The organism is Saccharopolyspora kobensis (assembly GCF_900108315.1).
GTDB lineage: Bacteria > Actinomycetota > Actinomycetes > Mycobacteriales > Pseudonocardiaceae > Saccharopolyspora > Saccharopolyspora kobensis.
The window spans coordinates 1-56,893 of sequence record NZ_FNVB01000010.1 but is presented as its reverse complement, the minus strand read 5'-3'; the positions used below and the strand labels follow the sequence as shown (position 1 = coordinate 56,893).

The window sequence follows — 56,893 nt, the reverse complement described above, 5'->3', positions numbered from 1 at the left end:
CGCCACGCGCGAACTCGCCGCCGAGGACGGCCGCGGTGAGGTCGGCGAAGCGGAGTTCCAGCAGGTCTACGACGAGCGCAGGCAGGCGCAGGGCGGCTCGCTGCGGACCGCGGTCGCCGAGCGCTTCCTGACCGCGGGCGACCGCCAGCGGCTGTCCGACCGCGCCGAGCAGTACTGGGAGTACCCGCCGTCGGCGCTGCACGAGGACGTGCTGCCCACGCTGCGCAGGCTCGCCGGGCGGTACAAGATCGCGATCGTGGCGAACCAGCGCGCGGTGGTCGTGGAAGCCCTGCGCCGGGACGGCGTGTCCGACTTCGTGGACATCTGGGCGATCTCCGAGGTCGTCGGGGCGGAGAAGCCGGACCCGCGGATCTTCCAGCACGCGCTGCGCGAAGCCGGCGTCGACCCGGCGAACGCGGTGCACGTCGGCAACCGGCTGGACACCGATGTGCGCGGTGCCAAGCGGGTCGGCCTGCGAACGGTGTGGGTGGTGCGCGGCGAGGCTCCGCCGGAGCCGACGCCCGAGCAGCTCGCCGAACCGGACATCGCGGTGCTCTCGATGGCGGAGTTGCCGGAAGCGCTGGAGAAGCTGCAGGCCGCTGGGTGACCAGCGGTTCACGCTCCGGGGAGGGGTGCTGATGGGAGAGCTCGTCGCAGGAGTGGACATCGCGACCGCCAACGTGCGGGTGCAGATCCACGACCAGGCCGGTGCGGTGGTGGCGTCGGCTTCCCGGCCGCTGCCGCAGCCGGTGCGCTCGCCGGGCGGCCGTTCCGAGCAGGACGCGAGCACCTGGTGGCCCGCGGTCCGCGACTGCCTGGCCGAGTGCACGACCGCGATGGGTGCGCGCAGCGCCGAGATCACCTCGCTGGCGATCTCGGCGACCTCGGGCACCGTGGTCGCGGTCGACGGCAGCGGCGACCCGCTCGGCGCGGCGCTGATGTACGACGACCGACGCGCCGAAGCCGAGGCCCGCACCGCGGTCGAGGTCGGTGCGGCGCGCTGGGAGCGGACCGGCATCACCCCGTCGGCCGGATCGGGCCTGGCCAGGATCGCCTGGCTGGCGCGCCACCTGCCGGCGGGCACCGAGCTGGTCTGCCACACCCCGGACGTCATCGCCCGGAAGCTGGTCGGGCGGCCGGTGGCCACCGACACCAGCCACGCGCTGAAGAGCGGTTACGACGCGGTGGCCGGGGAGTGGGCCACCGAGGTCTTCGACGCGCTGGAGGTGCCGTCCCGGCTGCTCCCGGAGGTCGTGCGGCCGACTGTGGTCCTGGGAGTGGTCGACGCGTCGGCCGCGGCGGAGACGGGGCTGCCCGCGGGCTGCGAGGTGCGGGCCGGGATGACCGACGGGTGCGCGGGCCAGCTGGCGTGCGGTGCCGTCGACATCGGCCAGTTCGTGACCGTCCTGGGCACGACGCTGGTCCTCAAAGGCGTGTCGGAGGAACTCGTGCACGACCCGGCCGGGGCGGTGTACAGCCACCTGCACCCGGACGGCGTGTGGCTGCCCGGTGGTGCGGCCAACATCGGCGGCTCCGCTTTGTCCGATGTGGACACCACAGAGCTGGCCGAACTGGACCGCGCGGCCACCGACCGCGGCCCGGCGAGCGTGGTCAACTACCCGCTGCGCGGCGAGGGCGAGCGGTTCCCGTTCCTGGCCGAGCGGGCCACCCGGTTCGCCATCGGCACACCGCAGGGCCGGGTGGACGAGTACCGCTCCCGCCTCGAAGGCGTCGCCTTCTGCGAGCGCCTCGCGCTGGAGCGCCTGGCCGAGATCGGTGCCCCGGCGGCAGGCCCGGTGCGCACCGCAGGTGGCGGTGCCCGGAGCCTCGCCTGGTGCCGGATCAGAGCATCGGTCCTGGACCGCCCGGTCTTGCGCGTCCAAGGCGCGGGCACGGCGCTCGGCGCGGCACTGCTGGCGGCCAGCGGTTCGATCCACCCGGACCTGAGCGCCGCGGCGGCAGCGATGGTGCCCGAGGGCGAACTGGTCGAACCGGTGCGCTCGGAGGTGTCCCAACTGGACAGCAGCTACCAGCGCTTCCTCGGCGAACTCCGCGCCCGGGGCTGGCTCGCCGCAGCCTGATCAGGAGCCGCCGAGCGCTTCGGCGACGCTGAGGCTGTCCTCGTAGACGGCATACCGGGTGATCAAGCCGTTCGCGAAGGTCAGGTGCAGCGCGCACAGCGCGGTGTACGACCTGCCGGTGGCCCGCACCGTCTGCCGGATGTCGCCGAGCACGACCGCGTCCTGGCCCTCGACGAGGATCCGGGACGCCGACCCCGCTGCCTCCTCGGGCACGTGGAAGTCGGCGATCGCGCGGAAGTGCTCGGCGACCTCCGCCCGGGTCGAGCGCGGCCGGATCCACGGCACCGCCGGGTGGCCGCCGCTCGGCCAGTCCAGCACCCAGTCGACCTCCTCGGCGAACAGGTCGGCGATCCGGTCCGGGTCACCTTTCGCGAGCCTGCGGAGGAACTCCTCCGCGCCTGCGCGGGTGCTCCCGCCCGCGGTGGGCACGGTGAACTGGTGCTCGGACCGGATGCGCCCGTCCGCTCCGAGAGTCGCGCAAACGCGGCCGGTCCAGGTGCTGTCGCCGCCGTCGGCCGGCACCAGGTGCGTGGTGAAGACGAGCGCGCCGTGGTGCCCGGTCACGTCGCCGGTGGGCCGGAAGACCAGCCCCGAGCCGCGCACGAACTCGGCGTGGGCTCCGGATATGCGGGTTTCGAGCTCGTCGTGCCCCCGGTACTCGGCCGACTCGGTGATCTGGACGCCGTCCGCCGCCCACAGAGCCGCGATGGCGCTGCGCCGCGCGACCGGATCGGGTTCGTTCCACACCGCGACGTACCGGTCCGCGAACTGCTCGATGTCGATGTTCATGGGCGGACGCTAAGCAGTCCTCCCTGCCACCTCCTGTCAGTGGATCCCGGCACACTCCACCCGTGCGCGCGAGCCGCCTGCTGACGATCCTCCTGCTGCTGCAAGCCAGGGGGCGGATGACCGCGCAGGAGCTGGCCGACGAACTCGAGGTGTCGGTGCGGACCGTCTACCGCGACGTGGAATCGCTGAGCGAGGCGGGAATCCCGCTGTACGGCGAGCCGGGGCACCGGGGCGGCTACCGGCTGCTCGACGGTTTCCGCACCCGGTTGACCGGGCTGACCACCGGCGAAGCGGAATCGCTGTTCCTGACCGGGTTGCCCGCGGCCGCCGCCGAGCTCGGCCTGGGCGAGGTCGTGACCGCGGCCCACCTCAAGCTCATGGCGGCGCTGCCCGCGGATCTGCGGGACCGGTCCGGGCGCATCGCCGACCGGTTCCACCTGGACAGTCCGGCTTGGTACGACGCCGCCGATCGCACACCGCACCTCACCGACGTCGCCGACGCCGTGTGGAACGACCGCACCGTCCGGATGCGATACCTGCGCTGGGCCGAGCCGCACGAGACGAGCCGCACCGTGCAGCCGTACGGGCTGGTCCTGAAGGCCGGGCACTGGTACCTGGTGGCAGGTTCCGGCGAGCGGATCCGCACGTACCGCGTTTCCCGGATCCTCGACCTGCACGTCCTCGACGAGCGATTCACCCGGCCCGCCGGATTCGACCTGGCCGACCACTGGAAGTCCTACCTGGAGCGCTTCGACTCCCGGCGCCACAGCGGCGAAGCGGCCGTCCGGCTCTCGCCGCGCGCCTTCGACCGCCTGCCCCACCTGGTGGAGCCGATCGTGGTGCGAGCGGCGCGGAGAACCGCCGAAGCCCCCGACGAGCGAGGCTGGATCCTGGTGAGGGTCCCGATCGAATCGGTCGACCAGGCGCTCCCGGAGTTCCTCAAGCTCGGTGCCGACGCCGAAGTCCTCGCGCCGGTGGAACTGCGCGACCGGATCACCGCGACGCTGGGCGAGCTGACCCGCTTGTACGGCGCGGGTTGAGCCGGGTCAGCGCCCGGCCACCTCCAGCACCACACCCGCCGACCGCAGCTCGTCGAGCAGTCGAGCCGGCGTGCCCGCATCCACCACGACCAGGTCGAACTCGGTCAGCGGAGCCAACTCGTGCACCGCGCGCCGGTCGAACTTGGAGTGGTCCAGCAGCAGCACCCGCTTGCCGGTGGTCTCCATCAGCGCCCGCTTGACCTGGATCGTCTCCTGCGAGCGGTGCAGGCAGTGCCCGCCGACCACCGCGGTGGTCGACATGAACAGCACGTCCGAGCGCATGGTGCGGGCGGTGGTGGCGGTGTGCAGCCCGAGGAAGGCGTCGTAGGACGGCTGGTAGTCGCCGCCGAGCCCGATCAGGTGCAGGCCGGGCTCGCCGCTGAGCAGGTTGATCACCGACAGGAAGTTCGTCACGACGGTCAGCGGCGCCAGCGCGGGCAACCGCTCGGCGACCGCGAGCGCGCTTGTGCTGTCGTCCAGGGCCACCACCTGGCCGGGGGTGACGAGCCGCGCGGCGTGCTCGGCGATGCGCGCCTTCTCCTCGGCGGCGTCGGCGATCCTGGCCCGCACCGAGGTCTCCAGCAGCGCGGTCGGCGTCGAGGTCGCCCCGCCCCGCACCTTGCGCAGCCAGCCCTGCTGCTCCAGCACGTCCAGATCGCGGTGGATCGTCATGCCGCTGACGCCGTGCGCGGCGGCGAGCTCCTCGATGCGCACGAACCCGCTGGTCAGCACTTCCTGGCGGATCTCCTCGCGCCGGTCCTGCTGGCTGACCGGTGTGCCGCCTGCCTCGGCCACGCCGAAACCCCTCACCTCAAGGGCCCGCCGGCCGCGGTTCGCACCCGGCACGCGGCGAGCAACCACGTGTGCAATCGAAGTGATTGTCACACGTGCGGCGTGATGTTCGGGTCAGATGTCACGCGGGGAGCCGGGCCCGACGTTGTGGCACGGCCGCGTCCGCAGCTTCTCGACGTAGTCCTCCGGGGCTCCGGCGGCTTCGGCGGCATCGGCCATCACACCGAGGTAGCGCGCCGACGGCAGCCCGCCCTCGTAGGCGTCGAGCACGTACAGCCAGGCCAGCACCGGCCCGTCCAGCGTCTGCACCCGCAGCCGGAGCTTCTTGTGCATGCCCAGCTCGGCGCCCTCCCAGTTGTCGAGCTGCCGCTCGTCCTCCGGGCTGACGTCGTAGAGCACCGTGAAGACCTGCTCCCCGGGGTGTTCGACGATGGTGGCTAGAGCGCCTTCCCAGCCGTAGTCCTCGCCGCCGAAGGTCAACCGCCAGTCCATCAGCCAGCCCGAACCCGCCAGCGGCGAATGCGGCGCTCGCTTCAACATCTGGGCCGGATCCATGTTGGACCCGTACGCGGCGTACAGAGGCACGCCCAACAGGGTAGCGATCGACAGCCCGCGCGGCGGAGCGGACCGCGTCACAAAAGTGGGTAGTCGAGACCGTCTTCTGCCGCCCCGTCCGGTTTGCGCGGTCCCGGCCGGGATCTTCCGGGGCGACGCGGCCGCGGCGACCGATCAGAATGGGAGTGACCCAGCGCGGCGGTGACCCTCGGTCGTCACCGCGCTGTGGGGTGCGCCACGGTGGTCAATTCGGGCGACACCACCCGAATTGACCGGACTACGCGCAGCGTACGGTGAGTCTGGCGCCCACACGGCAGGCATCGGGAGGAACGCGAAGTGACCCGCATCGTGATCATGGGAGGCGGCCCGGCTGGCTACGAGGCAGCACTGGTCGCCGCGTCGAACGGGGCGGACGTCACGCTGGTCGAGCCGGAGGGCCTCGGTGGGGCTTGCGTGCTCTACGACTGCGTGCCGTCGAAGACCTTCATCGCCTCCGCTGGTGCGCGCTCGGCGTACCGGGACGCCCGCGAGCTCGGCATCCGCGCGAAGACCGAGGACTCCGACGTCGACGTGGCGGTCGTGCACGGCCGGGTGAAGGGCCTCGCGCTCGCCCAGTCCGCGGACATCCGCTCCCGGGTCCGCCGCGAAGGTGTGAAGATCCTGCCCGGTCGGGCGCGCTTCACCAACCCGGCCAAGGGCATGGCGGTGCACCAGGTCGGCGTCGATCTCGCCGACGGCACCCACCAGGAGCTGACCGCCGACGTGGTGCTGATCGCCACCGGCGCCACGCCGCGGGTCCTCAAGGGCGCCGAGCCGGACGGGGAGCGCATCCTCACCTGGCGGCAGCTCTTCGACCTGCCCGAACTGCCCGAGCACCTGGCGGTGATCGGCTCCGGCGTCACCGGTGTGGAGTTCGCCTCCGCCTACACCGAGATGGGCGTCAAGGTCACCATGATCTCCAGCCGCGACCGGGTGCTGCCGCACGAGGACGCCGACGCGGCCGCGGTGCTGGAGGAGGTGTTCGCCGAGCGCGGCACCGAGGTCGTCAAGCACGCCCGCGCGGAGAAGGTGGAGCGCACCGACACCGGGGTGCTGATCCACCTGGCCGACGGCCGCCAGGTCGAGGCCAGCCACGCGCTGATGACGGTGGGGTCGGTCCCCAACACCGAGGACATCGGGCTGGAGCGGATCGGCGTCGAGACCGACCGCGGCGGTTACATCCCGGTCGACCGGGTGTCGCGGACCTGCGTGCCGGGCGTCTACGCGGCAGGCGACTGCACCGGTCTGCTGCTGCTGGCCTCGGTGGCGGGCATGCAGGGCCGGATCGCGATGTGGCACGCCCTCGGCGAGGGCGTCACGCCGATCAAGCTCAAGACCGTCGCCGCGAACGTCTTCACCCACCCGGAGATCGCCACCGTCGGCATCAGCCAGCAGGCCATCGACAGCGGTGAGGTGCCTGCGCGGACCGTGATGATGCCGCTGGCCACGAACCCGCGCGCGAAGATGGAGGGACTGCGCCGCGGTTTCCTCAAGGTCTTCTGCCGCCCGCAGACCGGCGTGGTGGTGGGCGGTGTCGTGGTGTCGCCGAACGCCAGCGAGCTGATCCTGCCGATCGCGCTCGCGGTGCAGAACCAGGTGACGGTGGACAACCTGGCCAACACGTTCTCGGTGTACCCGTCGCTGTCGGGCTCGCTGACCGAGGCCGGTCGGCTGCTGATGCGGCACGACGACCTGGACTGACCCGCACTTCCCCGGTCGGCGGGAGCGGTCGTGGCACCCCTCGTGTCACCCGAGTCCTGCGCAACCGCACTTCAGGGGGCGTGATGCATCCCAGCCACGAGAAACCGCGCAACGCGAGTTCGGTCCTGGGCGCGACCACCACTGAGAGATAGCGGAGAGGCGGACTGCTCATGGCCGAACTTCCGGTGCTCATCTACGACGGGGACTGCGGCTTCTGCACGCGCAGCGCTCGGTGGGCCGAGCGCCTGCCGGTGCGGATGCGCGTGCTCGCCTGGCAGGAAGCCGATCTGGCGGCCTACCGGACGACTCCGGACCGGGCGCGGCACGAGGTGCTGTGGGTGGCGCCGTCCGGGCGGGTCTTCGGCGGGGCGGCCGCGGTCGCCGAGCTGCTCAAGAGCTGCCGCCTGCCGTGGCCGGTCGCGGGTCTGGTGCTGTCCGCACCGGTGGTGCGCGCGCTGGCCGAACTCGCCTACCGCGGTGTCGCCGCCAACCGCTACCGGTTGCCCGGCGGCACTCCGGCGTGCCGGCTGCCGGAGGCGCAGCGCCCCGGCCGGTCGGCACGGCCCTGATCTTTTCGGCCTCGGCCGAAAGTACGAGGCGGCGCCTCCGCTTCCTGGCCGATCGGTCGACTCCGCCTGACAGATCGGCTGATCCGCTGAACCCCCGCCGCGCCATAGCTTGGACGTCGTCGGGGGTCGAACAAGGGCCGGTTCCCCGTTCCAGGGGATCGACGGGTGAACCGGCCCGCAGCGAGATTGGTGCGTCTTGGCACCAAGCGGTTGGGAAGCACGAGGTGGCCGAGATGTACGGCAAGGCGTTCGCACCGGAGTTCCAGGGGGCGCTTCGGAACCTGTCGGTGAACACGAACTACGAGGACGCGCTGGCCAAGGCTCGTGCGGAGGTGGCCCGCGCGACGGAGGAGAACGACGGTCTGGCGCTCTCCCAGGCGCGGTTGGTGGAGTCCGAGGCGTGCCGGCGGCTGGGCAGGATCGCCGAGGCCGATGTGGCCTGGCGGGCCAGCTTCCGGGCGGCCAAGGCAGCCGATGAACCGGGTGCGATGGCGTGGGCGCTGTGGAACGGCGGCACGCTGGCCCGGCAGCGCGGGCAGATGACCGCTGCGCTGCGCTGGCTCGGCCTCGCCCGCGATGCGGCGACCCGGGCCGGTGACGTGGTGGCGCTGGGGTACTCGGTGGCCGGGATCGCCGAAACGCTGCGGATCCGCGGTGACTACGCGGAAGCCCGCGACCTGCACGAGAAGCTGCTCGCCGAAGCGCGCAAGCGGGGGGAGACCAGGCACACGGTGTGGGCGCTGGAAGGACTGGCGCAGCTCGACCGGAACGCGGGCGACCTGGACGCGGCGTGGGAGCGCTTCGCCGAGGCCGCCCAGATCGCCGAGGACGGCGGCGACGAGCGGGGACTCGCCTGGGCGCTGCGCGGCATGGCCGACGTGCTGTCGCTGCGCGGCGAGCACGACGAGGCGTTGCGCCTGCTGTCGAAGGGCGAGCAGATCTGCCGCCGCATGGATCTGTCCAGCGCGCTGGCCTACAACCGGAAGATGCGCGGCAACATCCTGTTCCGCGCCTGCTGGTACGGCGAGGCGACTCGCACTTACGAGGAGGCGCAGAAGATGTTCCGCGCCATCAACGAACCGCGCGGTGCGGCGCTGGCCGAGCTGGGTCTGCTGAAGAGCCGCGACAAGCTGGGCCGGCCCCGACCAGCCACCGAGCGCGACCTGATCGCTCTCCGCGACTCGTTGGACACCCGGGAGCTGCGGCACACCAGGAAGATGGTGCAGGACGCCCTCGACGAGCTGATCGAACTGGTGGCGTGAACCAGCCTCCGCCCGATCAGCAGTCGGCCGCGCGCTGCGGGCGTTGGCGGAAGCTCCCTGGGCGGAACCGCCGGGGCAGCCGGCTCCACGCTCTGCGAAAGCCCTTGGGATAGCGCCAGGGTGTTTCCGCGACGTGCGTTTCGGCCCACGGCAGATCCGGCAGCCGGCCGTCTCGGCACACCTCCGCGAGCAATCCGGCGTGCAGTCGGATGGCGGTCAGGGCCAGGTGGGTGGCGCCTTCGGCCAGCTCCCACTGCGGTTCCCAGCCGCCAGGGCGTTGATCGGGATGTTCGGTGGCGAGGCGCTCCAGCCAGTCCAACCACCGGGACGCTTCGTCGGGTCGGCCTGCGCCACCGTGCTCTTGATCGGTGCGGAGGTAGTGGTAGTACCCGGCCGGGAACCACCACGGTGCATCGCAGCGTTCGGGGACGTCGGGCAACTCGTGGTAGAGGCGCGAAGTCTCGTCCGGTGGCGGCGCCGCCGGGTCCTGCCAGCTGGCCCGTCCGGTGACCGTGCTGACGAACGGGTGGTCCAGGAACGGCGTCACCGCGCCGATCATGATGGACGGTCCGTCCGTTGGCAGGTCCGGGCCGACGAGCTCGGCGCGGAGGCGTTCCCACAGGTCGCGGCGGTCTGGGAAACCGCGCTGGTCCCGGGTCGGGAGCCGCAACGGCCAGCTCCGGCCTTCGCGCCAGTGCGCGGATGCGCCCTCCGGTGCGGAGCGGAGCTGCACTCGATCGGGACCCTCTGCTGGGGCAACGGGCAACGGCAGGCAGGGGTGCAGGTCGGGCAAGCGGAGCACGCGGATGCAGCTGTGTTCGTGGTCCGGGCTCAGCAGCAGGTCGTCGACGGTTGCGGTGGGCCCGGTCACGGCGAGCAGGGTTTGTTCGGTGGTGCCGATCTCCAGGCGACTCACGACCGTGAGGTGCTTTTCCCGGTAAACGGTGATGAGCGCGTCGTCGAAGAACCGGATCAGCTCGACGTGACAGCCGAAGTGCGGGTTGTAGGTCTCCACGGGGACGCAGGAGTGCTGCAGGCCGCGCCCGGCGATGTGGATGGCGGTGCTGATGGGCGCGTGGCCGTTCACCGGTTGACCGGTGAACGTCTCGACCCACGCCACTCGGCCGCCGTCGACCGTCCCGCCGAGGACCCGCCGCCCGTTTCCACCATGTTGCGCAGCTGGTTGCTCGTCGTACGGGTGACCGAGGTGAAGCGCTTCGCCGATGGCAGAGAGGAGGTCCAGCCGGTTCACCGGAGCAGGCTACGTCAACCGATCGAGCACCCGGTGCGATTTGGGCGGCCTCACGGTCAGGCGGCGGCGGTCAGCCGGTGATTTCGCGGCCGCTGCCCGGAGTCCGGCACCGGCGTTGCGACGGGTCCGAGCACTGTGGCCGAAGCGGGTGGCCTCGGCGCGCAGTTCGGCGAGGACGCGGGTGCGGCGACGAACGGGAATCCGCCAAGGACGTCGCACGCGGCCCGGGAGCGGCTCAGCTTCGCAGTCGGTGCGATGAGCGGGAAGGCTTGCCAGGGAGGACGTTCGGTCTCTATAGCCTGGACGGCGTGATCAACGCACATGGGGTTTCCGACGATGTGGAAGTCGCGGTAGCCGGGGCGCGGGCCGGCGCGGATGTGGTCCGCGGCATGTACGGTCAGCGGCTCGACCACATCGACAAGGGTGCCGGGGACTTCGCCACCACCGCCGATGTGGCGGCCGAGAAGGCGATCCTCGACGTCATCCGCGTTGCTCGGCCCGATGATGCGGTGCTCGGCGAGGAAAGCGGTCAGCGGGGTGCCGCCGACGCTGGGCGCCAGTGGCTGGTGGATCCCTTGTGCGGAACGCTGAACTACGCCGTCGGCAACATGCTGGTGGCCGTCAACGTGGCGCTGCGCGATGGGGCGGCGGCAGTGGCCGACCCGTTCAGCGGGGAGGTCTTCTTCACCGACGGTGAGACCGCCTGGGTGCGCAAGGATGGGGTCGATGCGGGGCTGACGCCTACGCCCGCCACGCGGTTGGTGGACGTCAACTTGGATCCGCCGTTCCTGAGCGCGCCCGGGTTCCGGGCCGTGGACCTGCTGTCGAACCCTGAATTCGTCGAGCGCTTCCGGCCGCGGGTCGTGTCGACGTCGCTCGCGCTGGCCTGGGTCGCGGCGGGCAAGCGCGCCGCGTACGTCACCGATGGCGGCGACCTGTCCAGGAGCGTGCACTTCGCCGCTGGGATCGCGTTGTGCCGGGCTGCCGGCTGCGTCGTCACCGGGGTGGACGGTGCCCCGGTCGGCGAAACGGGTCGTGGGCTCGTGGTCGCCGCCGACGGTGAGACCCACGGGCTGCTGATGTCGATGATCCGCGGCCGGATGTAGGGCTGGGACTGCACGGCTCTCGCCCTGCTGGGACAGGCCGTGAAGTGGGCACGCCCGCCGTTCCAGCGCGCGCGAGCAGGCCGAATTGCGGGACGTCGTGGTTCGGGCACCTGGACCGCTGGGTAAGGCAACACTGGGACTGTCCGAAGTGGTCAATCGTTGAACTCGTCTGCTGCACGGAGTTTCGCGTCCGCGTCGCCGACCAGCGGGTCGCCGTGGCCGAAGCAGGCGATCTCGATGTCGAGCTCGGCGAGGCGGCGGAACGACTCGATCGTCTTCGCGCGGTCCACGTTGAACACCCGAGCACGAGCTCGTCGACGTTGGCGAGGGCGCGGACCGGGTGTTGGGCGCGGGTGAACGGAACGGCGCCGGGTGCGCGAAAAAGAAAGCGACAACGAGCGCGGGCTGCGCTACCGTGTCCGCATGGTCCAGAAGCAGCTCTACCTCTGATCTCGCTCTCGATGCCGGCATCGCGCGGCGGATTCATCCCGCCCGCTCAGCCGCGCACTTTTGCGCGCCCGCATCGATTCGGCGTGGCGGCCTTCGCCGTCCGCTGAAACACCTCCGCACTGTGAACGCACGCTGCGAGTCGGCTCCGGCCGCTCGCGGTCGAAGCGGCGTGAGGTGCTGCCCGGGCGCGATCACCGACATCGTTGAGCCGTCCCTCGCTGCGCGAGGGCACTTTCGATCAGGAGCAATCAGCAGATGGCCGACTCCACCCAGAACACGCACCGCACCAAGCCCGCGCACATCGGGTTCTTCACCATTCCGGCGCACGGGCACATCAATCCGACCCTCGCGCTGGTCGCGGAGCTGGTGAACCGCGGCCACCACGTGTCCTACGCGGTGACCGAACCGCTCGCCGACCTGGTCGCCGAGGCCGGGGCCACGCCGGTCCGCTACGCCTCGACGCTGCCGGGCTCGCCCACCGCCACTCGCCAGGAGTGGCCGGACGAGGAGGTCGAGGCGAGGTTGATGTTCCTGGAGGAGACGAAGACGGTCGTGCCGCAGCTCGAACGGGCGTACGCGGCGGACCGGCCCGATCTCGTCGTGTACGACCTCCCGGACTTCCTCGCGCTGGCCGAGAAGTGGGGCGTGCCGGAACTCCAGCTGTGCCCGACGCACGTCTACACCCCGGGCCTGGAATCGGTCCTGGACATGACTCCCACGCCCGAGAAGATCGCGGTCCAGGAGGCCTACGACGAGTACTTCGCCGAGCAGGGCCTGACGCTGCGGGAGAAGGACTTCATGCACCCGCGCCGGTGCATCGTGACCCTTCCGCGGAGCTTCCAGTACTTCGGGGACCAGGCGGCGGACGCTTACACGTTCGTCGGTCCGATGCTGACCGAGCGGGCCTTCCAAGGGGACTGGGAGGCGCCGGACGACCGGCCGGTCCTGGTGATCTCGCTGGGTTCGGCCTACAACGATCGCCTGGACTTCTACCGGACGTGCCTGCGCGCGTTCGCCGATCTCGACTGGCACGTGGTGCTGTCGGTCGGGAAGTCGGTCGATCCGGCAGAACTCGGTGAGATCCCGGCGAACTTCGAAGTGCACCAGTGGATCCCGCAGGTCCGGATGCTGTCCCGGGCCAGCGCGTTCATCACGCACGCCGGGATGGGCGGCACGATGGAGGGCCTGCACCACGGCGTTCCGCTGATCGCGGTGCCGCAGGCCGCCGACCAGTTCATGAACGCGGCCCGGATCGAGGAGCTCGGCCTGGGCGTCCAGCTGGACGGTGCGACGGCCACGCCGGAGCAGCTGCGCGCCGCGCTGGAGAAGGTCACCTCGGACGAGGAGATCCGGAACCGGCTGGCCGACATGCGGCGCGAGATCAAGGAGGCCGGTGGTCTGGCGCGGGCCGTCGAGATCGTCGAAGCGCTGCTGTGACCGCACCGCGGTCCACCCGCCGGGTCACTCCGGCGGGTGGACCGCGCGGATCGCTGCGACCGCTCTCAGCTGGGGGTATCCAGTTCGGTTGTGGCGGTACGCGGATGTTCTGTTTCCCGCCGCCCGCGGCAGCCGCCTACGGTCGGAGCACGACCTCAACCAGGTCGTCTGACCAGCAGTGATGCCGGAAGGGGCGGGAGAACCATGGCGGAGCGGAGCCTGCGGGGCAAGGTCGCGGTCATCGGCGGCGGGGGCAAGAACCTGGGCGGCCTGCTGTCCAAGGCCTTCGCGGACGAGGGCGCGAAGGTCGTCGTGCACTACAACAGCGACGCGTCGGCCGTCGAGGCGGAGAAGACCGTCAACGCGGTGCGGGAGGCCGGCTCCGAGGCGATCCCGGTGCAGGGCGACCTGACGCAGGTCGGCGAGGTGCGGCGGCTGTTCGACACCGCGGTGGACACCTTCGGCGGGGTCGACGTCGCGGTGAACACGACCGGGATGGTGCTGCGCAAGCCGATCCTGGAGACCTCCGAGGAGGAGTTCGACCGGATGTTCGCGATCAACGCGAAGGCGGCGTACTTCTTCATCCAGGAGGCCGGGCGCCGGCTCAACGACGACGGCAAGATCATCAGCCTGGGCACCTCGCTGCTCGCGGCGTTCACCGACGGCTACTCGACCTACGCCGGGGGCAAGGCACCGCTGGAGCACTTCACCCGCGCCGCGGCCAAGGAGTTCGCCGACCGCCGCATCTCGGTGAACGTGGTCGCGCCGGGACCGATGGACACGCCGTTCTTCTACCCGCAGGAAACGCCGGAGCGGGTGGAGTTCCACCGGTCCCAGGGCATGGGCAACCAGCTCACCCACATCGAGGACATCGTCCCGGTGATCAGGTTCCTGGCCACCGACGGCTGGTGGTTCACCGGGCAGACGATGTTCCCGAACGGTGGCTACACCACCCGGTGACCGGCCTCGGTGCGGCAGGCGGACCGAGGGGAGGAGGCCGCCTGCCGCACCGGGATGTCGGAGCACGTTCGGCGCGGCGCGGAGGAGGTACCGGTGGTGAACCCGGCGAGGATCCGGTGGCAGGCGATGCGGGGGCGCGACCCGGACGAGGAGCACCGCGTCTCGACTCCGCTGGAGCTGTTCTTCGACCTGTGCTTCGTGGTGGCGGTCGGGCAGGCCGCCGCGCAGCTGCACCACACGCTGGACGAGGGCCATCTCGGCGGTGGGCTCGTCGGGTACCTGGCGGTGTTCTTCGCGATCTGGTGGGCGTGGATGAACTTCACCTGGTTCGCCTCGGCCTACGACACCGACGACGTGCTCTACCGGCTGCTCACGCTGCTGCAGATGGCCGGGGTGCTGGTGCTGGCGGCCGGTGTGCCCGCCGCGTTCGAGCACTACGACTTCACCGTCGTGGTCATCGGCTACGTGCTGATGCGCATCGGGATGATCTGCCAGTGGCTGCGGGCCGCCGTCGAGCACCCGGAGGGCCGGGCCACCACGCTGCGCTACGCGGCCGGGATCGCGGTGGTGCAGGTGGGGTGGATCGCGCGGTTGTGGGCGCCGGGCACCTGGGCCTACGTCACCTTCGCGGTGCTGGTGGTCGCCGAGCTGGCGGTCCCGGCCTGGGCCGAGGCGCGCGGCCGGGCCACTCCCTGGCACCCGGAGCACATCGCGGAGCGGTACGGCCTGTTCACCATCATCGTGCTCGGTGAGGTCGTCCTCGGTTCCCTCGCCGCCGTGCAGTCGGTGGTGGCCGAGTTCGGGGCTTCCGCCTCGCTGATCCTGATCGCGGCCGGTGGCCTCGCGATCGTCTTCGTCCTGTGGTGGATCTACTTCTCCGGCGGGGAGGCGCGTTTGCGGAACCTGCGCGTCGCGTTGACCTGGGGGTACGGCCACGTCGTGGTGTTCGCTTCGATCGCGGCGCTCGGTTCTGGTATCGAAGTGGCCGTGGACACCGCCGGACACCGCTCGCACATCGGCGAACAGGCCGCCGCGTTCGCCGTCGCGGTGCCGGTCGCCCTGGTCATGATCGCGTTGGGCGCGCTGCACCGGCTGGCGAACACCGGCGCGGTGCGGAGTTCGGCGTTCGTCGCGGCCGGTGCGGTGGTGGTGCTCGCGCTGCCGTTCAGCACGCCGCTGCTCGGGCTGGGCGGAGCGGTGGTGGGAATGGCGGTGGCCACCGCCGCGACTCTGGTCGCCAACCGAACCGGTTCCGCGGAAAGCAGGCCGTGACGTGGGTTTGGACCTGCACAAGCTCGCGCATCTGGTCGCGGTGGCGGAGGAGGGCAGCTTCACCCGCGCCGCAGCCCGCCTGCACCTGTCCCAGCAGGCGTTGTCCACCTCGATCCGCGCGCTCGAACGCGAAGTCGGCGTCGACCTGCTCGAACGCACCACCACCGGAGTGACCGTGCGGCCTGCCGGGGAGGCGCTGATCGCCGATGCACGCGTGCTGGAGGGCGTGGCCCGTTCGGCGCTGCAACGCGCGCGGCGGATCGGCCGCGGTGAGTCGGAGGTGCTGCGCATCGGCCACACGCCGGCCGTCACCGGTGACGAGGTCACCGCGCTGCTCCGCCGAGTGCACGCCGATCACCCGGGTCTGGCCACCGACGTCAACCAGCGCTATCCGGCTGAGCTCACCGAGCAGCTGCTCGCCGGCGAGCTGGACCTGGGATTGTGCCGCGCCATGAGCCCGGCCCACGGCCTGAACCGCACCACGCTCGTCCACCAGCGGCTCCAGATCGCGGTTTCCGCGGAGCACCGCTTCGCCGACCGGGACGTGGTGGAACTGGCCGAACTGGCCGACGAGCGGATCGTCGTGTGGGGCCATCCGGGTCGCTCCGGTTACACCGACCTGCTCATCGAGCACTGCAGGCAGGCCGGGTTCGAGCCGCGCACGCACCGCAACGCCATCCAGGGCACTCCGCCGGTCACCGCGGTCCTCGGCACCGACGACATCGCGTTCGTGACCGCTGAGCCCGGCCCCGCCGCCAACGGGAAGGTCCAGGTCGTCGCGCTCCGGCCGCTGATCGAGGTGCCGCTGCACGCGCTGTGGCCCGCGCACACGACCTCCGACGCCCGCCACGCCTTCCTGGCCGCCTTCAGCTGACCGGCGGGCTTTGCTTTCCGGGCACCGGCCGTTATACCTGTGGTCGGCGTGCGCGGAAGCGAGGTGCCCCGATGACGGCGCTGATCCCGGGCGGCGACACCCGGTTCCCGAGTGAGGCGATGAACCCGCACTGCTCGGCCACCTGGTGCGGTGGTCGGGGCCGATGCCGATCCGGACGGCCCACGGCGCAACCGCGTCCTATGTGGCCGGTCGATCCCGCCGCCGGGACGTGGACGAGGGAGGACCCCGGATGCAGCGAATAGCCTTGCGCACCAAGCTGGAACCCGGACGCGAAGCCGAGTACGAGCAGGTGCACGCGGTGATCCCGGCCGAGCTGGACGCGGCGCTGCGTGAAGCGGGAGTGCGCAGCTGGCGGATCTGGCGCGACGGCCTGGACCTGTTCCACGTGGTGGAGGTCGAGGACTACCAGGCGATGCGGCGGGCGCTGCGCGACCACCCGGCGAACGTTGCGTGGCAGGCGCGGATGTCCGAGCTGCTGGCGGTGGAGGACGACTACTCGGGCGGGGACACCGGCCTCCGGCAGGTGTGGGAGCTGCCGTGAAGCTCGGGCGCTCGGACGTGGTGGTCTCGCCGCTGGGCTTCGGCGGCGCGGTGATCGGGAACCTCTACCGCGCGGTCGACGAGGAAACCGCTCTCGGCGCGGTGGACGCGGCTTGGGACGCCGGGATCAGGTACTTCGACACGGCGCCGCACTACGGGCTCGGGCTGGCCGAACGACGCCTCGGTTCGGCGCTGGCCGGACGGCCCCGGTCGGAGCTGGTCGTGTCGACGAAGGTCGGCAGGCTGCTGGTGCCGAGCCCGGCGACCGCCGACCGGCGCGACGCCGCGGGCTTCGACGTGCCCGCGGACCACGAGCGGGTGTGGGACTTCAGCGCCGACGGGGTGCGGCGGTCGCTGGAGGCCAGCCTGCGACGGCTCGGCATGGACCGGGTGGACCTGGTGCTGATCCACGACCCGGACGACCACTGGCGGCAGGCGGTCGACGAGGCGTACCCGGCGCTGCACGAACTGCGCGCGCAGGGCGTGGTCGGCGCGATCGGTGCCGGGATGAACCAGTGGCCGATGCTGGAGCGGTTCGCGACCGAGACGGATGTGGACGCGGTGATGCTCGCCGGCCGCTACACGCTGCTCGAGCAGTCCGCGGCGCACACCATGCTCCCGGCGTGCCTGCGGCGGAACGTGTCGGTGCTGGCGGCCGGGGTGTTCAACGGCGGTGTCCTGGCCACCGACGAGCTCGACGCGGAAGCGATGTTCGACTACTCGCCTGCCGCGCCGGAGCTGCGCGCGAGGGTCGCCGGGATCGCGGAGGTGGTCCACCGGCACGGTGCGAGCCTTCCGCAGGTGGCGATGGCCTTCGCCGGGGCGCACCCGGCCGTCGCCAGCGTCGTGGTGGGCGCGCGGTCGGCGGCGGAGGTGCGCCGCAACGCCGAGCTGTTCGAGCGGCCGGTACCTGCCGAGGTGTGGGCGGACCTGGCCGAGGCCGGGCTGCCGGTGATCGAGTCCTAGGCGACCACCGGAGGCGAATTGGGCTTGGCCGGAGAACGGCGGCGGACGGACGATGGGGCGGACGGACGTCCCGGCCCGAGCCGGGCCACATCGGAAAGGTCGTGCATGTTCACCGGACTCAGCGCATTCCCGCTCACCCCGACCGGCGAAGCCGGGATCGACGAACGGGGATTCCGGAAGCTCGTCGAGCGCTTGGCCGCGGCAGGCGTCGATTCGATCGGCGCGCTCGGTTCCACCGGCGGCTACGCCTACCTCACCCGCGAGGAGCGCTCCCGGGCCGCCCGGATCGCCGTGGACGCGGCAGGCGATGTCCCGGTCATGGTCGGCATCGGTGCTCTGCGCACCTCCGACGTCCTGGCCCTGGCCGAAGACGCCCAGAACGCGGGCGCGTCCGCGGTGCTGCTCGCCCCGGTGTCCTACCAGCAGCTCACCGATGACGAGGTCTTCGGGCTGTACGAAGACGTCACCGCGGGGCTGTCCGTTCCGCTGTGCGTGTACGACAACCCCGGCACCACGCACTTCCGCTTCAGCGACGAGCTGCACGGGCGCATCGCGTCCCTGCCCAACGTCGGTGCGGTGAAGATCCCGGGCATTCCCGAGGACCAGGCGCCCGCCAGGGTCGCCGCGTTCCGGAACGCGCTGCCCGCAGGAGTTGCCCTGGGCGTCAGCGGCGATCAGTTCGCTGCCGGTGGGCTCAACGCCGGTGCCGACGTGTGGTTCAGCGTCATCGGCGGCCTCCTGCCCGAGGAGTGCCTGGCGATCACTCGCGCGGCACGGCACGACGCCGCGCGAGCGGTGGAGCTGTCCCAGCGCATGACGCCGCTGTGGAAGTTGTTCGGGCGCTACGGCAGCCTTCGCGTCACCTCCGCCGCGGCCGAGCACCTCGGGCTCATCGGATCCCCGAACCTTCCCCGGCCTCTTCGCGGCCTCCCGGCCGAGGCCCGGCAAGAAGTCGCCGACGTGCTCGAAGCCCTGGAAGTGCGCGCCTGAAAGGTCTTTCGCCCTGCCGGTTCCGCGCCCCGCGACCGGACGACGGGGCCGCGAAAACAGTTTGACCTCCAGTGCGCTCGAAGTCCTAGTGTGGGGCCGATTCCGAATCGGTTGAGGAGAACTCGATGACGGTGTTGGTGACCGGAGCGACGGGCAACGTCGGACGCTGCGTGGTCGATCGCCTGCTGGCCTCCGGTGCGCAGGTGCGGGCGCTGACCAGGCGCCCGGAGGCGGCGGGGCTGCCCGCCGAGGTCGAGCTGTTCGCCGGTGGGCTGGGAGATGCGGAGTCGCTGGCGGCGGCGCTGAACGGGGTCGACCGGGTCTTCCTGTTCCCGGTACCCGAGAGCACGGCCACCTTCGTGGCGCAGGCAGCGGCCGCGGATGTCCAGCGGGTCGTGGTGCTGTCGTCGATGGCGGTCGAGTTCGGTGCCGAGAACGCGATCGGGCAGCGCCACCGGCTGGTCGAGCAGGCGGTCGCCGACGGCGGTTTCGAGTGGACGTTCTTGCGGCCGGGAGCGTTCGCCGCCAACACGCTGGCCTGGGCGGATCCGATTCGCGCGGAAGGCGTGGTCCGGGAGCCGTTCCCGGATGCGCAGCAGGCGTCGATCCACGAGGACGACATCGCCGCGGTGGCGGTCGCGGCGCTGCTGGAGGACGGGCACGCCGGTAAGTCCTACGTGCTGACCGGCCCGGAACGGATCAGCACGGCCGATCAGGTGCGCGCGATCGGTGCCGCGATCGGCCGCGAGGTCCGGATCGAAGCGGAGCCGCTGAAGCAGGCGAAGGCCCGCCTGGTGGCCGAAGGGGTTCCGGCAGCGGTCGTGGACACCCTGTTCGACCTCCGCGGAGCGGACCAGGCTCTCGACGACCCGGTGCCGACGGTGGAGCAGGTGACCGGGCGCCCGGCCCGCACCTTCGCCCAGTGGGCTGTCGACCACGCCGACGACTTCCGCTGAGCAGCGGGGAAATCAGTCGCACGCGGGACCGTGCGGCGGCTAATGTCCTGGCATGGCTACCATTTCCGTTCCCTACCACCTCGACGAGCTGCTCCCCGAATCCGCTCTGGGAGTGAGCACCGCGACTCGGGTGGTGCGCCAGTTGCCGGACGGGGACGTGTGGCAGCGTCTCGGCGCGCTGTACCCGACCGTCGCCGACGAGGTGGCGGCCGCGGTGCGCCGGGGCGAGGTGCCGTCCGTGATCTCCGGGGACTGCATGGTGTCGCTGGCGGTCCTCGCCGGTCTGCAGCGGGCGGAGGTGGTGCCGTCGGTTGTCTGGTTCGACGCGCACGGCGACGTGCAGAGCCCGGAGACCACTGAATCCGGCTACGCGGGCGGGATGCCGCTGCGCCTGGCGGTCGGCGACCACCCGGAACTGCTGGCCGATGCCATCGGCCTCCGCCCGCTGCCGGAGTCCCGGGTGCTGCTGGTCGGCGCGCGTGATCTGGACCGGGCCGAGGCCGAGTACCTGGAGAGCTCGGAGATCGCCCGAGCCGAGGTCGAGGAGGCCGCCGAAGAGCTGCCCGACGGGCCGATCCTCCTGCACATCGACCTGGACGTGATCGATGCGGCCGAGCTGTCGGACCTCCGCTTCCCGGTGACCGGCGGGCCGTCGGCGGACGCGGTGCTGGACGCCGCCCGGCGGATCATGGCGACCGGTCGGGTCCGGGCCCTCGACATCGCTTGCACCTGGTACCCGGGTGCCCCGGTGGCGAGCCGCACCCGGATCGTCGAGGAGCTGCTGGCCGCGGTCGGCTAGCAGCCGGATCGCCCGGCGGAGCAACCTCCCGCCGCGTCGCGCGTCCAAACAGCAGGAGCGGGACCGGGCCGCAGCCGGTCTCGCGGCAGCGGAGGCACCTCCTGGCGGCGAGGGACCCCTCGGCCCGTCGCCGACCGCTGTCGAGGGCGGGGTAGCGCGGGCAGGGCGCCCCGCCCGCTCCTCGGGCGTGGTTCCCCCGATCCGCCCCCGGGGGGAACCACGCCACCGAAATCCACAGTGGACGCGAAGCGGCCCGCCCCCTGCCGGGGACGGGCCGCTGGTTCCGCTCAGGTGCTCAGTCGACCCAGTCCAGGGTCTTGGACACCGCCTTCTGCCACTGCGCGTACTCCCTCTCGCGCAGCTCGGTCGGCATCTTCGGATCCCACTGCTTGTCCTTGGCCCAGTTGGAGCGGATGTCCGCCTCGCTCTCCCAGAATCCCACCGCCAGGCCCGCCGCGTAGGCCGCGCCCAGCGCCGTGGTCTCCGCGACGACCGGGCGGATCACCGGCACGCCGAGGATGTCGGCCTGGAACTGCATCAGCAGCTCGTTGCCGACCATGCCGCCGTCGACCTTCAGCGACTTCAGCGGCACACCGGAGTCGGCGTTCATCGCCTCGATGACCTCGCGGGTCTGGAACGCCGTGGCCTCCAGCACCGCGCGGGCCAGGTGGCCGCGGTTGACGTAGCGGGTCAGGCCGACGATCGCGCCGCGCGCGTCGGAGCGCCAGTGCGGTGCGAACAGCCCGGAGAACGCCGGCACGAAGTAGGCGCCGCCGTTGTCCTCCACGCTGCTGGCGACCTGCTCGATCTCCGGAGCGCTGGCGATCAGCCCGAGGTTGTCCCGCAGCCACTGCACCAGCGAGCCGGTGACCGCGATGGAGCCCTCCAGGCAGTACACCGTGTCATTGCCGCCGATCTTGTAGCCGACCGTGGTGAGCAGCCCGTTCTCGCTGATCACCCGCTCGGTGCCGGTGTTGAGCAGCACGAAGTTGCCGGTGCCGTAGGTGTTCTTGGCTTCGCCGGGCGACAGGCAGGCCTGGCCGAAGGTGGCCGCCTGCTGGTCGCCGAGGATGCCCGCGATCGGGATGCCCGCGAACACGCCGCGCTCCCGGAACTTGCCGTAGACCTCCGAGGAGGAGCGGATCTCCGGCAGCATCGCCATCGGCACGCCGAGCTCGGCGCAGATGTCGGCGTCCCACGCCAGCCGCTCGAGGTCCATCAGCATCGTGCGGGAGGCGTTGGTCGGGTCGGTGACGTGCAACCCGCCGTCCGGGCCACCGGTGCAGTTCCACAGCACCCAGGTGTCCATGTTGCCGAACAGCAGCTCGCCGCGTTCGGCGCGCTCGCGGGTGCCCTCGACGTTGTCCAGGATCCACTTCACCTTGGGACCGGAGAAGTAGGTCGCCAGCGGCAGCCCGGTCTTGCGCTGGTACCGGTTCTGCCCGTCCTCGCCCGCGGCGAGGGCGTTGACGATCTCGTCGGTGCGGGTGTCCTGCCAGACGATCGCGTTGTACACCGGCTTGCCGGTGGCCTTCTCCCAGACCACGGTGGTTTCCCGCTGGTTGGTGATCCCGACGGCGACGATGTCGGAGGACACCAGGTCGGCCTTGGCGAGCGCGCCCGCGCAGACCTGCCGGGTGTTGGTCCAGATCTCGACCGGGTCGTGCTCGACCCAGCCGGCCTTCGGGAAGATCTGCCGGTGCTCGACCTGGTCGACGGCGACGACCCGACCGGAGTGGTCGAAGATCATGCACCGGGTCGAGGTCGTGCCCTGGTCGATGGCGGCGACATAAGAGGCCATCTCTCGTTCTACCTTCCTATGTGGACTGGGTCTGGTCAGCTGGCGATGGGCAGTGCGAGGGCCAGCGCGCCCGCCAGCACACCACCGAGGATCGGGCCGACGATCGGCACCCACGAGTATCCCCAGTCCGCCGAGCCCTTGCCGCGGATGGGCAGGATCGCGTAGGCGATGCGCGGGCCGAGGTCGCGAGCCGGGTTGATGGCGTAACCGGTCGGGCCGCCGAGCGAGTTGCCGATGCCGATCACGAGGAAGGCGACCGCGGCGTAGCCCAGCGCGGAGTTGCCGAAGGTCGGCACGCCGTCCGTGCCGCCGGGGCCCGCCTGCGGGCTGAGGATGATCCAGAAGACCAGCACGAAGGTGGCGATGGTCTCGGTCACGAGGTTCCACGGGGCGTTTCGCACCGTCGGCGCGGTCGAGAAGATGCCGAGCGTGTTGCGCGGGTCGTCGTGGGTGTCGAACTGCAGCTTGTAGACCGCCCAGCACAGCACCGCGCCCAGGGTGCCGCCGATGAGCTGCGCGACGATGTAGACCGGCACGTCCGACCACGCGGTCTGGCCGTTCACCGCCAGCCCCAGGGTGACTGCCGGGTTGATGTGCGCTCCGGTCGGCTCCGCGATGCTGGCGCCCGCGAAGACCGCGAAGCCCCAGCCGAAGTTGACCATCAGGAATCCGGTGTCGTGCCCGCCGGTCTTGCGCAGAACGTTGTTGGCCACGACGCCGCAGCCCATCAACGTGAGTACCGCCGTCCCCAGCATCTCCCAGAGGAAGATCTCCCCGAGACTGATCGTCATTCTTGCCGTTCCCCTCTTCATGCCGCCGTTGGCACAGGCGGGACTTGACTGTCCGACATGGAGTGAGTCGGGACGGTACTGCCGCATGTCAACACGTGTCCATGCATGCCGCCAGTCGTGGGTACGGGGTTGCTCCGTACCGCCCAGCGCACCGGTTCGGCGGTGCGGGGCCGCTCCCGCGGGCAGCACGACCCGACGTCGCTCCATACTGTGCGGTAACATTAGACTTGGGGAAAACAACGCTGCAAGACGCCTCCGATGGTGTTTTTATCGAGTTGGCTGGTTCGGGAGTGAGGGGGACGATGATGTCCGCTCGGCGTCCGTCCGAGAAGCAGCAGGACCGCCGGCGCAAGATCACCGAGCTGGTGATGGCCGAGGGCACGCTGCGCATCGACGACCTCGTCACGACCATCGGCGCCAGCGCGATGACCGTCTACCGCGATCTCGCCGACCTCGAGTCGCAGGGGCTGGTGCACCGCAACCGGGGCAACGTCTCCGCGGCGTCGTCGCTGCTGTACGAGGCGGCGTCGGAGTTCCGCCTGCCGCAGAACAAGGCCGAGAAGGAAGAGCTCGCCCGCGCCGCCGCCGAACTGGTCGAACCCGGCCAAGCGCTGGTGCTGGACGACTCGACGACCGGCGTCTACCTGGCCCGGCTGCTGCCGGAGCGGGCCCCGCTGACCGTGGTCACCAACCACCGCGGGGTGTTCGACGAGCTGCGCAACGCGCCGGGGATCAGCCTGATCTGCGTGGGCGGCGACTACCTCCCGTGGGCGGACGCCTTCGTCGGCGGCATGGCGCTGGACGCGCTGCGCAACCTGCGGGTGGACCTGGCGATCATGTCGGTCTCCGCGGTCACCGACGGGATCTGCTGCTACCCGCAGCAGGAGATGGTGCAGATAAAGAAGGCCATGCTCGCCTCCGCGCAGCGCCGCGTGCTCTACGTCGACCACACCAAGTTCCGCAGGCGGGCGCTGCACGCGGTGGTGCCGGTGGAGGACTTCGACATCGTCATCGTCGATTCGAAGACCGACAGCGCGGACATCGAGGTGCTGCGCGACCGCGGTGCGCTGGTCGAGCAGGCGGGGAGAACGCGCGGTGTCGCGGCGGGCACGCAGCGTGCTGGTCGGGCATGATGACCATTCGTCGAGGTCCGGTTCCCGCGTCGGCGGTGGTGCGGGGCGGCCTGCGCGACCGCTTTCGGCGGCCCGGAGACGTCCTCGCGCGAAGGCCGAGCGCGCGCAGCGGGGAAAGCCGAGTCCCACCCCGCTAGCGGCTGCCGCCGCTGTTGGAAGAACTGATGGTGGGACGCGATTCGAGCGAGGAGGACGCGGTGTCCGAAGACAAGACCGAGAACCGGCTGAAGGGCACGTTGGGCCCGGCCGAGCGGGCCGAGGACTGGCGGCGGCTGGGCGCCGAGGAGTTCGACGTGGTGGTGATCGGTGGCGGCGTCACCGGCGCCGGCGCTGCGCTGGACGCGGCGACCCGCGGTCTGAAGGTGGCGCTGGTCGAGGCCCGCGACCTCGCTTCGGGAACCTCCAGCCGGTCCAGCAAGCTGTTCCACGGCGGTCTGCGCTACCTGGAGCAGCTGGAGTTCTCGCTGGTCCGCGAGGCGCTGCGGGAGCGCGAGCTGATGCTCACCCGGATCGCGCCGCACCTGGTGAAGCCGGTGCCGTTCCTGTACCCGCTGACCCGGCGGGTGGTGGAGCGCCCGTACACCGCGGCCGGGCTGTTCCTCTACGACACGATGGGCGGCGCCCGCTCCGTGCCGGGCCAGAAGCACCTCTCCCGCGCCGGTGCGCTGCGGATGGTGCCCGCGCTGAAGCGCAACGCGCTGATCGGCGGCATCCGCTACTACGACGCGCAGGCCGACGACGCCCGCCACACCATGACCGTCGCCCGCACCGCCGCCCGCTACGGCGCGGTGGTGATGAACTCGACGCAGGTCACCGGGTTCCTCCGGGAAGCCGACCGGATCGCCGGGGTCCGGGTGCGCGACGTGGAGACCGGCGCCGAGACCGAGGTCCGCGCGCAGGCCGTGATCAACGCGACCGGGGTGTGGACCGACGAGCTGCAGAAGCTCTCCGGTGGACGCGGCCGGTTCCGGGTGCGCGCCAGCAAGGGCGTGCACATCGTGGTGCCGCGCGACCGGATCGTCGCCGAGACCGGGATGATCCTGCGCACCGAGAAGTCGGTGCTGTTCGTCATCCCGTGGGGCAGCCACTGGATCGTCGGCACCACCGACACCGACTGGAACCTCGACCTGGCGCACCCGGCCGCGACCAAGTCGGACATCGACTACATCCTCAAGCACGTCAACACGGTGCTGGCCACCCCGCTGAAGCACGAGGACATCGAGGGCGTCTACGCCGGGCTGCGCCCGCTGCTGGCCGGTGAGAGCGAGGAGACCTCGAAGCTGTCCCGCGAGCACGCGGTGGCGCGGGTCGCCCCGGGTCTGGTGGCGATCGCCGGCGGCAAGTACACGACGTACCGGGTGATGGCCGCCGACGCGGTGGACGCCGTCGCCCCGGACATCAACGGCCGGGTGGCCTCCTCGTGCACCGACCAGGTTCCGCTGGTCGGCGCCGACGGCTACCACGCGCTGATCAACCAGGCCGACCAGATCGCCACCGCGCACGGTCTGCACCCGTACCGGATCCGGCACCTGCTGGACCGCTACGGCTCGGAGATCCACGACGTGCTCGCCCTCGCCGCGGACCGGCCGGAACTGCTCAAGCCGATCCCGGCCGCGCCGAACTACCTGCAGGCCGAGGCGGTTTACGCGTGCAGCCACGAGGGCGCCCTGCACCTGGAGGACGTGCTCACCCGCCGCACCCGCATCTCGATCGAGTACCCGCACCGCGGCGTGGACTGCGCGGAACCGGTGGCGCGGCTGATGGCCGGTGTCCTCGGTTGGGACGAAGCGCAGATCGAGCGCGAGGTCGAGGTCTACACGCAGCGAGTGGAAGCGGAGCGCGACTCCCAGACCCAGCCCGACGACCAGGCGGCGGACGCCAAGCGCTCGGCGGCGCCGGAGGCCCGGACCCGCCTGGAAGAACCCCTGGTCTGACCCCACCTCCCGCCGTCGGTGCACCACCCCGGGTGCGCCGACGGCGGAACCTCCGCAACTTCAATTGAAATCGAACATCCGATTTCAATTGAAGTTGCGGATCTTCGGCGTGTCGTTGCCCGACACGCCGACTCCTCCGGCGATTTCAATGGAAATCAGGCGTCTGATTTCCATTGAAATCGCGTGGTGCCCGTGCGGAGAGCCCGGGGGCGAGGGTGGGATCAGGTGTCGGTGCTGATCTCGGTGAGGAGTTCTTCGAGGTGGCCGTTCAGGCGGCGGGCGTCGGCCGGGGCGATCGTGCTCCACACGTCGCCGGACGGTGATTCCCGGCGCAGCTGGGCGTAGCGGCCGTGCGCCGTGTCGAAGAACCCGACCACCCGGTCGGCCCGGACGCGGCGGCCGAACCGGTCGCGGGCGGCGGCGCCGAACTGCCCGCGGGCGGCCACACCGGCGACCATGTCGGTCAGCGTTTCCGCGTCGTCCGCGCGGACTCCCCGGCGTTGCAGGGCGCCGACCAGCTGCTCGACGTTGTTGCCCGCCTCTTCCGCCGCGGCGTCCAGGTCGCTGCTGAGCAGCGAGACCGAACGGCCGGGGCCGGGCGGCAACTGCGGCAGCACCGAGAGCGCTTCGCGCGGCAATCCGCTCGCCGAGGCCGAACGCAGGCTCAGCTCGTCGCCGTCCTTGACGACCAGCACCGCTTCTTCGCCGACCGCCGCGGCGAGCACCCGGACGCTGCGCTCCAGCCAGAGCCGTCCGTCGACCTCCCGGTCGGGATGGGCCAGCAGCCGGAGCACCCGCTCCAGCTCGGGGTCGACCGCGGTCGGCCGTCCGAGCCCGCGCGCGCCCAGCGAACACCACGCCGACTCGACCAGCTGCGCGCGCTCGGCATGGGTGCGCCCGGGGGAGGGGACCTTGAGCACCAGCGGCATCGTCTCGAGTCGGAGGTGCTCGACGAGCACGTCGAGTTCCAGCGCCGACAGGCCGATCCGCTGGGCGGTGGCGGGGAACGTCATTGCCCGGGCTCGCCGCCGATCACCGGTCGCGACGGCGATTCCACCAGGTCGAAGAAGCCACCGCGGTTGCCGGTCTTCTCGGTGACCTTCCGGTCCACGGGCTCGTCGCGCTCCCGCTTGGCCGCCCGGCCGCCGCCGGAGCTGACTTCACCGCCGCGCACCGGAGTTCCGCCGGGCCGGGTCGGCTGCTGCGCGGTGCGCTGCGCCGCGGTCGCCGAACCGGAGCCGCGCGGTGCGGGCACGCTGGTGGGGCCCCAGCTGATGGTCACGTTCGGCTGGCCACCGGAAACGCTCGAACCGCCCCTGACCGGCGCGTCCACCACGACCTGCGGCGGCGGCGCGAACGAGGCCAGCGACGTCGTGTTCGCCTGCGTGGACGCCTCGTAGGTGCGCATCACGTCGAACGCGCGCTGCTCGGCCGCGTGCTGCTTCGCCTCCTGCACCTCGTAGTCGGTCTGCCCGCCGAAGAGGTGCGTCAGCAGGGTCTGCGCCGCGCCCGGTTCCTCGGCGGTGACCTGCACCGGAGGCGGCATGTCGCGGCGCGCCTTGCTGATGAACTCCGCCTGCTGCTCGGCCCGCTCCCGCATCACGGTGGTGGCCTCCTGGGCCAGCGCGGCCCAGTTGCCCAGCGGCCGCAGCCCGTCGTGGGCGCTGTCCGCGGCGATTCCGCTCCAGCCGCCCATCGCCGAGGTCACCGCGGAGGCCAGCCCGGCGTCGATGTCGCCCAACGCGCGGGTCAGCTCGCTCCAGCGCCGGACGCTGTCGGTGGAACCGTCCGGGCCCGGGCCCTCGTTGATCTGGGCGTACAGCTCGGGGTGGCGGTATCCCTGCCATCGGTGTTCGCTCATGGCCGGTCAGCAGCCCCCGATGCCCATGGCGCTCTCGCCGTCGATGCGCGAGTACTGGCGGTTGGCGCGCTCCAGCGACTCGGCGGCGGCCTGCAGCTGGTCGCGGTAACCGCACAGGGCGGTCAGCGCGTCCTCGCCACCGCCGAGGGAGCGCCGGTTGAACTCCTCGGCGGCATCGGCGCTGATCGGGTCGCCGGCCCACGGCCGGATGCGGAGTTCGGTGATGGCGTGCTCGATCTGCAGGCCGACCGCGTCCAGCGATTCCTGCAGCGCGTTGACCAGCCTCGGAATGGCGGCGGGCTCGACCTGCATCGAGCCACCGGACACACCCGGCAGGGCTTCGGTCGAGCTGTCGCCCCACGGAGCAGTTAGCGGCACGTTTTCCCCTCCCACAGGTAAGGGCCCAGATCATGGGTGCAGGCCCTCGTGCTCGAACGCGCGGTTGCGGCGGGCCCGCCCTCGCGGTCAGGTGCTGTGCGGGACACCTGACCGAGCGCGGAGCACCCGCGCGCTCAAGCTACTAAACGTCCAGCGAACACTGTAGTCACCAGAGGTCACGCTGGGGAGTGCTCCATAAGCGGTGAGTATCACTCCCTGCTCGGGTTTTCCGGTCGCTCTGCGTGATCAACCCGGTTGCGAGGTCTGCGTCCGGGTCTCGGAGGTCCCCGGATCGGCCAGCGTCGCCACGGCGTCCTCGGCGACCCGCTGGGCCCCGGCGCACAGCTGGTCCACCGGCGACGGCGGTTGCGCGCCGTCGTCGCGGTAGAGCACGTCGAGGTGCTGGCCCTCGGCCACGTCCACCGCCACGTTGCAGGACAGGTTCAGCCCCGGGGTCTTGATGACCAGCGCCGGGAACTCGCCGACCATCACGTGGGTGGCCTCCACCTGCGCGGTGTCGTCGGTCCACACGCCCATGCCCTCGGTGGTGATCAGCGCGAGCCGGGCGCCCACCTTGGCCGTGGTGTTGCGGTAGCTGCAGGTCGCGGCGTTGCCGAAGCCCGCTTCGGAGTCGGGCATCGGATCGCGGTCGAAGCCGAGCTGGTTGCGCTGGGAGGTGCTGAGCAGCGAGCACGCGGAAACACCGTCGAGGCCGAGCTCGTAAGGCCGCGGCGGCGGTGGCGGCGGAGTGCTCGTCGTGGGCAGCGGCATCGGCGGCGGCGCGGCGGTGTCCGCGGTCGGGTGCGACTGCCACAGGCTGCATCCGGTGAGGGCAAACGTGCTGACGGTGAGCAGCGCGCTCAACCGCCGAGCCCCGGTGATCCGCGAGCGGTGCATGTCAACACCGTAACGAAGTGCGGGCGTTCACCGGCGCCAGCTGAACCAGAGCACGGCGATCAGGGGGATCAGCAGCAACAGCGCGGCCTGCCGGGCGACGATCAGCAGCAGTACCGCGAGCGCGGCGACACCGACCGCGAGCGCGACCTTCGCCGGCTCCGGGCGCGTGCGGCCCGGAGGCCGCTGCGCGGCCGGTGCCGCGCGTTCGGGCCGGGGCGCGGGCAGGTCGTCGAACAGGCCCTCCAGCTCGGAGCGGAACCGGGCGGCGGCGACCAGCCTGCAGCGCTCGTCGTACTCGCCGACGTCGAGGCGCCCGACGGCGAAGTGCTCACCGAGCAGCCGCATCGCGAGTTCGCGCTCGGGATCGCCGATCCGGAGATCCCTGCCCCGCCGTCCCTTCTCCACTCCACCATCCTACGGTCGGCGGACCCCCGGACGAGCCAGGTGAACCAAGGGTTCAGACAAACGTCAGAGGGCGCCGTCGGCTGCGTGCCGACGACGCCCTCTGCCCGGTCGTGCATCAGGCCCGCGGTCCAGGTGAGGTGCTGCAACTCCCGCAGGGGCCGCTTCCCGCCACGCAGGACGAGCCTGGAACCTCCCCGGGTCAGGCGTTGGCGAGTTCGCGGTCGACGAGCGGGGTGCTGGGCTTGGCCAGGACCTCGTCGTCGAGGATGCCCTCGCTGCGGGCCACCACGGTGGGCACCACGATCTGGCCCGCTACGTTGGTGGCGGTGCGCATCATGTCCAGGATCGGGTCCACCGCGTAGGCGATGGCGATGCCGGTGGCCACCACCTCGGGCGGGAAGCCGAGCGCGGCGGTGGTCAGGGTCAGCATGGTGAACCAGCCGGTCACACCCGCCGTGGCGAAGGAGCCGAACACCGCGACCGCGATGATCGTCAGGTACTGCACCGGCCCGAGGCTGATGCCGAAGAGGTTCGCGATGAAGATCGAGCCCACCGCCGGGTAGATCGCGGCGCAGCCGTCCATCTTGGTGGTGGTGGCCAGCGGCACCGCGAAGTTCGCGTAGGACGCGGGCACGCCCAGGTCCTCGGTGGTCTGGCGGGTCAGCGGGAGGCTGGCGCCGGAGGAGCGGGAGACGAAGGCGAACTGCAGCACGTTCCACGACTTGGCGAAGAACCGGATCGGGCTGACCTTGGCCACCAGCCCGAGCAGCAGCGGGTAGACCACGAACAGCACCAGCGCGCAGGCCACGTAGGTGGAGCCGATCAGCTTGAGCAGCGGCGCGAAGAACTCGTTGCCGTAGCTGGCCACGGCGTTGCCGATCAGGCCGAGGGTGCCCAGCGGGGCGAGCCGGATGATCCAGCCGAGCACGCGCTGGATGACCTCGAAGGCCGCCTTGTTGAAGTCGACGAACGGCGCCGCCTTCTCACCCAGGCTGTAGGTGGCCGCACCGATGATCAGCGCGACGAACACCACCTGCAGCGTCTCGCCCTCGGCGAAGGCGCTGATCAGGTTGCTGGGCACCAGGCCGGTGATCAGGTCGAGCCAGGAGCCCTGGGTCTTCTCGCCGATGGACTGCAGCTTCTCCGGGTCGGGTTCGATGATCAGGCCGCGGCCGGGCTGGAACAGCGAGCCGACGGCGAGACCGATCAGCACCGCGATCAGCGAGGTGATGCCGAACCACAGCGCGGTCTTGCCGCCCAGCCGCGCCGCGGCGCGGCCGCCGCCGAGGCCGCGGAGGCTGTTGATGCCCACCACGATCGCGGTGAAGATCAGCGGCAGCACGGTGAAGGTGAGCAGCTTGGTGAAGGTCGAGCCGATGGTCTTCAGCGTGGTGGCGAGCCACTCGGCGTCGGTCTGCTTGGCGACGTAGCCGAGCAGTGCGCCGAGCACCAGCGACGCGATGACGGCCACGGCGAACAGCTTGGGGTTGAAGCGCAGGCGCGATCGCCCAGCAGTGGTGGACACAGGGATCTCCCGGAGTCGCGGAGTGAGTTCGAAGGCAGTGCGGTTCGAGCGGCGCACGACGATGCGCGCGAATCTCAGTGCCGGTTGTCGGTCGTGTTGCCGGGGTGGTCGCCTGGCGGAACCTGAGAGCTTCCCTGGACGATCTACGGCGGAGGGGCCGTCCTCGCCAGGAGAACTCTCAGAACCCGCCGGTGGTCACCCTGCATAGGTGGCTGCAAGCGGCTGCCGCCGCTGGTCAAGGCGCGGGCGGCATTCGCCGGCAGGCTCTCTGGAAGCGGCGGTGCCGCGCTCGATCACAGACAGACGGAGCTGGCCTGCCGTCGAAGATCGACGTGCAGGCGCGAAGTCAGATACAGCCGTCGGGTGGTGCCCATCGCGAACATTTGTAACCAGCCGCGCCGCGAAAACCATCCGGGGGTAACCGAATTGTGTTCGTATTCACTCGGCTGCCCGGAACCCGGTGTCACTCCGCAGTCGGCGAGCTCCACAGCGTCACCACGCTGACGCCGACCTGGGCCAGCAGCTTGCGGGTCAGCGGGAGGCTGATGCCGAGCACGCTCGACGGATCGCCGTCGACGCCCTCGATGAACCAGCCGCCGAAGCCTTCGAGCGTGAACCCGCCCGCCACGTGCAGCGGCTCGCCGGTCGCGAGGTAGGCCTCCAGCTCGGCCTCGCTCGGCTCGCCGAAGCGCACGGTGGTGCCCAGGTGGCCGTTGGCGCGCGCGGTGACCTCGCCGCCCCGGAGGCGGACGATCGCGTGCCCGGTCAGCAGCTCACCGCTGCTGCCCGCGTTCTGCGCCCACCGCTCGGCGGCGGCTTCGCGGGTGCCGGGCTTGCCGGCGATCTCGCCGTGCGCCATCAGCAGCATCGAGTCGCAGCCGACGATCACCGCGTCGGGTTCCTCGGCGCCGATCTCGGCGGCGACCGCATCGGCCTTGGCCTGCGCCAGCGCGCTGACCAGCTCGGCGGGCGCGGGATCGCCCAGCGAAGCGGTCAGCGCGTCCTCGTCGACGCCGGAAACCCGCACCAGCGGCTCGATCCCGGCCGAGCGCAGCACGGACAGGCGAGCGGGCGAAGCGGAGGCAAGCACGAAGCGCACGCCGCCGATCGTAGAGCCGGCCCGGCTCGGTGCCCGTGCGGGTGCCGAGCCGGGAGCGAAGCCGTCGGGCCCCGGCGCACCGGCGAGACGCGCAACTTCAATTGAAATCGCACGCCTGATTTCCATTGAAGTTGCGTTCCGGTGAAGCGGAGGTGTCCTCGCCGGTTGCGCGGGCATCGGTCCGCTCGGCGTATCCGGAGTGCTGCCGTTCGCCGCGTCGACCTTGAAAGCTCGTGGCATGGCGGGGTTTTCGCGCTCAGGATGCTCCGAAAGGTGGTGTCCGGTTCAGGTACCGGCTCCTTAATGTCCTTCTACGCGAACCGCTGCGGCGCGGTTCACCCCCTCCTACGCAGCGCCGACCCGGGATCCGGGCGGTGCCACCTCATCCCCGGCATGCGGGTGCCGGGGCACCAGCTCCCGCGCATCGCGGCCGGACCGGCCGTGCGCGGGTGATCCCTGCCCAATTTCGGATCGAGGGAGACGACCATGAGTCGGAGCAGAACCATCCGGTTGCTCGGTGCGGCCGTGCTGGCAGCGGGCACGCTCGCCGCGGTGGCAGTGCCGTCCACCGCAGCACCGGCACCGGATCAGGCGGCCCCGGAGCTGCTCGCCGCCATGCAGCGGGACTTCGGCCTGACCGCGCAGCAGGCGCAGGACCGGTTGGCGCGGGAAGCCCGCGCGATCCAGCTCAACGAGAAGCTGCGCGGGAGCGCGGGCGAGGCGTTCGCCGGTTCCTACTTCGACGAGGCGAGCGGGAAGCTCGTCCTCGCGGTCACCGACGGGCGCGCGGCGCAGGCGGCGCGCGAAGCCGGTGCGGACGCCGTGGTGGTGTCCAACACCGAGCGCGAACTCGACGCGACGAAGTCCACTTTGGATGGAATGGAAGCGACTGCGCCGCAGTCGATCACCGGTTGGTACGTGGACGTGCGGTCCAATTCGGTCGTGGTGTCGGTCAACCGCGCCGAGGCCGACTCCGCCACCGAGGACTTCCTGGCGCGGGCCCGCGCCATCGACGACTCGGTGCGGGTGGAAGAGGTGGCCGAGTCGCCGCGCACCTTCTACGACCTCCGCGGCGGTGACGCCTACTACATGGGCGGGCGCTGCTCGGTCGGCTTCGCGGTGCGCACCTCGTCCGGTGGCGCCGGGATGGTCACCGCCGGGCACTGCGGTCGCCCGGGCACGGCGGTCTCCGGGTACAACCAGGTCGCGATGGGCACGTTCCAGGGCTCGTCGTTCCCCGGCAACGACTACGCGTGGGTCTCGGCCAACTCCAACTGGACGCCGCGCGCGCTGGTGAACATGTACAACGGCAGCACCCGCGCGGTGTCCGGCGCGACCGTGGCCCCGGTCGGCTCGTCGATCTGCCGCTCCGGTTCGACGACCGGGTGGCGCTGCGGATCGGTGCAGGCGATGAACCAGACCGTGCGCTACGCCGAGGGCACCGTCACCGGTCTCACCCGCACCAACGCCTGCGCCGAGCCGGGTGACTCGGGTGGCTCGTTCATCAGCGGCACCCAGGCCCAGGGCATGACCTCGGGCGGTTCGGGCAACTGCAGCTCCGGCGGAACGACCTACTTCCAGCCGGTCCAGGAGGCGCTCAGCGCCTACGGCCTGCGCCTGGTCACGGGCTGATATCCCGTCCGTGAGCGCTTCGGGGGGCCATAGCGCTCACGGGCACGGGCGGCGGAACCGGACTCCACTGCGGAGGACTCGGTTCCGCCGCCCGCTGCGGTTCGGGTGAACGGCCTGGACACCGGGCCGCGGCGTCCGGTAGATCTGGGCATCCGCCGCCGGAAGGGAACATCATGGTCGGGAGAACTCCCGCCGTGGCCCTGTTGGCGGCGATGCTGCTCGTGGCGTCGGCGCCTTCGGCCTCCGCGGCGGTCATGTGGGACGGCGACGCCTCCAACGGCACCGGTGTGTTCGCGCACATCGGCTCGGAGTGCGCCGATCCGGGCAGCGTCACGGCGGTCGACGATCCGGAGCAGGGCGCGGTGTGGCGCTACGACAAGCCGGCCGGCCTGCGGCGGTGCGAGAGCCGCGGCATCAAGGTCGACGGCCAGGAGTACGACTTCCGGAACGGCTCCACCTACTACCTGGGCTGGCGGAGCAGGCTGTCCAGCACCGTGGACAACAACGCCACCTTCCAGTGGAAGTCCTACGGCAGCCACATCCAGAACTACCCGGTGGTCCTCAAGGTCATCGACGGCAAGCTCTCGCTGCTGCAGCGCCAGCCCGACGAGACCAGGGTCATCTGGGACCAGCCGATCCAGGCCGGTGAGTGGCACGACATCGTGCTCGGCCTGCACCTGTCCGACGAGACCACCGGCGGCTGGGTCGAGCTCTGGTTCAACGGCGAGCGCCAGACGTTCAGCGACGGCTCGCAGCGCTGGGCGTGCCGGACCTTCGACAGCGAGAACCACCCGAAGTGGGGCGTCTACGGCGCCGAGGGCGATGCCGTGGTCAACGAGATCGACGCGTTGAAGATCGGCAGCGAGTACGCCGACGTCGCGCCCTGACCCGGTCGGCGGGGGAGGTCTCGCGCCTCCCCCGCCGACCGGGTCAGCTGCCCGGCAGGACGTCCCGGTTGAGCTGGACGTCCGGTCGCGCCGGGACGCGTTCCGGGCGGACGCTCGGCTTGTCCGGCCCGGCCGCGGTCAGCGCGGGGAGTTCGCCGACGACCGGCAGCGTCACCGAGGTGGCGCTCAGGTCCAGGCCGATCTCACCGGGCTGGCGCGGGGCGACGATGAACGCGCTGTCCGTGCCGCCGATGATCAGCGCCAGCCGGTGACCGGCGGGCACCACGTGGTCGGTGGTGGCCAGCCGGAACGTCATGGTCTGCGGCTCGCCCGGCTCCAGCGGGCGCTCCTCCGACAGCGATTCGTGGTTGGCCAGGTCGGCCCAGCCGCGCGCGATGATCTCGAAGTCCACGTCGGTCGTGGTCGCTTCGGTGTCGAAGTAGCAGGCGTCGTCGCCGGGGCGGTTCTCGCCCCAGCAGGACTCGGTCTGCAGGGTGCGGATCCCCTCACCGCGGCCCAGGTAGTCGCGGGTGGTGGCCGGTCCGTAGTCGACGAGCATCGCGGACAGGTGCGCCGTCGGCGTGCTCGGCGTGGCGGTGACGGTGACCGAACCGGTCCCGGCGATCCGGACGTCGCTGGTCAGCGGCGCGGTGCTGAACAGCGCGCGGGCCGGCGACGGCTGGTCGGGGTCGGCCGCCCAGTCGTACTCGTCGAGCGACGGGTCATCGGTGAACGACGCGGTGCCGCTGCCGGGCTGCGTGCCGAGCCCGTCCTCGCGCGGGTGCAGCACGGTGTCCTTCGCGAGCTCGCCGGACCAGGTCGGCTCGTCCGCCCAGACGTCCGGCGCGCGTTCGACGCTGGCGGCGGGCTCCTCGGTGATCCCGTTGTCCACGCCGAGCAGCCAGTGGTCGAACCAGGCGTGCAGGGTCTCGACCCACTCCGCGCGGCGGAAGTCGAACGGGTCGACGTGCCCGGTCTGGCTCAGCCACAGCTTGCGCGGCACGTCGCGCTCGGCCAGCGCGTCCCACCACTGCCCGAGGTGCAGGGTCTTGACGTTGAGGTCGCCGAGGCCGTGCACCGCGAACACGCTCGCGGTGACCCGGTCGGCGTTCGGCACGTAGTCCCGCTCGGTCCACATCGGAGTGACGTCGCCGTTGGCTGGGGACCCGGCGTCGAGCTCCTGCTTGGCCGGGCCGCAGTCCGGGCGGCCGCCCTCCTCGACGGTCCGCGCCAGCCCGGAGGGGTTGAAGCCGAAGGACACGCCGTCCGAGCGGTAGTAGTCGTACCAGGAGCTGATCGCGCCGATCGGCACGATGGTGCGCAGTCCCTCCACACCGGTGGCGGCCACGCCGTTGGCGATCGTGCCGTCGTAGGACTTGCCGATCATGCCGACGTCGCCGGTGGACCAGCCCGCCTCGACCGGCCCGCCGCCGGACGGCGCGTCGAACCCGGGTGCGCGGCCGTTGAGCCAGTCCACCACGGCCTTCGCCGAGGTGATGTCGGACGCGCCGCCGACGTCCACGCAGCCCTCGGAGCGGTTGGTGCCCGACAGGTCGACCAGCACGGTGGCGTACCCGCGCGGCACAAAGTAGTTGTCGTAGAACTGCGGGAAGCCGACCGGCCTGCCCTGCTCGTCGTAGGTCTTCAGCTCGCTCTCGTTGCCGCGTCCGCAGCACGAGTAGTACGGGCTGGCATCCATGATCACCGGGACCGGCCGGTCGGTGCCGGACGGCCGGACGACGTCCGCGGCGACCCGGTCGACCACGCCGTCGCCGTCGCCGTCCAGCCCGGTCTCCACCCACACCGTCTCCCGCACCGGGTCGGCGGTGAAGACGGGCTGGCTGCGCCCGTCCCTGACCTGCACCGGCGCCTGCTCGGCCGCCGCGCCGGGAGCGATCCCGGTCAGCACCAGTGCCGCGCACGGCAGCGCCCACCAACGTCTCCGCAACGTGCCCACCTCCGAGAAGTCTCGGAGGCACGATACGAACCAAGATCACCAACCGGACACAGCCGAAAGTGGGGCCGTGGCTACCGGTTCTCGATGGCGGCCAGGATCGCGCGGACCTGCGGGAGGAGCTTGGGGATCTCGATCGTCACGACGTCCCAAAGGATCTGCACATCGACTTCCCAGTAGCTGTGCACGACGCGGTTGCGCATTCCGATGATCGCGCGCCACGGCACTTCGGGGTGTGCTTGCTGGACGGCTTTGTCCACGTGGTTGGAGGCTTCGCCAACGATCTCGACAAGCCTGATCAGAGCGAGTTGCGTCACCTCGTCCGTTGCCAAGGATGCTTTGTCCGAAGGCGCGTAGCGCTGGATGCCTTCGATGGCATCGATGATGTCGGCGAGCCGTTGCGGGGTCGCGCGCTTCAAACCGGCACCGCGTCGGTGAGCACTTCGTCCCGGATGCGTTCCTTCAGCCCGTTCGGGGTCACTACCTGGGTGAAGACGTTGAGCAGTTCCTCTACGTCGAGCGCGAACCCGGCCATCGCGAAGAGACCGTGCCCGGGCGCGACGTCGATCAGGAGGTCCAGGTCGCTGTCGTCGTCGGCCTCGTCGCGGGCGACGGAACCGAACACCCGGACGTTGCTGACGCCGTACTGCTCCGCGATTCGGTAGATCTCATCGCGGTGGGCGCGGACCTCGTCGAGGGTGATCCGCCGGTGCGGTGCGTCGACGACCGAAGTCATGGCTCCTCCTCCCTGCTCCCCGCATCATCCCAGCTCCGCGGGAGGGCGGTCCAGTCGCGGCATAGGCTTGGGGGGTGAATCCTGTGCTGCTGGATGGTGGACGGCTGCGGGCTCGGCTGGTCGACGGCGGGCCTTACGCCGCGCTCGACGTGGTGACCGTGACCGGTTCGACGAACACCGACCTGGCCGCCGCCGCGAGCCGGGGCGCCGCCGACCGGACCGTGCTGATCGCGGAGGAGCAGGAGGCCGGGCGCGGCCGGATGCAGCGCCAGTGGACCTCGCCGCGCGGCCGCGGGCTGTTCGTCAGCGTCCTGCTGCGGCCCGACGTGCCGCAGTCCGCGGTGTCCTGGGTGCCGCTGATCGCCGGTGTCGCGCTCGCCGAGACCGTCCAGCGCACCACCGGCGTGCGCGCCTCGCTGAAGTGGCCGAACGACCTGCTGCTCGGCAGCGGCGACGAGTGGCTGAAGGCGGCCGGGATCCTGGGCGAGGCGGTGGCCGGGCCGGACGGGCTCGCGCTCGTCCTGGGCATGGGCGTCAACCTCCTGCAGCAGCGCGACGAACTGCCCCGGGGCGCGGGCGGGCTGCCCGCGACCTCGCTGGTCGCGGAGGGCGGGGAGGTCGACCGCGAGGAGTTCGCAGTGGCGTTGCTCACGGCGTTCGCCGCGGTCGACGACCGCTGGCGGGCCGCTTCCGGTGACGTGGTGCGCAGCGGGCTGCTCGACCGGTACCGGCAGCTGTGCAGCACCGTGGGGCAGCAGGTGCGGGTCGAGCTCGGGCCCGATGAGCAGCTGCGGGGCGTCGCGACCGGCATCGACGTCGAGGGCCGGCTGATGGTGCGCGCCGAGAGCGGGCTGACGACCGCGGTTTCGGCGGGCGACGTCGTGCACGTGCGGCGGGCTTGATCGCGGGCGCGGGCGGCCGCGAGCGGTACCGTGATCGGCGACGCGGCAAGAGGAGGGGGAACCGGTGGCCTACCCAGACGACCTGCTCGGCGAGGACGAGTTCGTGGTCGTGCACAAGCACCCGCACTGGAAGATGCTGCTCGTCCCGGTGCTGATCCTCTTCGTGGTCGTCGGTGGCGGTTCCTACGCGGCGGCGCTGCTCGCCCCGTTCTCCTGGCACCTGCCTGCGTGGATCGCGCTGGCGGTGGTGGGCGCGATCCTGGTCATCTGGTTCACCCTGGCGCCGCTGGTGCGCTGGCGCACCACGCACTTCGTGGTCACCACGCACCGGCTGATGGTCCGCGAGGGCGTGTTCACCCGCAGCGGCATCGACATCCCGATGTCCCGGATCAACTCGGTGCGCTTCCGGCACGGCCTGATCGACCGGATGCTGGGCTGCGGCACGCTGATCGTCGAATCCGCCTCGGACGAGCCGCTGGAGTTCGACGACATTCCGCAGGTGGAGAAGGTCCACACGCTGCTGTACCGCGAGGTGAACGACGACCCGCGGGACGATCGGGGCTACCGCGGACCGGTGGGTCGATGAGCCGGTCGGGTGCCCGCTGGACACGGGAGGGCTGATGGGACCGCGTGAACTGGGACTGCCGATGCAGGTGGCCGCGCCGGAGCCGGGCGAGTTGCCCGCGGCGGTGACGATCTGGGAGGTCGGGCCGCGCGACGGGCTGCAGAACGAGAAGCAGGCGGTCCCGGTGGAGGTGAAGCTGGAGTTCCTGGACCGGCTGGCCGACGCCGGGCTGCCGGTGCTGGAGGCGACCAGCTTCGTGCGGCCGGAGTGGGTCCCGCAGCTGGCCGATGCCGCCGAGCTGCTGGCCGGCCTGCAGCGGGTGCCCGGCATCCGCTACCCGGTGCTGGTGCCCAACGCGAAGGGCCTGGACCGGGCGCTGGAGTCGCAGGTGCGCGACATCGCGATCTTCGCCTCCGCGACCGAGACCTTCACCCGGCGCAACCTCAACCGCGGCCTGGACGAGCAGTTCGCGATGTTCGACCCGGTGGTGCGGCGCGCGGTCGGCGAGGGCCTGTCGGTGCGCGGGTACATCTCGATGTGCTTCGGCGATCCGTGGGAAGGCGCGGTGCCGGTCGAGCAGGTCGTCTCGGTGGGCAAGCGGCTGCTGGAGATGGGCTGCGACCAGCTGTCGCTGGGCGACACCATCGGCGTGGCGACGCCGGGGCACGTCTCGGCGCTGCTGCGCGGGTTCGTCGCGGCCGGGATCGGGGTGGACCGGCTGGCGGTGCACTTCCACGACACCTACGGCCAGGCGCTGTCCAACACCTTCGCCGCCCTTCAGCACGGCGTGTCCACTGTGGATTCCTCGGCGGGTGGTCTGGGCGGCTGCCCGTACGCGAAGTCGGCCACCGGCAACCTCGCGACCGAGGACCTGGTGTGGATGCTCGAAGGGCTGGGCATCAAGCACGGCGTCGACCTCGGCAAGCTCGTGGAGACCAGCGTCTGGATGGCCGAGCGGCTCGGGCGCCCGAGCCCGTCCCGGGTGGTCAAGGCGCTGAGCTCGTGACCGCGCCGCGTCCGGTCCTGCACGCCGTGCAGGACCGGCCGGTGCTGGTCTGGCGGTGCGAGCGGCCGTGGCTGGCGATCTCCTCGGCGCCCTGCGGCGGCGGCATCGGCCTGCGGAACTGGGTGTTCAACGCCACGGTGGTGACCGACTACGACCACCCCGACCCGACGGCGCACGCCGGTGAGATGGCCGCCGGACTCGGCCTGCCCGGGGAGGGCATCGGCCTGCTGACCGCGGTGGACGTGCGCCACGAGGTGACCGCGAGCGACAGCGGAGTCCGCGCGAGCGTGACCACCGGCGCCAACGTGCCGGTCTGGGCCGCTGCGCCGGAGCGCGCGCAGGCGTGGGCGGCGGGCACGATCAACGCGGTCTGCTGGTCACCGGTGCGCCTGAGCGAAGCCGCCCTGGTGAACGCGGTGGCGACGGTGGCGGAGGCGAAGGCCCAGGCCCTGCTGGAATCCGGCGTCGCGGGCACCGGAACGGTCACCGACGCGACGGCGATCCTCTGCCCGGCCGACGGCGAACCGGAGCTCTACGGCGGCCCCCGCTCGCGCATCGGCTCGGCCCTGGCCCGAGCGGTCCACGCGGCCGTGACGGCGGGCCTGCGAGTGGAGGACCCGCGCCACGACCCCTGAGTCGAGGAATCCTCGCCGCTGGGGGATCGGTGGTGGTACCGGGGTGGGGTTCGGTTCGAAGCGGTGGGTTGTTGCGTTGGGGTGTGCAGCGATTTCAATCGAAATCGCGTGAGGTTCGGCACCGGGGGTTCGGCGGTGGTGCCTGGGGGTTCTCTGGGAGTGCTGCGTGGTCCGTCAGTTCTGGTCCCGGGTGCCGAACATCGCGACGAAGGTGAAGCGCAGGACGCGCTCGCCGTCGCGATCGGCCGTGCCGGTGATCTCCACCAGGCCCAGGTTCGGCTTGCTCTGCGAGCGGCGCTGGCTGTTGACCTCCATCGACAGCTGCAGCACGTCGCCGGGGAACACCGGGGCCAGCCAGGCCAGCTCGTTGCCGCCCGGTGAGCCCTGCGACGTCGAGTCGGCCAGCACGTGATCGACGTAACCGCGCATCCACAGCGACGCGGTGAACCAGCCGGACGCGCACAGCCCGCCCAGCACCGAGTTCCGGCCCGCTTCCTCGTCGAGGTGGAACGGCTGCGGGTCGAAGCGCTCGGCGAAGGCCAGCATCTCCGCCCGGTCCACCTTCACCTCGCCCAGGTCGAAGGTCCGGCCGGGCGTCAGGTCCTCGTACGCGATGGTCGCCATCGCTCCATGGTCCCAGCCGTCGCGGTGGCCGGGCGCCGAGACGGTGCTCACACCGGGTTCGGACATTCCGGTGCGAATGCCAGGTCTGACGGGAAAACGCCGGTGCCGACGTGGAACCATCTGCGCTGCGGCGCACGTCAAAGCCAGGACGTGCGGTCTGCGGTTCACCGGGCCGCCGACCGCTGTGCCGTGCCGGACTCCGCCGCGCCAGCTGCGGGGCCCGCCCAGCGACCAGGGGAGGGAGCGGCCGTGCCGACCGATCACCGGGCCCAGGTGGCCGAGCTGATGGCCGATTACCAGCGCAGCCGGGAACGCCTTGCCGAAACCCACCAGGAACTCGCCACCATCACCGAGACGGCCCGCTCCGCCGACGGGCGGGTGCGGGTCGCGGTCGGACCGCAGGGCACCCTCCGCGAGGTGGCGCTGGCCGACGACGTCTACGACAAGCTGCGCCCCGCCCAGCTCGCCGCGACCATCGCCGAGCTGAGCGCGGCAGCCGCGCAGGCCGCCGCCCGGCGCGCCGCCGACGTGCTCGCCGAGGTGCTGCCGGCGGGAACCGATCCGGATGTGCTGCTGGGCGGACACGCCGACGGTGCGTCGGCATCGGTGCTGCGCAACGAACCCGGGCCCATCGACGATGATGTTGCCGAGGACGAGGACTTCTCGGCCGGGAGCTGGTTGCAGCAGAGCCCGACGAAACGGATGTGACCATGAGTGGTTTCCGCAGCGACCTCGGGCAGTTGGGCAAGCACGCGGGCGAGTTCGACGCCCTCGCGGGCCAGGCGCAGAAGATCGCCGACACCCTGCGCCGGGCGGTGGAGTCGGCAGGTGATTGCTGGGGCGGTGACGAGATCGGCGCGAGCTTCGCCCGGGCGCACTGCGGCCGGGCGGAGCAGGCGCTGTCCGACCTCGGCGAGATGTCGTCGCGGTTGCGCGGCATGGGGTCGAAGTTCGCGGCCGCCGCGGCCACGACGCAGCAGGTGGACGCGGACAACGCCGAAGAGCTCGGACGAATCGCCGGACGGGGGTGAGCGCGGTGGGCATCGAACTTCCCGCCGAACTCCGCGACGTCGCCGCGCGCGCGGGCGCCCGGTGGCCGGAGGCGGACGAGGACGCGATGCGCGAGTCCGCGACGGCGTGGCGCGAAGCCGCGGACGCGATCGACGGCCTGGCGGGCGACGCGGACAGCGCAGCGCAGGGCGCGCTGCGGGCCTTCGACGGCGAAGCGGCCGAGGCCGCGACCCGGGAGTGGGACGGCTTCGTGGCCGCCGACGGCATCCTGCCCGGCTCGGTGCAGCAGTGCCGCGCGGCGGCGGACCGCCTGGACCACGCGGCCGAGCAGGTCGGCGCGGCGAAGGTCCAGCTGGTGCGCGAGCTGGTGACGCTGGCCAAGCAGACCGACGCGGCCGAACAAGCGGCGGCCGCAGGACATCCGCAGGCGCTCGCCGCTCTGGACTCGGCGGTGCAGGGCGCGGCGGCGAACGTGGCGCAGCTGCACAGCACGCTGGCCGCGGCGGTGGATCCGGACAGCGGCGTTCGGATCGACCCGGACGCCCCGCTCGCGGCGCTCGGCGGTGGTGCGCTGAACGCGGGCACCGGTCTCGTCGCGTCCACAGTGGACGCAGCGGGTGGTGCGACCGGCGCGCTGGGCGATGCCGCTGGAGGTGCGGTCGCGGGTGCGGGCCACGCCGCGGGCGACATCGGCCGCGCCGCGGGCGACGCGGTCAGCGGTGCCGGTGGTGCTGTTGGTGACGTGGTCGGCGGAGTCGGCCGGACCGCCGGGGAGGCGGTCGGCACGGCGGGTGATGTTGCTGGTGGGGCGGCTGAACACGCCCGGGGCGCCGCCGACGAGGTCGGCCGGGTCGGTCGGGAGGCCGCCGGTGGCGTTGCGGAAGATGTTGGCAGCGCGGCGGAGCACATCGGCCGCGGAACCGTCGGGGGAGTGGCAGCAGATGCGCAGGACGAGGTCTCGGAGGCGGCTCGGTCCGCCACCGGCTGGCAGGCGGACGCCGAGCACACCGGCCCGGTCAAGGTCGACCCGGGCCGCTGGGCTCCCGGTCTCGCCGACGCAGGCACCGGTCCGATCCCGGTGAGCACCGACGACTCCCGCCCGGGCTGGACGCCGCCCGGCGAGGACCCCGCCTCCAGCACCGCTCCGCACGCGGTGCGCTCCGCCTGGGCTTCGCCGCAGGCCGCGCAGCCGCCGCTGCCGCCGGGCGCTGCCGCGCCGCCGCCGGGCTTCGCCCCGGCGGCCCCACCGCCTCCGGCGGCTCCGGGCGGCCACTTCGTGGCGCCGCCCGGAGCGCCTCCGGCTGCGCAGCCTCCGGCCGCGGCTCCGCCGCCGGGTCGGCCGCCGATGGCCGCGCCGCGGCCCGCCTTCGGCGTGGCCCCGGCTCCGCAGCCGCAGCAGCTCGCTCCGCAGCAACCTGCTCCGCAGCCGGTGAAGGATCCGACGCAGCGCTCTCCGCTGCGCCCGCTGCCGACACCGCAGCAACCACCCGCTCCGCCCGCGGCGGAGCCCACCCAGCGCCCGCTGCGGCAGGCGAGCCGGAACGCGGACGTGGTGGCGTTCGTGCTGCACCAGTTCCCGATCGGGTACATGCCGGTCGCGGCGAGCAGGGCGAGCAGGCAGCTGCCGCCGTCGTCGGAGGAACCGGACCGGCCGGGGCTGAACTTCCCGCCGCAGGACCACCCGGAGTCGCACCTGGTGCACGACGGTGACGCGCTGGAACGGCTGCGCTCGGGCGAGGTCTACGTCGCCGCGCAACGGGATCGGGAGGAGCGCGGTGAACCGGTGCAGCTGCCGGAGGCGCTCGTCGCCGGGCACGATCCGCTGGGCGAGCTGAGCGAGCTGGAGTGGGAACGCCGGTTCGCGGGCGAGCGCGACGAGCACGTGTGGCCGCCCGCCGCCGAGCACCCGGAGGGCGGTGTGGAACCGGCGGAGCCGGTGGTGCTGGAGCCGGACACCGTGCTCGACTGCACCGGTGGCGGCGCCGGGCGCTTCTCGTTCGCGGTGGCGACGTCCTTCGCGCAGCGGTCGCTGCCGCCGTCGCACGCCGAGCGCGAGTACCGCAGGTACCGGGTGATGCGCCGCTTACCGGTGTGGCGGTCGGTGCCCGCGCCGTGGTTCGCGCAGCCCGGCGGCGGAGTCCGCTACCGCGCGACGTACTCGCTGGACGACCTGGTCGGGCTCGGCTACCTCGTGGAGCTGACCGCGTCGCGGGAGGCCGCCGAGGCGGTGACGCTGCGCATCGAGCGGGCGGGCGCCGAGGTGGTGGAGTCGACCTTCCACCTCACCTCGTCGGCGGCGGAGCCGGAGGAGCAGGTCGCGGCGACGGAGCGGATCGTCCGCGAGCGCGCGACGGTGCCGCTGGCGCATTCGACCGCGGAGGTCGCGGACGAGGTCGAGCAGGACGAGGCGGAGCAGGAGGCCGGGAAGTGAACACCGAGTCCGTGCTGGGCTGGCTGGTGGCGATGGGCGTGCCGGAGGGGCTGGTGTCGATCGGCGTGGAGGCCGACGACGCCTGGTGCCTGGTGCGCGACGACCACGACGGCGCCCCGGCGTGGGAGGTCTTCTGGCGGGAGCAGGGCAACCGCTACGACTGGGCCCGGTTCAGCAACGAGCAGGTCGCCTGCTTCTACCTGTTCGGCAGGCTGACCTGGACCCAGGCGCTGCGCGGCGTGGTCGGCCCGGTCGACGCCACCAGCACGCCGCCGAAGGGCACTCCGGCGCAGCGCGGGTGAGCAGTTCCTCTACTCGTTCTGCGCGGCGGTGCGGGTAGCGGAACCTCAGCGCCGCCTGGACTGCGGGTGCCCGGCCTGATGCATGACCGATGCGCGGCGGCCGGGCCGTCCTCGCCAGGCGAAGCGCTGAGAACCTGCGGCGGTGCGAGCTGCGAGGGTGGGCTATGCGCCTGCCGCGCATGCGACGCCTTCCGCGGCAGCGTTGGTCGTCGCGGCTGCGGCCCGATATGAACGAATCGATTCGGGTTCCGCTGAGCGACCGCGCAGCCCGCGGACGCCGAGCCGTGATCGTGACTGAGTAGTGCTACTGATGTTCTGACCGGGGCGTTTCCCGCAGGGTGGGAGCATGTCACAACCCTTGCCCGGTGAAACGCTCCAACTGCTGGCCGGTGAGCTGCACGCCATCGGCCAGCGGCTGACCTACCTGGGCACCGTGGTGCAGGCGCAAGCTGCGACGCAGGTCGCAGCCCCGCAAGCGCCCGCACCGCAGGAAACCCAGCCCCAGCAGGACGTTCCGCCCCAGCAGGCTCCGACCCCGCAGAACCACCCGCCGCAGGCCGCCCGGCCACCGGTGTTCGGGCAGCCGCAGGTGACGCCGTACCCGGGACTCGGGCAGCAGCCGGTCCGCCCGCGCAGCAGGCTCGGCGCGAACCTGGAGCCGAGCCGCGTGCTGGCCTGGGTCGGCGCCGGCGTGACGTTGCTGGGCGTGGTGTTCCTGCTCGTCCTCGCCGTGCAGCAGGACTGGCTGGGACCGGGCGCCAGGATCACCGGCGGTGCCGTGCTCTCCGCGCTGCTGGTCGGCGCCGGCTGGTGGATGCACCGGCGCTCGAAGGGGCAGGACGCCGGGCGGATCGCCGCGTTCGCCCTGGCCACAACGGGTTTCGCCGCGATGTTCCTGGACGTGGTGGCGGCCACCTCGCTCTACGGTTTCGTGTCCGCTCCGGTGGGCCTCGGCGCGGGCCTGCTCGTCAGCATCGGCGGGCTGGCGCTCGCCGACCGCTGGCAGGCGCGGCCGCTGGCGCTCGGCGTGGTGCTGAGCTCGGCGATCTGCGCGCCGCTGATCACCCAGCTGCCCAACGCGATGCTGATCGGCTTCCTGGTCCTGCTGCAGGTCGCGGCGGCACCGGTGCAGGTCCGGCGCGGCTGGCCCTCGCTCGCGCTGGCCGCCGGGATCCCCGTGGTGCTGGCCGCGCTGGTGGCGGCGATTTGGGGAGTCTTCTTCCACGACCCGGTGCTGGTGATCGCGATCAGCGTTTCCGTGCTGCTGGGCGTGGTGATCGCCGCGATCACCGCGGGAGCGCGCCCGGACGCCGACCGCACCGCGATCGCCCTGCTGGTCACCGCACCGACCCCGGCGTTCCTGGCCGGTCCGCTGCTGCTGGAGACGTCGGCGGCCGGCCTGCTCGGCGCGGGAACGACCGTGCTGCTGCTCGCGATCTGGGCGGTGGCCCGGTTCGTCCCGGCGTTCCGGGACTGGTTGTCGCGCCGGTTCACCACGGCGGTCGGCGCGATGGCGTCGATCGCGGCCGCCCAGACCACGCTGACCGTGCTGGATTCGTCGAGCTGGGCAACGGCGCTGCTGTGCGAGGCGCTGGTGCTGAGCGCCGGTGCGTTCGTGCTGCGCAGCGCGGGCGTGCTGCTCGGCGCGACCTGCTACGCGACTTTCGGCTTCCTGCTCGCCCTGGTCAACGAGGTGCCGCTCACCGCGCTGCTCTGGCACGGCTACGCGCCCGGCATCGCGGGCCTGCTGTGCGGCCTGCTGATCGCGGCCGCGGCGATCGTGGTGCCTGCTTCGGCGGCCCGGATCGAGAAGTTCCCGAAGTCGCCGCCGCTGTGGTCGGCGACCGGGCTGGCGCTGCTGTACGGCACGGCGAGCGCGACGATGGCCGCCTGCCTGCTGGTGTCCGACACCCGGACCGGCTTCCTCACCGCCCACATCCTGATCACCCTGAGCTGGGTGGTGGCGGCGATCGTGCTGCTGCTGCGCGGAATCCGCGCGAAGCGCCTGCGCATCGCGGGCATGGTGCTGATCGCGGCGTCCCTGGCGAAGCTCCTGCTGTTCGACCTCGCCACCCTGGACGGCGTGGCCCGGGTGATCGCGTTCCTCTGCGCGGGCCTGATCCTGCTGGCCGCGGGCTCCCACTACGCCCGCCTGCTCAAGAAGCAACCCGAAAGCTGAACCACCCCAACGACGTTCCAGCTCCGCCGCCCCGACCCCGCAGTGCCCCCGGCTCGGTGAGACGCAATTTCAATGGAAATCAACCCTCCGATTTCCATTGAAATTGCGCGAACACCGGTGTGTCGGCCCGCGACACGCCGACTCCGCGCAACTTCCATTGAAGTTGTCCCTCCGATTTCCATTGAAATTGCGGAGTCGGGGGACCTCAGCGCCGCAGGAGGGACAGGGCTTCGGCGTGCAGGTGGCCGTTCGTCGACAGCGCGCTCCCGCCGTCGTAGCGCGGGGTTCCGGCCAGATCGGTGAAGGTGCCGCCTGCCTCGGTCACCAGCACCTGCGCCGCCGCCACGTCCCACGGGTTCACGATCGGCTCCGCGGCGATGTCGATGACGCCCTCGGCCACCAGGCAGTGCTGCCAGAAGTCGCCGAACGCGCGGTTCTCCCAGCAGGCGTCGACCAACCGCAGGTAGGCCTCCCGCGAGTGGTGCTCCACCCACGTCCCGAGGTGCGTGGTCGAGACGTAGGCGTCGCCCGGCTCGCGCACCCCGGACACCGAGATCCGCTCCGGCTCCGCCTCACCCGTGCGGCACCAGGCGCCCGCCCCGGTCGCCGCCCACCAGCGCTTGCCCAGCGCCGGCGCGCTGATCACGCCGACCTCCGGACGGCCACCGTCCACCAGCGCGATCAACGTCGCCCAAACCGGAACACCGCGCAGGAAGTTCTTCGTGCCGTCGATCGGGTCCAGCACCCACGCGCGGCCGTCGCCCGCCGTGCCACCGCGCTCCTCGCCGGCGACGACGTCGTCCGGCCGCCGCTCGGCGAGCACCGCGCGCACGGCGTCCTCCACCGCGAGATCGGCGTCGGTGACCGGCGTCCGGTCGGGTTTGCGGTCCACGCTCAGGTCCCGGGCACGGAACCGGCTGCCGGTGATGCCGTCGGCGACGTCGGCGAGGTGCAGGGCGAGATCGAGATCGCTGGTCACGCAACGCACCTTAGTCCGCAGGCGCAGTCGGCGGACACGAGCCGCGAGCTGACCACGCAGCCCACTCGGACCGTTACGCAAAAGGAGTACCGAGGCAGCCTCTAGGCTGGAGGCGTGAGCGTGGTGTTGCTGGCAGAAGACGACCCCGCCATCGCCGTGCCCCTGTCGAGGGCATTGCAACGCGAGGGCTACACCGTCCAGGTGATCGAGGACGGTCCATCGACGCTGCGCGCCGCCGCCTCGGGCGGGATCGACCTGCTGGTGCTGGATCTCGGACTGCCGGAGATGGACGGTCTGGAGGTGTGCCGCCGGCTGCGCGCGCAGGGCCGCGGCCTGCCGGTGCTGATGCTGACCGCCCGCACCGACGAGGTGGACTTCGTGGTCGGCCTCGACGCGGGTGCCGACGACTACGTGGCCAAGCCCTTCCGGCTCGCCGAGCTGATGGCGCGCATCCGCGCCCTGCTCCGCCGCGGCGCCCCGGAAACCCTGGAGGCCTCCGGCGTCCGCCTGGACCTGACGGCCCGCCGCGTGCAGGTCAACGAGCAGGAAGTGCAGCTGGCGAACAAGGAGTACGAGCTGCTCCGGGTGCTCATGCAGCACGCCGGGCAGGTGGTGACCCGCGAGGAGATCCTCGAAGAGGTCTGGCCGGAATCCGACCGCAAGGGCAGCAAGACGCTGGACATGCACATCTCGTGGCTGCGCCGGAAGCTCAGCGACAGCAACGGCCGGCTGGACGAGACCCGCATCGCCACCGTGCGAGGCGTCGGGTTCCGCTTCAACGCGGACTGACCCGCGATGCGCCGCCGAATCCTGCAGGCCACGCTGCTGGCCGTCGCCGTCACCGCGGTCGTCCTCGGACTGCCGCTGGGGTTCAGCGCGCTGAAACTCGTCCAGGACATCACCGTCAACGACCTCTCCACCCGCGCGCAGCAGATCGCGACGCGGCTGGACGAGCAGATCGCCGCGCAGAGCCCGGTCGACCTCGCCGCGGTGCGGCTGGCAGTGCCCGACGGCGCCCGGCTGATCGTCCGCACCCAGGGCCACGACTACGCCTACGGTCCCGATCCCGGCGAGGAACCGCTGGTGGAGAGCGTGCCGATGGTGCAGAGCGGCACGGTGACGCTCGCCGCGCCGAGCGGGCCCGTCCGCACCCAGCAGGTCCAGGTCGCCGGGCTGGTGCTGCTGCTCGTGGTGCTCTCCGCGGGCACCGGCATGATCGTGGCGTCGGTGACCGCGCGACGCCTCTCCGACCCGCTCCGGCACGTCGCGGCACGCGCGGCGCGCCTCGGCGCGGGCGACTTCCGCGCGGACCCGCAGCGCCACCACGTCCCGGAGCTGGACCGCGTCGCGGACGCGCTCGACGCCTCCGGCGCCGCGCTGTCGCAGCTCGTGCAGCGCGAACGCGAACTGGTCGGCGACGTCTCGCACCAGCTGCGCAGCCGCCTGACCGCACTGCACCTGCGGCTGGAGACGCTGGCGGCGACCAACGACCCGGACGTGGCGGAGGACGCCGGCGCGGCGCTGGAACAGGCCGAACGGCTCTCCGGGGTCCTCGACGACCTGCTCGCCGCGGCCACCGCGGCGCGCGCCCGCGACGCCGCACCGCTGGACATCTCGACGTTGCTCTGCGACGTGGCCGCCGAGTGGCGCGAGCCGCTGAAGGCGGAAGGCCGCACCCTGCGCGTGAAGGTGGAGGAAGAACTGCTGGCCCGCGTCACGCCCACCCGCCTGCGCGAAACGATCGGCGTCCTGCTCGACAACGCGCTGCGGCACGGCGAGGGCACCGTCACCCTCGCGGCGAGGCAGAGCGGCGGCACCGTGGTCGTGGAGGTGAGCGACGCGGGCACGGGCGTTCCGGACGAACTGGTGCCCTACGTCTTCGACCGCGGTTTCTCCGGCCACGGCTCCACCGGCGTCGGCCTGGCGCTGGCCCGAGCGCTCGTCGAAGCCGACGGCGGCCGCCTCGAACTCAGCCAGGCGAGACCGGCGATGTTCGAGGTCTTCCTCCCGGTGGCCCGCGCCGACGACGTCCTCGGCCTGCCCTGGAAGTCCGAACCGACGCCCCGGTAGTGGTCGCGGCACGTGCGCGTTTCGGGGCGCTGTGGCACCCCGAAGCACTCACGGCCCGCGACCTGCGGGCGGTCAGCTGATCCGCACGTGATCGCGTTCCGGCTCCTGCTCGTGGGACTGCTCGGTGGGGAACACCCACTTCCGGAACGCCCACCAGCGGAACGCCATGCCCAGCAGCAGGCCGACGATCTGCGCCGCGGTGAAGTCGGCGATCTCCTCCACGAAGCGGCTGGTGTACGGCGTCTGCAGGTGCAGCAGGTACCGCGAGACCCACAGCGGCGCCGAGTACAGGCCGACCCCGATGCCGCTGATCACGAAGTACAGCGTCGCCTCGGAGTGCCGCTGCCGCCCGCCCCGGGTGCGGAACGACCACTCCCGGTTGAGCACGTAGGAGAACAGCGTCGCGACCAGCACCGCGATGACCTTCGACGTCACCGGCTTGGGCGACAGGACGGTCAGCTTCAGCGCGTAGAAGATGCCGGTGTCGATCAAGAAGGTGATACCGCCGACGATGCCGAACTTCAGCAGCTCGCGATGCCGGATCGCGAGTTCCCGGTACCGCTGCGGGATTCGCGCGAGCACGGAATCGACGACGGACACAGCCCCGAGTCTACGTAGTTGCGCCGTCCCGGCGATGCCAGCGGTCGGATCGGGAGACCCGGTTCACCTGGGCTGCCGTCCCCCGGGAGAGCCCGGCGAGCTCGACGTGGGCGGTGCGCTGCTGGTCGGAGGCGCCGAGCTCGACGGCGGTGCCGTGCTGCTCGGCGGCGTCGTCGAAGGCGGCGTGCTCGACGTCGGCGGCGCTGTGGTGGGCGGCACCGTGGTGGGCGGCGTCGTGCTCGTCGGCGGCACCGCTGTCGGCGGGGCCGTCGGCGACGTCGTGCTCGTCGGCTCCGGCGTGCTGGTCGACTCCGGAGCGGACGTCGTGGGCGGGAGCAGCGGCGAGTGCGCGGGCACCGGCAACCAGCACCACGGCGGACGGCCGTTGTCCCAACCCGGCGGCCACCACGGCCACCACGAGCACTCCGGCGGCTTCGGCGGAGGCGGCGGCAACGGGAACCGCAGCTCCACCAGCGCGCTGTCGCTGGAGGTGCCGAGGTTGGCGGTCACCTGGACGGCCTCACCGTGCGGTTCCAGGCCGCCCGTCCCGGCCTGGGTCGAGGCGTGCGCGGCGGGATCCGGGAGGTCCTGCGCGTCGGTCACCTGCACCACGCCCAGCAAGGATTCCCTGGGCGAGAGGTCGCCGGAGCAGCGAACCCGGCCCTGGTCTTCCGGGAGCAGGTCGCACTGGGGCGTCAGGGCCTGAGCCCGCATGCCCTTCGGCAGCTCGGCGACGGCCTCGGCACGTCCTGTGCTGGTACCGACGTTGGTCACCCAGATGAAGAGCCTGCTGCTCTTCTCGGTCGTCGGCCAGCTCAAGACCTCCCCGGGCACCGGCCAGCTCCAGGCCTGCAGATCGACCTCGTCCACCGGAGCGGGCTCGACCACGACGGGCACCGCCTCCAGGCGCAGCTCGATCTCGGTACCGGCGGAGATGCTGGCGGTGATCTCACCGCCCTGGGCGGACTCGTCGGCGCGCACGCTGAAGCCGAAGGTGAACGACTCGCCGGGCCGCAGCCCGCGGTCGGTGCTGCAGGAGATGGTGGTCGACCGGTTCTGGCAGCTCACCGACGGCGATCCGGGTGGCTGGGCGAGCACCAGCGACCGGCTCTGCGGAACGGTCGAGGCAGGCCCGGCCGACATGGCACCGGGCAGTTGCGCGGAAACGCCCGCCGGCAGGGCCAGCTCCGCGGTGACCGGCTGGGAATCGCCCGAACCGCTGTTGTTCACCGTGATCGGCAGGTCGACCGGATCGCCACCCGCGACGAGCTGGAGCGGAGCTCCGGGCCCGGAGGCGTTGAGCACCGGCGTGGCCGCCGGAGGTGGCGTCGGCGCAGGTGGGGAGGGCTCCGGAGGTGCTGGAGGTTGCGGCGTCGGGCTCGGCGCAGGCGGCGGGTTCTGCGGAGCCTGCGGCAGCGGTGCAGGCGGCGCCGGAGGCTGCGGCGGCTCTGGCGGCTGCACGACGGCGGCCGGCGGTGCCGCCGCAATCGGAACGGGCTGCTCGGTCCCGGAAGTCATGGCGATGGCGATCGCGGCAGCCATCACCGCGGCCGCCGTTCCAGCGGCGACCGCCTGGCGCGGCCCGGCGCTCGCGGCGTTCGCCGCCCCCGCCGCACTGGAAGCGCTGCCCGCGGCCAACGCGGCGGCAGACGCCCCTCCCGAGGAGGAGATGGCCAGGTAGCCGGTGGCGGAGGCCCCCAGCACCAGCGGCGCGATGATGACGCGGAGCGCCCCGTTGACGTCGGCGAGCTCAGCCGCGAGCGCCCGGCACCGGTCGCACCCGTCGAGGTGCGACTCGACCTGCGCGGTCTCCCGCTTCGACAGCCCGCGGCGGGTCCACGCACCGAGCCGGTCCACCGTCGCCCGGCAGTGCTCGACCCCGGACTCGTCGTCGTCCAGCTGCCCGAGGTGCACCTGCAGGTAGGCCTGCCGCAGCCCTTCCCGCGCGCGGTAGGCGAGCGCGGACACGCCGTTCGGCGTCAACCCGAGCAGCGGCGCGACCTGCGCCGGGGTCTGGCCCTCCACCTCGACGTGCCAGAGCACCGTCTGCCAGCGCTCGGGCAGCCGGGCGAACGCCTGCGCGGCGAGCGTGCGCTCGAGCCCGGCTACGGCGGTGTCGGTGAACGGCACGCTGACGTCCGCGCCGGAAACCTCCGTCACGTCGTCGGCGAGCTGCACCTTGCGCTCCCGCCGGGTGCGGTCGTAGGCGGTGTGCCGCAGCGCGGTGAGCAGGTAGGCCCGGAAGGCGGTGTTCGGGCCGCGCCCGTCGCGCAAGGTGTCGAGCACCTTGGCGAAGGCCTCCGACACCAGGTCGTCGGCCTCGGCCGCGGACTTGGCGACCTGGCGGGCCATGTTGTAGGCCGCACCGACGTGCCGCTCGTAGAGCTGCGCGTAGGCGGCGGACGAACCGCTGCGAACCTCCTCCAGCAGTTCCCCGTCGCTGGGTCCCTGGACTTCCGCCGGAATCGTCGCCACGCCGCACCTTCCTCCCCGCGGGGGACACACCAGATCTGCTGACCTAGGGAGTCACGGTCGGTGCCGACCATGACGCTGCCCGACTGATTGTGATCTAGATCCTATTGTCGACGCCATCCCTTGCACCGTCATGGGCGACCCGTTGCGCCGTCCCGATGACAGGGAGTCGAAGGAGGCGCGTTGCGGATGAGGGAGTGGCCGTTCAAGTGTGATGCGACGATCGCGCAGGGTCGTCAGCGGGCCCTGCGCTCGCGTTGGCGAACGGCCAGCCTCGCTGCTGGGTGGCCATTCCCGAGCGATTGGGCCTCGGACGCGGTCGACGCGGTGTGCGCGGCGGTCGTCGAGGACGGGGATCTGGCCGAAGCGCTGGCCGACCTCGGCGCGGCGCGGGCCGAGGCCGGGGTCGGACTGGCCGGAACGCTGCAGGACCTGGCGGCGCTGCACGCCGTCGCGACCGGTGCCCACGACGGGCTCGTGTCGGCCGATCCGGACGCGGTGCCCACGGCGATGGTGCGCACGACCGCGCTGGGCTGGTCGGACGTGATCGCGCGGCTGTCCGTCGGGCGCGAGGTCGAGGACCCGCTGACCGGCCTGACCACGGCCGGCTACCTGCGCACCCGGCTGCACGAGGTGTACCGCGAAGCGCGAGCGGAGGGGCGCTCGGCGAGCGAGGACTACGTCCTGCTCGCGGTGTCGCTGGACGCCCCGGCCGACGGCTACCCGCGGATGATGGCGATGGTGCTGATGGCCGACGTCCTGCGCACGGCGTTCGACTCGGGCGAGACCGTCTCGCTGCTGCGGTCGGCCACCGCGGCGGTGCTCACCAAGCGCCACCCGCAGCTGTCGGCCCGCTGCCTGCACGCGCGCTGCATGATCGAGCACCGGCTGGCGGCGGACCCGGCGCTGCACGCCTGCCAGGAGATCCGGTTCCAGCAGGAACCGCTGCCCGCCGACCACAACGCCGCGTGCGACCTGCTGGCATCGCTGTGAGCTTGAAACGCCGGAGGCGTTCAGCCGTCAGCTCGCACCGCTGCGGGTTCTCAGCGTTCGCCTGGCGAGGACGTTCCTGACGCCGTCGAGCTACCTGGGTCAGGGCACCCGGAGTTCAGGCGGGCGCTGAGGTTCCGCTACCGGCACCGCTGCGCAAAGCGAGTCCGGAGGCAGACCGGCTGTGAGCTGGGTCGCGTTGGGTGGTCCCTCTGCAGGTATGCGGCTTGCGCCGCTTTACGCTGGCCGCGTGGACCAGCGGAGCGGAACCCCAGTTGTCGGCATGATCGGTGGCGGCCAGCTGGCGAGGATGACCCACCAGGCGGCGATCCCGTTGGGGCAGTCGCTGAAGGTGCTGGCCACTTCGGCGGACGACTCCGCCGCGCTGGTCGCCCCGAACGTGGAGATCGGTCACCACACCGATCTCGAAGCGCTGAAGAACTTCGCGCAGGGCTGCGACGTGATCACCTTCGACCACGAGCACGTCCCCGGCGAGCACCTGCGGGCCCTCGCCGCGGCGGGAGTGTCCGTCCAGCCCGGCGCCGACGCGCTGCTGCACGCCCAGGACAAGCTCGTGATGCGCCGCAAGCTCGCCGAGCTCGGCCTGCCGGTGCCGCCGTTCGCGGAGGTCACCGACGTCGCCGACGTCCTGCAGTTCGGCGCCGAGCACGGCTGGCCCTGCGTGCTCAAGACCGCGCGCGGTGGGTACGACGGCCGCGGCGTGTGGATGCTCAACACCCCGGACGGCGCGAAGCGCACCGTCGCCGAACTGCTGGAGAGCGGATCACCGCTGCTCGTCGAGCAGCGCGTGCCGCTGCGCCGGGAGCTCGCCGCGCTGGTCGCGCGCTCGCCGTTCGGGCAGGGCGCGGTGTGGCCGCTGGTCGAGACGGTGCAGGAGGACGGGATCTGCGTGGAGGTCCTGGCCCCGGCGCCGAACGCCTCCCCGGAGCTGATCGAGCAGGCCCAGCAGCTCGCGCTGCAGGTCGCCGAATCGCTCGGCGTCACCGGCGTGCTCGCGGTCGAGCTGTTCGAGACCGACGAGGGCCTGGTCGTCAACGAGCTGGCGATGCGCCCGCACAACTCCGGCCACTGGACCATCGAGGGCGCGCGGACCTCCCAGTTCGAGCAGCACCTGCGCGCGGTCCTGGACTACCCGCTGGGCGCCACCGAGCTGACCGCGCCCGCGGTGGTCATGACGAACCTGCTCGGTTCGCCGACCGAGCTGAAGATGACGGTGGACGAGCGGCTGCACCACCTGTTCGCCCGCTACCCGCACGCGAAGGTGCACCTGTACGGCAAGAGCGAGCGGCCCGGCCGCAAGCTCGGCCACATCACCGTCCTCGGCGACCGCATGGACGAGGTGCGGGAGCAGGCCCGGCTGGCGGCGCACTGGCTGTCGCACGCCGAGTGGCCGGACGGCTACGAGATCCACTGAAGCAGAGGAGAGGTCCGAGCGTGGCAGGCGACAACCCGCTGGTCGGCGTGATCATGGGCAGCGACTCCGACTGGCCGGTGATGCAAGCGGCCGGAGACGCGCTCACCGAGTTCGACGTGCCCTTCGAGGTGGGCGTCTACTCGGCGCACCGCACCCCGCAGCGGATGCTGGACTACGCCCGCAGCGCGGCGGACCGCGGCATCCGGGTGATCATCGCCGGCGCGGGCGGTGCCGCGCACCTGCCGGGCATGGTCGCCTCGGCGACGGTGCTGCCGGTGATCGGTGTCCCGGTACCGCTGAAGCACCTCGACGGCATGGACTCGCTGCTGTCGATCGTGCAGATGCCCGCTGGCGTGCCGGTGGCGACGGTGTCGGTCGGCGGTGCGCGCAACGCCGGCCTGCTCGCCGTCCGCACGCTCGCCGCGGACTCCGGTGAACTCGGTGCCCGGCTGCGCGCGGGCATGGCCGAGTTCCAGGCCGGCTTGGAGAGCATGGTGCTCGACAAGGACGCCGCCCTCCAGGAGAAGGCCGCGCGTTCCTGACGCTTTTCCGACAGACCCCGGGCGATGCCGGTTCCAGCCGGTCTCACCTGGGGTTTTGTCGTTAAGGGGGGGTGGTGTTCAGGGGGTGTTCGGGGGTCTGTAAAGTTATCCAGGTCAGCGCGACACGGGCCGGGAAAACCGGAACGGGCCTGGCACGGGGTCAAACCGAGTCTCCACGAATGAGTGGTAGAGTGGGCTGGCCTCGAACGGCAAGACTTTGAAAATTGCGATTCGCTTCGCTGTCATAACGCTGGACGGTTCGATATCCGGGAGATAACGAATCGGGTGCGGGAAACGAGAGTGACCCCCCTGAAACCCCGGAAAAACGGCCTGCTAGAGTTACCGACACACGAAAGCGAACAGAGGAAATGCTCCCCGGAGCTTGGCGGCCTGATTCGGGTCGTGGGTGATGGTGTGGGTGTGTTCTTTGAGAACTCAACAGCGGACTGTTTTGGTTAGTGTTCTTTTATGCCCCCGACCAGACGTTTGTTTTGGTTGGTGGTTTCTTTGAGTATGACGCTCGCCTTTGATGGTTTGAGTGTCTGCTGGGATTGTTCAACAGCATTGTTGGAGAGTTTGATCCTGGCTCAGGACGAACGCTGGCGGCGTGCTTAACACATGCAAGTCGAACGCTGAAGCACTTTCGGGTGTGGATGAGTGGCGAAC

Annotated in this window: 56 protein-coding genes and 1 rRNA gene (1 of these 57 cut by a window edge); 35 read left to right on the top strand and 22 right to left on the bottom strand. The window is 71.6% G+C overall.

The window, feature by feature from the left end; all coding sequences use genetic code 11:
• Positions 1-607, top strand: partial view of an HAD family hydrolase gene (locus C4T78_RS29545; RefSeq protein WP_093352773.1) — the 3' portion only. It extends 98 nt beyond the left edge of the window; only the last 607 of its 705 coding nucleotides appear in the window; the start codon falls outside the window, past its left edge; its stop codon occupies positions 605-607.
• Between the two features lie 31 nt (positions 608-638).
• The gene (locus C4T78_RS29540; protein WP_093352776.1) at positions 639-2,081 is read left to right on the top strand and encodes an FGGY-family carbohydrate kinase; all 1,443 of its coding nucleotides are present in this window, start codon (positions 639-641) and stop codon (positions 2,079-2,081) included.
• On the opposite strand, the gene C4T78_RS29535 is transcribed toward C4T78_RS29540, so the two are convergent.
• Complete coding sequence (locus tag C4T78_RS29535; RefSeq protein ID WP_093352777.1) at positions 2,082-2,870, bottom strand: nuclear transport factor 2 family protein; 789 nt, start codon at positions 2,868-2,870, stop codon at positions 2,082-2,084. It abuts the gene before it with no gap.
• Between the two features lie 62 nt (positions 2,871-2,932).
• Between C4T78_RS29535 and C4T78_RS29530 the strand changes: the two genes are divergently transcribed.
• Positions 2,933-3,910, top strand: coding sequence for a helix-turn-helix transcriptional regulator (locus C4T78_RS29530; RefSeq protein ID WP_093352780.1), 978 nt, complete (start codon positions 2,933-2,935; stop codon positions 3,908-3,910).
• A 6-nt stretch (positions 3,911-3,916) separates the two neighbouring features.
• Here C4T78_RS29530 and C4T78_RS29525 read toward each other — a convergent pair whose 3' ends face one another.
• Both C4T78_RS29525 and C4T78_RS29520 read right to left on the bottom strand, forming a co-directional pair.
• Positions 3,917-4,705, bottom strand: a complete 789-nt coding sequence (locus C4T78_RS29525) for a DeoR/GlpR family DNA-binding transcription regulator (protein ID WP_093352782.1) — start codon at positions 4,703-4,705, stop codon at positions 3,917-3,919.
• A 111-nt stretch (positions 4,706-4,816) separates the two neighbouring features.
• Positions 4,817-5,287 (bottom strand): gamma-glutamylcyclotransferase family protein, encoded by a 471-nt coding sequence (locus C4T78_RS29520; RefSeq protein ID WP_093157360.1) that lies wholly within the window; start codon positions 5,285-5,287, stop codon positions 4,817-4,819.
• Positions 5,288-5,593: 306 nt separating this feature from the next.
• Here C4T78_RS29520 and C4T78_RS29515 point away from each other — a divergent pair, with 306 nt between their 5' ends.
• From C4T78_RS29515 to C4T78_RS29505, 3 genes are all read left to right on the top strand, one after another.
• Entirely contained in the window at positions 5,594-6,997 is a 1,404-nt protein-coding gene (locus C4T78_RS29515; RefSeq protein WP_093157192.1) for an NAD(P)H-quinone dehydrogenase, read from the top strand.
• Between the two features lie 170 nt (positions 6,998-7,167).
• On the top strand, positions 7,168-7,566 hold the full coding sequence (locus tag C4T78_RS29510; protein WP_093352785.1) for a thiol-disulfide oxidoreductase DCC family protein: 399 nt from the start codon (positions 7,168-7,170) through the stop codon (positions 7,564-7,566).
• Positions 7,567-7,799: 233 nt separating this feature from the next.
• On the top strand, positions 7,800-8,828 hold the full coding sequence (locus tag C4T78_RS29505; protein ID WP_093352952.1) for a tetratricopeptide repeat protein: 1,029 nt from the start codon (positions 7,800-7,802) through the stop codon (positions 8,826-8,828).
• 16 nt (positions 8,829-8,844) lie between these two features.
• Here the strand turns inward: C4T78_RS29505 and C4T78_RS29500 are convergent, their stop codons facing one another.
• Entirely contained in the window at positions 8,845-10,080 is a 1,236-nt protein-coding gene (locus tag C4T78_RS29500; RefSeq protein WP_143185865.1) for a hypothetical protein, read from the bottom strand.
• 269 nt (positions 10,081-10,349) lie between these two features.
• Between C4T78_RS29500 and C4T78_RS29495 the strand changes: the two genes are divergently transcribed.
• Positions 10,350-11,186, top strand: coding sequence for an inositol monophosphatase family protein (locus C4T78_RS29495; protein WP_235863544.1), 837 nt, complete (start codon positions 10,350-10,352; stop codon positions 11,184-11,186).
• 152 nt (positions 11,187-11,338) lie between these two features.
• On the opposite strand, the gene C4T78_RS29490 is transcribed toward C4T78_RS29495, so the two are convergent.
• Positions 11,339-11,485, bottom strand: coding sequence for a hypothetical protein (locus C4T78_RS29490; protein WP_177247602.1), 147 nt, complete (start codon positions 11,483-11,485; stop codon positions 11,339-11,341).
• Between the two features lie 406 nt (positions 11,486-11,891).
• On the opposite strand from C4T78_RS29490, the gene C4T78_RS29485 reads away from it, so the two are divergent.
• The 9 genes from C4T78_RS29485 to C4T78_RS29445 all read left to right on the top strand — a co-directional run bounded on the left by C4T78_RS29485 (position 11,892) and on the right by C4T78_RS29445 (position 20,451).
• Entirely contained in the window at positions 11,892-13,073 is a 1,182-nt protein-coding gene (locus C4T78_RS29485) for a macrolide family glycosyltransferase (protein ID WP_093352793.1), read from the top strand.
• A gap of 204 nt (positions 13,074-13,277) precedes the next feature.
• Positions 13,278-14,033, top strand: a complete 756-nt coding sequence (locus tag C4T78_RS29480) for an SDR family oxidoreductase (protein ID WP_093352795.1) — start codon at positions 13,278-13,280, stop codon at positions 14,031-14,033.
• A 93-nt stretch (positions 14,034-14,126) separates the two neighbouring features.
• Positions 14,127-15,305, top strand: a complete 1,179-nt coding sequence (locus C4T78_RS29475; RefSeq protein WP_235863545.1) for a low temperature requirement protein A — start codon at positions 14,127-14,129, stop codon at positions 15,303-15,305.
• 1 nt (position 15,306) lies between these two features.
• A complete protein-coding gene (locus C4T78_RS29470) occupies positions 15,307-16,179 on the top strand; it encodes a LysR family transcriptional regulator (RefSeq protein WP_093352798.1) in 873 nt (290 codons plus the stop codon).
• A 250-nt stretch (positions 16,180-16,429) separates the two neighbouring features.
• Complete coding sequence (locus C4T78_RS29465; RefSeq protein WP_093352800.1) at positions 16,430-16,741, top strand: L-rhamnose mutarotase; 312 nt, start codon at positions 16,430-16,432, stop codon at positions 16,739-16,741.
• Entirely contained in the window at positions 16,738-17,706 is a 969-nt protein-coding gene (locus tag C4T78_RS29460; protein ID WP_093352802.1) for an aldo/keto reductase, read from the top strand. Before C4T78_RS29465 ends, C4T78_RS29460 begins: the two co-directional genes overlap by 4 nt.
• 105 nt (positions 17,707-17,811) lie before the next feature.
• Positions 17,812-18,696, top strand: a complete 885-nt coding sequence (locus tag C4T78_RS29455; RefSeq protein WP_093352804.1) for a dihydrodipicolinate synthase family protein — start codon at positions 17,812-17,814, stop codon at positions 18,694-18,696.
• A 125-nt stretch (positions 18,697-18,821) separates the two neighbouring features.
• On the top strand, positions 18,822-19,652 hold the full coding sequence (locus C4T78_RS29450) for an NAD(P)H-binding protein (RefSeq protein ID WP_093352807.1): 831 nt from the start codon (positions 18,822-18,824) through the stop codon (positions 19,650-19,652).
• A gap of 52 nt (positions 19,653-19,704) precedes the next feature.
• On the top strand, positions 19,705-20,451 hold the full coding sequence (locus tag C4T78_RS29445) for an arginase family protein (RefSeq protein ID WP_093352809.1): 747 nt from the start codon (positions 19,705-19,707) through the stop codon (positions 20,449-20,451).
• 295 nt (positions 20,452-20,746) lie between these two features.
• Here C4T78_RS29445 and glpK read toward each other — a convergent pair whose 3' ends face one another.
• A complete protein-coding gene (gene glpK / locus C4T78_RS29440; RefSeq protein ID WP_093352812.1) occupies positions 20,747-22,252 on the bottom strand; it encodes a glycerol kinase GlpK in 1,506 nt (501 codons plus the stop codon).
• Between the two features lie 35 nt (positions 22,253-22,287).
• Positions 22,288-23,037 carry an MIP/aquaporin family protein gene (locus tag C4T78_RS29435; RefSeq protein WP_093352957.1) on the bottom strand — a complete coding sequence of 250 codons (750 nt, stop codon included), beginning with the start codon at positions 23,035-23,037 and terminating at the stop codon, positions 22,288-22,290.
• Positions 23,038-23,348: 311 nt separating this feature from the next.
• Between C4T78_RS29435 and C4T78_RS29430 the strand changes: the two genes are divergently transcribed.
• Positions 23,349-24,176, top strand: a complete 828-nt coding sequence (locus tag C4T78_RS29430; RefSeq protein WP_177247603.1) for a DeoR/GlpR family DNA-binding transcription regulator — start codon at positions 23,349-23,351, stop codon at positions 24,174-24,176.
• A 197-nt stretch (positions 24,177-24,373) separates the two neighbouring features.
• On the top strand, positions 24,374-26,110 hold the full coding sequence (gene glpD, locus C4T78_RS29425) for a glycerol-3-phosphate dehydrogenase (RefSeq protein ID WP_235863546.1): 1,737 nt from the start codon (positions 24,374-24,376) through the stop codon (positions 26,108-26,110).
• Between the two features lie 221 nt (positions 26,111-26,331).
• Here glpD and C4T78_RS29420 read toward each other — a convergent pair whose 3' ends face one another.
• The 8 genes from C4T78_RS29420 to C4T78_RS29390 form a co-directional block, all read right to left on the bottom strand.
• Positions 26,332-27,123, bottom strand: coding sequence for an ESX secretion-associated protein EspG (locus tag C4T78_RS29420; RefSeq protein ID WP_093352819.1), 792 nt, complete (start codon positions 27,121-27,123; stop codon positions 26,332-26,334).
• Positions 27,120-27,971, bottom strand: a complete 852-nt coding sequence (locus C4T78_RS29415) for a PPE domain-containing protein (protein ID WP_093352821.1) — start codon at positions 27,969-27,971, stop codon at positions 27,120-27,122. Before C4T78_RS29415 ends, C4T78_RS29420 begins: the two co-directional genes overlap by 4 nt.
• A 6-nt stretch (positions 27,972-27,977) precedes the next feature.
• On the bottom strand, positions 27,978-28,349 hold the full coding sequence (locus C4T78_RS29410; protein ID WP_093157164.1) for a hypothetical protein: 372 nt from the start codon (positions 28,347-28,349) through the stop codon (positions 27,978-27,980).
• Between the two features lie 246 nt (positions 28,350-28,595).
• Positions 28,596-29,246, bottom strand: a complete 651-nt coding sequence (locus C4T78_RS29405; protein ID WP_093352824.1) for a DUF3558 domain-containing protein — start codon at positions 29,244-29,246, stop codon at positions 28,596-28,598.
• 27 nt (positions 29,247-29,273) lie between these two features.
• Positions 29,274-29,651 carry a DUF1707 SHOCT-like domain-containing protein gene (locus C4T78_RS29400; RefSeq protein WP_235863547.1) on the bottom strand — a complete coding sequence of 126 codons (378 nt, stop codon included), beginning with the start codon at positions 29,649-29,651 and terminating at the stop codon, positions 29,274-29,276.
• A gap of 199 nt (positions 29,652-29,850) precedes the next feature.
• Positions 29,851-31,176, bottom strand: a complete 1,326-nt coding sequence (locus C4T78_RS29395) for a dicarboxylate/amino acid:cation symporter (protein ID WP_177247604.1) — start codon at positions 31,174-31,176, stop codon at positions 29,851-29,853.
• Between the two features lie 293 nt (positions 31,177-31,469).
• Entirely contained in the window at positions 31,470-31,550 is an 81-nt protein-coding gene (locus tag C4T78_RS37465; RefSeq protein WP_369678933.1) for a putative leader peptide, read from the bottom strand.
• A gap of 89 nt (positions 31,551-31,639) precedes the next feature.
• Positions 31,640-32,275, bottom strand: a complete 636-nt coding sequence (locus C4T78_RS29390; protein ID WP_093352826.1) for a Maf family protein — start codon at positions 32,273-32,275, stop codon at positions 31,640-31,642.
• 486 nt (positions 32,276-32,761) lie between these two features.
• Here C4T78_RS29390 and C4T78_RS29385 point away from each other — a divergent pair, with 486 nt between their 5' ends.
• Together C4T78_RS29385 and C4T78_RS29380 are read left to right on the top strand one after the other, a co-directional pair.
• Positions 32,762-33,907 (top strand): S1 family peptidase, encoded by a 1,146-nt coding sequence (locus C4T78_RS29385; protein ID WP_093352829.1) that lies wholly within the window; start codon positions 32,762-32,764, stop codon positions 33,905-33,907.
• 194 nt (positions 33,908-34,101) lie between these two features.
• Positions 34,102-34,794, top strand: a complete 693-nt coding sequence (locus C4T78_RS29380) for a heparin lyase I family protein (protein ID WP_235863548.1) — start codon at positions 34,102-34,104, stop codon at positions 34,792-34,794.
• A 43-nt stretch (positions 34,795-34,837) separates the two neighbouring features.
• Here C4T78_RS29380 and C4T78_RS29375 read toward each other — a convergent pair whose 3' ends face one another.
• The 3 genes from C4T78_RS29375 to C4T78_RS29365 form a co-directional block, all read right to left on the bottom strand.
• Positions 34,838-36,742, bottom strand: a complete 1,905-nt coding sequence (locus tag C4T78_RS29375; protein ID WP_258958374.1) for a Xaa-Pro dipeptidyl-peptidase — start codon at positions 36,740-36,742, stop codon at positions 34,838-34,840.
• 80 nt (positions 36,743-36,822) lie between these two features.
• Positions 36,823-37,167, bottom strand: coding sequence for a HepT-like ribonuclease domain-containing protein (locus C4T78_RS29370; RefSeq protein ID WP_093352831.1), 345 nt, complete (start codon positions 37,165-37,167; stop codon positions 36,823-36,825).
• On the bottom strand, positions 37,164-37,484 hold the full coding sequence (locus C4T78_RS29365; RefSeq protein WP_093352833.1) for a nucleotidyltransferase family protein: 321 nt from the start codon (positions 37,482-37,484) through the stop codon (positions 37,164-37,166). Before C4T78_RS29365 ends, C4T78_RS29370 begins: the two co-directional genes overlap by 4 nt.
• 74 nt (positions 37,485-37,558) lie before the next feature.
• On the opposite strand from C4T78_RS29365, the gene C4T78_RS29360 reads away from it, so the two are divergent.
• The 4 genes from C4T78_RS29360 (at position 37,559) to C4T78_RS29345 (ending at position 40,592) form a co-directional block, all read left to right on the top strand.
• Entirely contained in the window at positions 37,559-38,386 is an 828-nt protein-coding gene (locus C4T78_RS29360) for a biotin--[acetyl-CoA-carboxylase] ligase (protein WP_093352835.1), read from the top strand.
• A gap of 64 nt (positions 38,387-38,450) precedes the next feature.
• Entirely contained in the window at positions 38,451-38,972 is a 522-nt protein-coding gene (locus tag C4T78_RS29355) for a PH domain-containing protein (RefSeq protein WP_093157153.1), read from the top strand.
• A 34-nt stretch (positions 38,973-39,006) separates the two neighbouring features.
• On the top strand, positions 39,007-39,957 hold the full coding sequence (locus tag C4T78_RS29350; RefSeq protein WP_093352838.1) for a hydroxymethylglutaryl-CoA lyase: 951 nt from the start codon (positions 39,007-39,009) through the stop codon (positions 39,955-39,957).
• Complete coding sequence (locus tag C4T78_RS29345; RefSeq protein ID WP_093352840.1) at positions 39,954-40,592, top strand: adenosylcobinamide amidohydrolase; 639 nt, start codon at positions 39,954-39,956, stop codon at positions 40,590-40,592. The genes C4T78_RS29350 and C4T78_RS29345 overlap by 4 nt, the downstream gene beginning before the upstream one ends.
• A gap of 174 nt (positions 40,593-40,766) precedes the next feature.
• Here the strand turns inward: C4T78_RS29345 and C4T78_RS29340 are convergent, their stop codons facing one another.
• Positions 40,767-41,216, bottom strand: coding sequence for a MaoC family dehydratase (locus tag C4T78_RS29340; protein ID WP_093352971.1), 450 nt, complete (start codon positions 41,214-41,216; stop codon positions 40,767-40,769).
• 249 nt (positions 41,217-41,465) lie between these two features.
• Here C4T78_RS29340 and C4T78_RS29335 point away from each other — a divergent pair, with 249 nt between their 5' ends.
• The 5 genes from C4T78_RS29335 to C4T78_RS29315 all read left to right on the top strand — a co-directional run bounded on the left by C4T78_RS29335 (position 41,466) and on the right by C4T78_RS29315 (position 47,139).
• Positions 41,466-41,924 carry a YbaB/EbfC family nucleoid-associated protein gene (locus tag C4T78_RS29335; protein WP_093352844.1) on the top strand — a complete coding sequence of 153 codons (459 nt, stop codon included), beginning with the start codon at positions 41,466-41,468 and terminating at the stop codon, positions 41,922-41,924.
• 2 nt (positions 41,925-41,926) lie between these two features.
• On the top strand, positions 41,927-42,247 hold the full coding sequence (locus C4T78_RS29330; protein WP_093352846.1) for a WXG100 family type VII secretion target: 321 nt from the start codon (positions 41,927-41,929) through the stop codon (positions 42,245-42,247).
• Between the two features lie 5 nt (positions 42,248-42,252).
• Positions 42,253-44,658, top strand: a complete 2,406-nt coding sequence (locus tag C4T78_RS29325) for a TNT domain-containing protein (protein ID WP_143185867.1) — start codon at positions 42,253-42,255, stop codon at positions 44,656-44,658.
• On the top strand, positions 44,655-44,960 hold the full coding sequence (locus C4T78_RS29320; protein WP_093352973.1) for a hypothetical protein: 306 nt from the start codon (positions 44,655-44,657) through the stop codon (positions 44,958-44,960). The genes C4T78_RS29325 and C4T78_RS29320 overlap by 4 nt, the downstream gene beginning before the upstream one ends.
• Before the next feature lie 346 nt (positions 44,961-45,306).
• Positions 45,307-47,139, top strand: a complete 1,833-nt coding sequence (locus C4T78_RS29315; protein ID WP_093352851.1) for a DUF2339 domain-containing protein — start codon at positions 45,307-45,309, stop codon at positions 47,137-47,139.
• A 205-nt stretch (positions 47,140-47,344) separates the two neighbouring features.
• On the opposite strand, the gene hisN is transcribed toward C4T78_RS29315, so the two are convergent.
• Positions 47,345-48,118 carry a histidinol-phosphatase gene (hisN, locus tag C4T78_RS29310; protein WP_374703912.1) on the bottom strand — a complete coding sequence of 258 codons (774 nt, stop codon included), beginning with the start codon at positions 48,116-48,118 and terminating at the stop codon, positions 47,345-47,347.
• A gap of 114 nt (positions 48,119-48,232) precedes the next feature.
• On the opposite strand from hisN, the gene C4T78_RS29305 reads away from it, so the two are divergent.
• Both C4T78_RS29305 and C4T78_RS29300 read left to right on the top strand, forming a co-directional pair.
• Positions 48,233-48,907, top strand: a complete 675-nt coding sequence (locus C4T78_RS29305) for a response regulator transcription factor (RefSeq protein ID WP_093157139.1) — start codon at positions 48,233-48,235, stop codon at positions 48,905-48,907.
• 6 nt (positions 48,908-48,913) lie between these two features.
• The gene (locus tag C4T78_RS29300; RefSeq protein WP_093352857.1) at positions 48,914-50,188 is read left to right on the top strand and encodes a sensor histidine kinase; all 1,275 of its coding nucleotides are present in this window, start codon (positions 48,914-48,916) and stop codon (positions 50,186-50,188) included.
• A 72-nt stretch (positions 50,189-50,260) separates the two neighbouring features.
• Here C4T78_RS29300 and C4T78_RS29295 read toward each other — a convergent pair whose 3' ends face one another.
• Both C4T78_RS29295 and C4T78_RS29290 read right to left on the bottom strand, forming a co-directional pair.
• Positions 50,261-50,788 (bottom strand): GtrA family protein, encoded by a 528-nt coding sequence (locus C4T78_RS29295; protein ID WP_093352859.1) that lies wholly within the window; start codon positions 50,786-50,788, stop codon positions 50,261-50,263.
• A gap of 63 nt (positions 50,789-50,851) precedes the next feature.
• Positions 50,852-53,263 (bottom strand): sigma-70 family RNA polymerase sigma factor, encoded by a 2,412-nt coding sequence (locus C4T78_RS29290; protein ID WP_093352862.1) that lies wholly within the window; start codon positions 53,261-53,263, stop codon positions 50,852-50,854.
• Between the two features lie 186 nt (positions 53,264-53,449).
• On the opposite strand from C4T78_RS29290, the gene C4T78_RS29285 reads away from it, so the two are divergent.
• The 4 genes from C4T78_RS29285 to C4T78_RS29270 form a co-directional block, all read left to right on the top strand.
• Positions 53,450-54,253 carry a hypothetical protein gene (locus C4T78_RS29285; RefSeq protein ID WP_177247605.1) on the top strand — a complete coding sequence of 268 codons (804 nt, stop codon included), beginning with the start codon at positions 53,450-53,452 and terminating at the stop codon, positions 54,251-54,253.
• A 247-nt stretch (positions 54,254-54,500) separates the two neighbouring features.
• Positions 54,501-55,685, top strand: coding sequence for a 5-(carboxyamino)imidazole ribonucleotide synthase (locus C4T78_RS29280; RefSeq protein ID WP_093352864.1), 1,185 nt, complete (start codon positions 54,501-54,503; stop codon positions 55,683-55,685).
• A 53-nt stretch (positions 55,686-55,738) separates the two neighbouring features.
• The gene (gene purE / locus C4T78_RS29275; RefSeq protein ID WP_093352980.1) at positions 55,739-56,227 is read left to right on the top strand and encodes a 5-(carboxyamino)imidazole ribonucleotide mutase; all 489 of its coding nucleotides are present in this window, start codon (positions 55,739-55,741) and stop codon (positions 56,225-56,227) included.
• A gap of 564 nt (positions 56,228-56,791) precedes the next feature.
• Positions 56,792-56,893, top strand: a 16S ribosomal RNA gene (locus C4T78_RS29270); the annotation flags it as partial.

Bases quoted from the DNA above. Each gene is read 5' to 3' on its own strand.
- C4T78_RS29465 (WP_093352800.1), top strand. From the start codon at position 16,430: ATGCAGCGAATAGCCTTGCGCACCAAGCTGGAACCCGGACGCGAAGCC.
- C4T78_RS29540 (WP_093352776.1), top strand. From the start codon at position 639: ATGGGAGAGCTCGTCGCAGGAGTGGACATCGCGACCGCCAACGTGCGG.
- C4T78_RS29480 (WP_093352795.1), top strand. From the start codon at position 13,278: ATGGCGGAGCGGAGCCTGCGGGGCAAGGTCGCGGTCATCGGCGGCGGG.
- C4T78_RS29510 (WP_093352785.1), top strand. From the start codon at position 7,168: ATGGCCGAACTTCCGGTGCTCATCTACGACGGGGACTGCGGCTTCTGC.
- C4T78_RS29450 (WP_093352807.1), top strand. From the start codon at position 18,822: ATGACGGTGTTGGTGACCGGAGCGACGGGCAACGTCGGACGCTGCGTG.
- C4T78_RS29285 (WP_177247605.1), top strand. From the start codon at position 53,450: ATGAGGGAGTGGCCGTTCAAGTGTGATGCGACGATCGCGCAGGGTCGT.
- C4T78_RS29365 (WP_093352833.1), bottom strand. From the start codon at position 37,484: ATGACTTCGGTCGTCGACGCACCGCACCGGCGGATCACCCTCGACGAG.
- C4T78_RS29455 (WP_093352804.1), top strand. From the start codon at position 17,812: ATGTTCACCGGACTCAGCGCATTCCCGCTCACCCCGACCGGCGAAGCC.
- C4T78_RS37465 (WP_369678933.1), bottom strand. From the start codon at position 31,550: ATGGGCACCACCCGACGGCTGTATCTGACTTCGCGCCTGCACGTCGAT.
- C4T78_RS29535 (WP_093352777.1), bottom strand. From the start codon at position 2,870: ATGAACATCGACATCGAGCAGTTCGCGGACCGGTACGTCGCGGTGTGG.
- C4T78_RS29385 (WP_093352829.1), top strand. From the start codon at position 32,762: ATGAGTCGGAGCAGAACCATCCGGTTGCTCGGTGCGGCCGTGCTGGCA.
- C4T78_RS29315 (WP_093352851.1), top strand. From the start codon at position 45,307: ATGTCACAACCCTTGCCCGGTGAAACGCTCCAACTGCTGGCCGGTGAG.
- C4T78_RS29430 (WP_177247603.1), top strand. From the start codon at position 23,349: ATGTCCGCTCGGCGTCCGTCCGAGAAGCAGCAGGACCGCCGGCGCAAG.
- glpK (WP_093352812.1), bottom strand. From the start codon at position 22,252: ATGGCCTCTTATGTCGCCGCCATCGACCAGGGCACGACCTCGACCCGG.
- C4T78_RS29300 (WP_093352857.1), top strand. From the start codon at position 48,914: ATGCGCCGCCGAATCCTGCAGGCCACGCTGCTGGCCGTCGCCGTCACC.
- purE (WP_093352980.1), top strand. From the start codon at position 55,739: ATGGGCAGCGACTCCGACTGGCCGGTGATGCAAGCGGCCGGAGACGCG.
- C4T78_RS29445 (WP_093352809.1), top strand. From the start codon at position 19,705: ATGGCTACCATTTCCGTTCCCTACCACCTCGACGAGCTGCTCCCCGAA.
- C4T78_RS29420 (WP_093352819.1), bottom strand. From the start codon at position 27,123: ATGACGTTCCCCGCCACCGCCCAGCGGATCGGCCTGTCGGCGCTGGAA.
- C4T78_RS29485 (WP_093352793.1), top strand. From the start codon at position 11,892: ATGGCCGACTCCACCCAGAACACGCACCGCACCAAGCCCGCGCACATC.
- C4T78_RS29505 (WP_093352952.1), top strand. From the start codon at position 7,800: ATGTACGGCAAGGCGTTCGCACCGGAGTTCCAGGGGGCGCTTCGGAAC.
- C4T78_RS29350 (WP_093352838.1), top strand. From the start codon at position 39,007: ATGGGACCGCGTGAACTGGGACTGCCGATGCAGGTGGCCGCGCCGGAG.
- C4T78_RS29405 (WP_093352824.1), bottom strand. From the start codon at position 29,246: ATGCACCGCTCGCGGATCACCGGGGCTCGGCGGTTGAGCGCGCTGCTC.
- C4T78_RS29340 (WP_093352971.1), bottom strand. From the start codon at position 41,216: ATGGCGACCATCGCGTACGAGGACCTGACGCCCGGCCGGACCTTCGAC.
- C4T78_RS29415 (WP_093352821.1), bottom strand. From the start codon at position 27,971: ATGAGCGAACACCGATGGCAGGGATACCGCCACCCCGAGCTGTACGCC.
- C4T78_RS29330 (WP_093352846.1), top strand. From the start codon at position 41,927: ATGAGTGGTTTCCGCAGCGACCTCGGGCAGTTGGGCAAGCACGCGGGC.